This is a genomic window from Pseudomonas cannabina (assembly GCF_900100365.1).
Taxonomy (GTDB): Bacteria; Pseudomonadota; Gammaproteobacteria; order Pseudomonadales; family Pseudomonadaceae; genus Aquipseudomonas; species Aquipseudomonas cannabina.
On sequence record NZ_FNKU01000001.1, the window covers coordinates 5,683,185 to 5,740,855 of the forward strand.

Genomic DNA, 57,671 nt, shown 5'->3' on the forward strand with positions numbered 1-57,671 from the left:
TACAGCGCTGCAGGAGTCGACCATCCCGGCCTGTGGACTCCCGAAGTCGCGTTCCTAGAAGACAAGCTGCTTGGGTTTCATGATCTTCTCGAAATTCGTTTTGTACATGCATTTCGCCAGCATGGAGTCAGCTTGCAGGCGATCCGCAGCGCTTCGCTACAAGCCAGAGAAATGTTCGGCCAGCTTTACCCGTTTACGTGCAGACGGTTTCAAACCGACGGACGAGATATTTTCGCGACCGTTCTGGATGAAACCGGGGATGAAGCGCTGCTGGATCTGGTAAAGCGACAATACGCTTTCAAACAGGTCATCACGCCTTCTCTGTATGAAGGTATTGATTATGCCGGTGAGGAGTCGGCGAGACGTTGGTATCCGGTCAAGCGAAGCAAAGCAGTGGTTATGGACCCAGCCCGAAACTTTGGCAAACCCGTACTCTCTGCGACAGGAATTGATACTGCTGCTATCTATCCTGCTTATTTGGCCGAAGGACGAAACGCCAAGCGAGTGGCATTACTTTACGAGGTTCCGTCTGCCGCAGTGGACGCTGCTGTCGCTTTTGAGCACAGGATCGCTGCTTGAATTTTTTGATTGATAACAACCTGCTGCCCGCTATCGCCAGAGCACTCAATGAACTGACCAAGAGCGAAGGTCACTCAGTAGTGTCGCTGCGTGAAAGGTTTCCTGCCAACTCCACAGATACTGACTGGGTGACTCATCTCAAACGAGAAGGTGGGTGGGCAGTCGTCTCTCAAGATAAGTTCTCGAAGGGGGACGCTGAGCGTCGGGCCTTCAGAGAGTGCGGACTGCCCATATTCTGTCTCGCCAGGCAGTGGGGGCAAATGACCTACTGGAACAAGGCAGAAAACCTGGTCAGGTGGTGGCCATCAATTACCGAACAGGCGTTATTGACTGAGGGCGGCGCAGCCTTTCGCGTGCCGTGGAGGTTTTCTAAAGCAGTCAGGTTTCAGCAGCTTAAAATCTAGCCCGATCACCGACCGGGCTAGTCTTAGTAGTTAACCTGCAAACGTTACCTCGCCACCCCATCAACCCGCGGCTGCCTGCGGATCCGTTTGCGCACGCCAACCACCACCATAACCACCAGTAACCCAATCACCACAAAAAAGATCGCGTTGAATATCGGGAACGGTTGATCACGACTGGTGACCGCTTCAATCTCCGTCACGTTGGGAAACATCGACAGGATCGTTATCCGCCAGCCGTAATAGCGAATCAACGCCAGTTGCTGAGCATCACGCGAATAGCCCTGGGCTTTGGCCTGGATGTCGGCGGAGTCGAATTTGAAGTACCACGGGAAGCTCCAGCCGGTGTCTTCGTTGCGGTAAACCACGACTTTCTTGGTGTCCGGGTCTTCAGTGTTGATGAAGTACACGTCGCGGGTCGGGCCGTCTGCCGGGTTTTCGGCGTTGATAACACCGTCGGCGTCCATTCTTTTGACTTCCACACCGGTGATCATCACGACATCATGACGCGGCAGAACGTAGTAGAGGCTTAATGCGCCGATCCCCAGTGCAACGAATACCACAAGCCAAATCGACCTTTTAAGCCACTTCATACCAGCGTCCTCTGTTTAAAATTGCGTGACTTTGCCCTAATCCGAACATTTCGAAGCAAAACAGTTATTACAAAATTCGACAAGGCCGTTTCGGGCGGCGCAGTCTTCCGGAGATTGACATGATTTGGTTCCTTGAAGGGCAAGCCAGCCAGCGCGACGTGATTATCGGTGCGCGTGATGCCTTGCCTGAGTCGGTGCGCATTATCGCTTCTCATCGTCAGCAGCGCTCTGAAATTACCGGTCTGGCTGATGTGGCGTTGCAAGAGCCGCTCGATAACCAGGAACGGATCGACTGGGTGCTGGAAAACGCACGCTCGCTGGGCGTCAAGGTCATTGTTGCCGGGCGGGTGGGCGGTCTCTATGAAGCGCAGCGTGCGCGTTTCATTGCCGAGGGGTTGGACCTCGTGACGGGTGGAACGTCCCCGCAAACCTTCATGGATGTCGACAACAAGGGTCGTTTCACCGCGGCGGCCGAGGCGGCGGGGCTGGCTTGCATACCGGCGATCACTGCGTGCAATGCCGAAGAGCTGCAAGCGGCTTACGCGACGCTGTCGGTGTCTGGCGAAGTCTGCATCAAGCCGGTGGTCGGGATTTACGGCCAGGGCTTTTGGCGCTTCAAGACGGACGTCGATGATTTTCGCTGTTTCGCTCACCCGGATGAGCGCGAAACGACGTTCAAGGCGTACCTTGATGCTTATCGCCAGGCCGAAGATCTGCCCGCGATGCTGCTGATGCCTTACATGCCGGGCAGTGAATGTTCAGTGGACATCGTGTGCGAGGGCGGCAAGGCGGTAGCGTTCGTCGGCCGACGCAAGGAAGGCTTGAACCAGACCTTCGAGTGCGACAGCGAAGCGGTACAACTGGCGGTGCGCGCGGCCGAGCATTTTGCCTGTGACGGGCTGATCAATGTACAGACCCGCGACGACGCTGACGGCAAGCCGCGTTTGCTGGAGATCAACCCGCGTTACTCGGGCGGCATCGGTTATACGCGCCATGCTGGCGTCAATCTGCTAGGTATTTTCGCTGCGCGGCGTCTTGGGCTGAAAGAACCGGAAACACATTGGCTGGAAGATATCCGGATCAAGGCGATCACCGTCGCTGTACGGGCCACGGTTTGATCAGGATAATAGATTTTTGCTATCACTAATCGCTCTCATCAAGGAGGATCGGGCTTGAAGCTTCTGGCGCCAGGTGCAAACACTGCTTTAGCGAACGCTCACTGCACCTGGAATCTGGAGAGCGGCAAGTCTTCGGTTTTTGGTGAATACGCCGCCGTTGCGTTGCTGCCGGTCAACGAAAAGCGCCTGCCGATGGGCGATCCGGCGCTGTTGCATCAAGAGCAAAACTGGATGGAATGGAGCGGCGGCCCGCAGAACGTGGGCTGTACGCTCAAGCTGGATCGGCTTCCTGCAGGCAGCGATCGCGTGTTGCTGATGGTGTATGTTTTCGCAGCGACCGGCCCGGTCAGCGAGATTGCCAGCCTGCATCTGCAAGTGGACAGCGACATCGAGCATCGCCTCGATCTGCGCAGTAACGGCGAAGCGGCGATCATCATCGGCGAGTTCTATAAACGTAACGAGCAATGGAAGTTTCGTGCATTGAGCGAAGGCTCGGCGTATGGGCTTTCGGCGTTGGGGCGCAAGATCGGTCTGGAAGTGGACGATCGACACCCACGCCGTCCGTCGGGCGGCTCGGGCGGCGGGCCACGGCACGAATCGGCGACCGGCACCGCGTTTGTGGTCGGCCCCGCGCACGTCATGACCTGTGCGCATGTCATCGAAGACATGAGCGTGTTCCACATCAATTCGCTGGACGGCCGCTACAAGGCCGAGCCGGTGGTGATCGACCGCCGCAACGACATCGCATTGCTGCGCGTGCAGGGCGCTCCGCTGTTGTCTCCGGTTACATTCCGGGACGGGCAGGGCTGCGAGCCGGGTGATAACGTGGCGGTTCTGGGCTATCCGCTGGCATCGATTTCCGGTGGCGGGTTGCAGGTGACCCAAGGCGGGATTTCCGGCTTGTTCGGCCTGCACAACGACGCCAGCCTGTTCCAGTTCACCGCGCCCATACAGCCGGGCTCCAGTGGCAGCCCGCTGTTCGATAACGGTGGCGGGGTGATCGGCATGGTGACGTCCACCGTGCCGGACGGGCAGAACATGAATTTCGCGGTCAAGTCCGCATTATTGTTGTCCTTTCTACAGGCCTGCCGCATCGACGCGCCGCACGCCCGTCCGGAAAGGTCGTACACCACGACAGAAATCTCACGCATCGCCCAGTCATCGTTATGGCTCGTTGAAGCCTCACGTCAATGATGCCGGGCTTCCTGCCGTTTGCGCAGATGTCAGCTAATCAGGAATTTATCGATGGACAGCAGCGCAGCTTTTTCCAATCCTACAAAGCTTCGTGCTGATCTGCTTCGTGGTCGTCTCGATGTCAGCGTCGATTCGTCCACCATTGCCCCGGATTCACTGTTCGGCTTCGCTGAACGGCGCAACCCCAAGCGCGCGTTTCTATTTGTCTCGCGAGTGCTGGGGCGACACATTCCGGCGCGCCCGAGCGTCATGCTCAAGAGTTTTCAGGACCTGGCCCACAAGATTCCGACAGACCTGCCCGGCCCGGTGCTGATCATCGGCATGGCGGAAACGGCCGTCGGTCTCGGCGCTGGTGTGCACCGGGCCTACAGCGCAACGCGCCCCGATGCGCTGTACCTGGTCAGCACCCGCCACCCGACCGGCACCGAATTGTTCGCCCGTTTCGAAGAAGAACACAGCCACGCCAGCGCCCATCTGATTCATCTGCCCACCGACCCGGCACTGCGCGACATGATGCTCAACGCCCGTTCGCTGGTGCTGGTCGACGATGAGGCTTCCACGGGCAAGACCTTCATCAATCTCCACCAGTCGCTGGTCGCGGCCGGTTTGAGCAACATCGAGCGCGTGGTGACCTGCGTGCTGACCGACTGGTCAGCGGGCGCGGTCAGCACGTCGATGGGGGCGTTGGCCGAACAGGTGTCGCTGTTGCAGGGCTCTTATTCCTTCGACGAAGACGTCAGCGCGCCATTGCCGGACATGCCGGAAGTCGGCACCGTCGCGATGGGCGACTGGCCATTGGTCACCGCCAACGACTGGGGGCGCATGGGCGTGTTGTCGGTTGCCGATACGCTGGCACCGGGCCTGACGGTCAGCAAGAGTGAACGGGTGTTGGTGGTCGGCACCAGTGAGTTTGTCTGGCGTCCGTTTCTACTCGCCGAACGTCTGGAGAGAGCCGGCTCTGATGTGCACTTCAGTTCCACCAGCCGTTCACCGATTGCGCTGGGGCATGCCATCGATCACGCGTTGTCGTTCGCGGATAACTACGGGCTGGGCATTCCCAACTTTCTGTATAACGTGCGCCCGGGTCAGTTCGATCGGGTGCTGATCTGCACCGAGACGCCGAAGCAGGCCGTGCCTGCCGAGCTGATCGAAGCACTGAACGCTGAGGTCATCTGCGATGAGTAACGACCGCCCGCTGATCTTCGTCGATCTGGACGACACACTGTTCCAGACCGCCCGCAAAACACCGGCTGACATTGAAAAACACGTCGCCACGCTCGATATCAGTGGCAATGCCAACGGTTACATGACCAATGTGCAGAAGTCCTTTGCGCACTGGTTGCTGGCGCATTCCGAGGTAGTGCCGGTGACCGCGCGCAGCGTCGAGGCCTACAGTCGGGTCAAACTGCCATTTACGGCGGGCGCGATTTGCTCCCACGGCGGTGTGATGCTCGATGTCATGGGGCGACTCGACCAGGACTGGAACGAGCAGATGAAACAGACCCTGGCCAGCTATCAGTCGCGTCTGCATGAACTATGTGCTGCGACGCTGGCAATCGGTCAAGAGCTGGGCTTTTCACTGCGCGGCTGGGTGGTGGAAGAAGCGCAATTATTCCATTACGTGGTGACCAAGCACAACGAGAGTGATGACAGCATCCTCACGCACGTGCTGGCTGAAGTGCAGGCACGCGGTCTGCTCGACGGCATGCATATTCACGGTAACGGCAATAACCTGGCTTTTCTGCCTGAAGGCCTGGCCAAACGCTACGCTGTTCAAGAGTGGTTGCGTCGCGACAAGGCGATCAACGGCGAGCGCCCGGTGCTCGGTTTTGGCGACAGCATTACTGACCTGGGCTTCATGGATGAGTGCCACTGGTGGGCGACGCCTGCCCGCAGTCAGTTGGCGAAAATGTTTGTCGGAGCTGCGCATGAGTGATCCCGTTCACGGGCTGGAGACGGTGGGTAGCGGAAGCTATCTCAAGGATGACGTGCATTTTCTGTTGCGCAGTATCGAGATGCAGACCACCAGTGTCGAAGAGAAGGAACGCCTGATCCAGACGCGGCAAAAGCATTATTCGGAGATGATCAGCGAGGAGTCTGCGCCCAGCGACGCCCATAAGGCGCTTTACGAGCGTGCGCTCAGCCAGAACGGCGCGCGCATGGCGACCGACGTTCACGCCTTGGCGCAGGCGCTGGATCGTCAATGCACCGGGTCTGAAATCGTTCTGGTGTCGTTCGTGCGTGCCGGTCTGCCGCTTGGCGTGTTGTTGCGTCGGGCCCTGATCGATCTGCGCCGCGAGGCGCATCACTATGGCATCAGCATCGTCCGCGATCGCGGCATCGACAAGGTGGCACTTGAGGCCATCATTCAAACCCACGGCGCGCAGAACATCGTGTTTGTCGATGGCTGGACCGGTAAAGGCGCGATCTCCGGGGAAATCCGCCGCAGCTTGGCGGGCGATGCACGATTTCCGCAAGACCCGCGGCTGGTGGTGCTGGCCGACCCGTGCGGCAGTGCCTGGCTGGCGGCCTCGGCGGAAGACTGGGTGATTCCGTCCGGCATTCTCGGCGCAACGGTCTCCGGGCTGGTGTCGCGTTCCATCTGGCCAGCAGACGGCGGGCTGCACGGCTGCGTGGTGTACGAGCATTTGCAGGACCATGACGTCACGCGTTCTTTTATTGAACAGATCGAACGCCAGCGCCGTCAAAAGTGTTCGACGTTGATGCTGAGCCCTTGGACGCCGACGCAGCGCCTCGAACTCAAGAGCGCTGCATCGCGGGTGATCGACAGCCTGGCTGAACGCTTTGAGGTGAATAACCTCAACCGCGTCAAGCCGGGCATTGCCGAGGCGACCCGGGCGGTAATGCGTCGCGTGCCGGACCATGTGCTGGTGCGCAACCTGACCGACGGCGACGTACAGCTTCTGCTGCACCTGACAGAAAAGGCGGGCATCCCCGTTGAGGAAGTCGGCGATGCCCTGGGCCCATACCGGGCGGTGACCATCATACGGAGTCTCAGCTAATGGCCTTATTCTCGCCTTATGCGCTGGGGGCAACGCTGTACATGCCCGCTACCCGTGACGACATCGTCGATGTCGTGTTCGGTGACAAGATTCCCGAGTTGCGTTCGCTGGTGGTGTGTCTGGAAGATGCCGTCGCGTTGATCGATGTCGACACCGCACTGCTCAACCTGCGTCAGGTGCTGACGCGGATTCAGGATCGTGGCGGACGGCCAGCCGATGGGCCGCTGCTGTTCGTCCGTCCGCGTGATGCCGCCATGGCGCGCATTCTCAACGACTGGCCGCTGATGGCCCACGTCGACGGGTTCGTTGTCCCCAAGCTCTCGCTGACCAATCTGATCAGTTGGGAGCAGGCCGTGACCAACCCGGCGCTGGCCTTGATGCCGACGCTGGAAACGCCGGAGGTCTTCAATCCTGGAGCAATGGTGGAGTTGGGGCAGGCTTTGAAGGCCTGTCTCGACGAACGGATCATTGCGCTGCGCATTGGCGGCAACGACCTGATGGGCTGCCTGGGCCTGCGCCGTAATCCGGCCATGACGCTGTACTCGACGCCGATGGGCTACGTCATTCCCATGCTGGCCGGAGTCATGGGCGCGCAGGGGTTTGCCCTGACCGCGCCGGTGTTCGAACAGCTGGCCACGCCAGACGTTCTGGAACTGGAACTGGCGCTGGATATGACCAATGGATTGGTCGGCAAGACGGCAATTCACCCTTCGCAGGTCAATATCATTCAGAATGCGTTACGCGTCAGTCTGGAAGACATGAACGCCGCCCGGATGATTTTGAACTCTGTGGCGCCCGCTGTGTTCAAGTACAACGATGCTATGTGTGAACCGGCGACCCATTACAAATGGGCAACCCACATCATGGAGCGCGCCAAATGGCATGGAGTGTTACCCGCACCCGCTTCGATCATGGATGCCAGTATTCGACTCGCTGAGGCAGTTAGCTAGATGATAGAACCTGACCTTGAAACCGCAGGACCTGATCTTGAGCCTGTAGGGCCCGACCTTGAAATCGAAGTGGAACAGCGCCTGCTGGCGGTGTTCGATTTCGACGGGACCATTACCCGCCATGACAGCTTCGTCCCGTTTCTCAAATTCGCCTTCGGGCAACGTGCCTTCTCTGTGCGTATGGCGCGGCTGGTATTGCCGAGCCTCGGCTATCTGGCCAAACGCATGACCCGCGACGAACTCAAAGGCCGCCTGATCAAGGCGTTTTTGAGTGGCGTCGAAGTGCAATGGCTGCAGCAAAAGGCCGAAGCCTTCTGCCAGTCGCACTGGAAACGCCTGATGCGTCCCGCCGCACTTGAATCCATCGCTGCCGAGATCGAGAAGGGCGCCATTGTCACGCTATGTTCAGCATCGCCTGCTATGGTCCTGCAACCCTTCGCCGACCGCTTGAAAGTCGAGCTGATCGGTACCAATCTGGAAGTGATCGACGGCAAGCTGACCGGGCTGATCGAGGGCAGTAACTGCCGCTGCGACTCCAAGGTCGCGCGTCTGGAAAGTGTCTACGGGCCGCTTTCGCAGTTCCGGGTTCGCGCCTGGGGCGACACCCGAGGTGATCACGAATTGCTCGCCGCTGCTCAGGATGCGCACTGGCGGTTGTTCCATCCGACGTGGCGTCGAGGCCGTTATAAAGGCCCCGTTAACGCCAAGTTACACAATCCTGATGGTAATGACGGGCCAACACGGTAAGGCTGTAACACTTTTATCCGAATTCCGTAGTCACATGGAGCGAAAAATGGCACTCACTTTGGCAAAAAACCAGACGATCTCACTCGAGAAAACCGCTGGTACAGGCCTCAAGAAAGTCAGCATGGGCCTTGGATGGGACCCTGAAAAGGCCAGCGGTTTCTTCGGCAAATTGCTCGGCGGTGGCGGCGGCGATATCGACCTCGACGCCTCCTGCATTATGCTCGACGCCGATAAAAAGCCCCTCGATCTGGTCTGGTTTCGTCAGTTGCAATCGCGCGACGGTGCCATTTTGCACTCCGGTGACAACCGTACCGGCGAAGGCGCGGGTGATGACGAAACCGTCAGCGTCGACCTGGAAAAATTGCCGGCTGCGGTCAAATACCTGGTGTTCACCGTCAATTCGTTCACCGGGCAGAATTTCGAAAAAGTCGCCAATGCCTACTGCCGCATCGTCGATCTGGGCAGCCGCAACGAGCTGGGCCGTTTCGACCTCTCCGAGAAAGGTCAGCATACTGGCGTGGTGATGTCTTACCTGTCGCGCACGGCATCGGGCTGGGATTTCACTGCTGTCGGTCAGGCCACCAACGGCCGCACTGCGGATGATCTGGTCGAACTGGCCATCGGAGCTGTACGCGGATGACCCAACTTGTTCCAGGCGCCAACGCGCCAGTCGCTACCGGGCCTCTGACGGTCGAGATCAGCTACGCCCCACTGACAGGCGCAGACATCGATGTGTCCGCATTCCTGTTAACGGGGTCGGGCAAGGTTCGTGGCGATCAGGACATGTGCTTCTACGGCCAGAAAAGCGTCAATAATGGTGCGGTCCAGCAGACAGAAGCGTCGGCGGGCCGCGCAGTGTTCACCCTTGATCCGAGCCGTCTGGATTCGGTCATCGAGAAAGTGGCCCTGACGGCGACTATCTACGAGAACAAGGCCAGCTTCAACGCTGTGTCGCGTCTGGCATTAAGCATAACGGGCGGCATCGAGGCAGAGATCCCCACCAGCGGCATGAAGGAAACCGCGCTGATTCTGGGCGAGTTCTACTTGCGCCAAGGCGCCTGGAAATTCCGCTGCGTTGCGCAGGGTTTTGCGGACGGCTTGGAGCCGCTGGCTAAAAACTTCGGCGTTGAAGTCGCCGCGCCGCAGGATCAGCCTGCACCTGTTCCAGCACCAGCACCAGCACCAGCGGTCAAGTCGACGGTCAGTCTGAGCAAGATCACGCTCGACAAGACTCGCGCCTCGGTCAGTCTGGAAAAAACCAGCGCCGGTTTCGGCGAGATCAGGGTCAATCTGAACTGGAATCGCCGCAGTGACAACAAGGGCGGCGGCTTCTTCTCGATGAAGAAGAGCAATGCCATCGACCTTGATGTAGGCTGCCTTTTCGAATTGCAGGACGGCTCCAAAGGGGCGGTTCAGGCACTCGGCAATTCGTTCGGATCGCTCAACAGCGAACCGTTCATCAAGCTGATGGGCGATGACCGCACCGGGTCGATCAGTGATGGTGAGTGGCTGCACATCAACGGCGGGCACTGGGGCAAGATTCGTCGCATTCTGGTGTACGCGTTCATCTACGAAGGTGCGCCGAACTGGAAAGAAACCGACGGGGTAGTCACCATCCATGCGCCGGGCCAGCCACCCATTGAAGTACGTCTCAATGAAGAGGGCGGCCGTCAGGGCATGTGTGCGATTGCCTTGCTGGAAAACGACAACGGAGCGGTCAAGGTGACGCGCCGTGTGGATTTCCATAATGGCCACAGCAACATGGACAAAGCCTACGGCTGGGGCATGCGCTGGGCTGCTGGTTCCAAGTAAACAACACCGTGGTATTTCTGGCTGGCTGTGCCGCCTCATGGGAGATAGACATGCTGGACTGGTTGAAAACAAACGCAACAGCGGCCCGCGACAAGCTGGCCACTGAAGTTTCGAAGTTCAAGAATCGCGAATTCATGGACGCTGTAGTTTCCGGCTGTGCGCTGGTATCTGCCGCCGATGGCGATATCAGCGCCAGTGAAAAGCAGAAAATGGCCGGCTTCATCCAGAACTCTCAGGAACTGAAAGTTTTCGACATGAAGGACGTCATTCAGGGCTTCCAGGAAGCCTGCTCCAAGTTTGAGTTCGATTACGAAATTGGCCGTGCCGAGGCGTTGAAAACCATCGGCAAGATCAAAAAGAAAGAAGATGCTTCCCGTCTGTTGGTGCGCGTCTGCTGTGCAATCGGTGGCGCTGATGGCAGCTTCGACGAGAAAGAGCGGGAAGTTTGCCGCACGATCTGTCGCGAGCTTGGCCTGAACCCGTCCGATTTTGACCTGTAATTTTTACCCTAAGGAACGCAGTTAAATGGAAAGCACCTCTCTAGGCTTCCCTCCACTCACGATGGCGGTTTTCGTCGGTCTGGCCATTACGGCCATGGCCATCGACATGTTCTCCCACCGGGGCAACAAGCCGATCACCCTGGCGCAAGCCTCGGCGTGGTCGATTTTCTGGGTCGCCATTTCGCTGGCTTTCGCCGGTTTTCTGTATGTGCAGCACGGCGCTGAAGTTGCCACGCTGTTCGTCACCGGTTATGCGCTGGAAAAAGTGCTGAGCATCGACAACCTGTTCGTGTTCATGGCGTTGTTCGCCTGGTTCAAGATCCCGGATGGCCTGCGCCACCGCGTTCTGTACTGGGGCATCATCGGCGCCATCGTTTTCCGCGGCATCTTCGTCGCTATCGGTACCGGCCTGCTGGCACTGGGCCCGTGGGTCGAAGTGGTGTTTGCGGTGATCGTTGCCTGGACCGCGGTCATGATGCTGCGTGCCGGTGATGACGACGATGAAGAGGTCGACTACTCGCAGCACATGGCTTATCGCTTTGCCAAGAAACTGTTCCCGGTGTGGCCAAAACTGCACGGCAGCAACTTCTTCGTGCGTCGCGCGGTTCTGGAAGAAGAAATCAAGAAGCCTGAAAACGCCGGTATCACGCTGGCTGCCAAAGGCGCGCTGTTCGCAACTCCGCTGTTCCTGTGTCTGGTTGTGGCAGAAATCTCCGACGTGCTGTTCGCGTTCGACTCCGTGCCTGCAATCATCGCCGTAAGCCGCGAGCCTCTGATCGTGTTCTCGGCCATGCTGTTCGCGATTCTCGGGCTGCGTACTTTGTATTTCGTACTTGAAGCCCTGAAACGCTACCTGGTGCATCTGGAGAAGGCCGTTATCGCGCTGCTGTTCTTCATTGCCGTCAAGTTGGGCCTCAACGCGACCAACCACTTGTTCCATCACGGTTACGAAATCAGCGCCAACGCCAGCTTGCTGGTAGTGGTTGTCGTGCTGATCATCGGTATCGTCGCCAGCCTGCTCTTCCCGGGTAAAGAAGAACCGGCTGAAGAAAAAGCTTAAACACTGGATAAGGAGATATACGAATCATGGCTTTGACTCTGCAAAAAGGTGGCAACCTTTCGCTGTCGAAAACCGACCCGACCCTGACCAATGTCCTCATCGGTCTGGGCTGGGATCCGCGCGCCACTGATGGTCAGGATTTTGACCTGGACGCCAGCGCATTCCTGTTGGGCGCCAATGGCAAGGTCCGCAGTGAAGCTGACTTCATTTTTTACAACCAGCTCAAGAGTGCCGATGGTTCCGTCGAACACACCGGTGACAACCGTACCGGTGCCGGTGATGGCGACGATGAAGTGCTCAAGGTCGATCTGACCAATGTGCCTGCCGATGTCGACAAGATCGTTTTCGTCGTGACCATTCACGATGCCGACACTCGCAAGCAGAACTTCGGTCAGGTGGGTGGCTCGTTCATCCGCGTTCTGAATGAAAAGTCGGGCGCTGAAGTTGTTCGTTATGACTTGGCAGAAGATGCTTCGACCGAAACTGCCATGGTGTTTGCCGAGCTGTATCGCAACGCTGGCGAGTGGAAGTTTCGTGCGGTTGGCCAAGGTTATGCCGGTGGCCTGAAAGCCGTTGCCAACTCTTTCGGCATGAATTTCTGATTCACGCCTAACCCTATTTCTGAAAAGGATTACGAACATGGCAGTAAGTCTGAGTAAAGGCGGTAACGTTTCCCTGTCGAAAGAGGCTCCTGGCCTGACAGAAATCACCGTAGGCCTGGGCTGGGATCCACGGGTGACCGATGGCACCGAGTTCGACCTCGACGCGTCGATCTTCATCGTTGGCGAAAATGGCAAGGTGCTGGACGACAACAGCTTCATTTTCTACAACAACAAGAAGTCGACCGATGGTTCGGTTGAACACTTGGGCGACAACCGCTCAGGTGCGGGCGAAGGCGACGACGAGCAAGTCAACGTCAAACTCACCGGTCTGGCGGCTGCGGTCAAGAAGCTGGTGTTTGCGGTCACCATCCACTCGGCTGACGAGCGCAAGCAGAACTTCGGTCAGGTTTCGAACGCTTACATCCGCGTTGTGAACAAGGCTGACGGCAAGGAAGTCGCGCGTTACGACCTGTCGGAAGAAGCATCGACCGAAACCGCGATGATCTTCGGCGAGCTGTACCGCAACGGCGACGAGTTCAAGTTCAAGGCCATCGGCCAGGGCTTTGCAGGCGGTCTGAAGCCGCTGGCAGAAGCCCACGGTGTTGCAATCGGCTAAACCCGATCAGCGCCCGATAAAAACCCCCGCCAGCGATGGCGGGGGTTTTTTTTGGGCTTTTGAAAGCATTGGCTGGGTAAAGGCTGTCGTTCGCACGCTCCAGCGCTCATCGTTATAAATAAGTCCGCTTTTGATTCTGGCCGAAGGCCGTGGGAGCGAACTTGTTCGCGAAAGGGTCAGCATAATCGCCGAAAAATGCATACTCTGAAACACTGCCTTCGCGGACAAGTCCGCTCCCACAAAGCCCTGCGACGCGGAGCGTCGCACGATAGTCAGTAGTTGAGATCATCGTTGCGCATGCTCACGCTCTACAGAATCCCGGCACCCTTGGCCGCTTTCAGCCAGTCGGGAAACTCTTCCATCAGTAGGTCGTACAGTTTCTCTTCCGGGATTTCATCCAGGCGGTCCAGGGCGAAGAAGTTGCAGTTGTCGACCACACGTCCGCCCATATCGTCGAGCTTTTCGAGAATCCCGTAACCGTGACCTCCCAGGCCCACGAACTGCCAGAAGATCGGCAGTTTGGCGGCTTCGGTTATCAGCCTGGTGATCTCGCGGTCCTGATGCACACCGCCGTCGCTGATGAACAGGATGTAGATCGGTGTCTTATCGCCTGACTGCTTGTAATAATCGATGACCATGCGCATGGCCTTCGGCTCGTCGTTGATGCGTGCACCCAGCTCCCAGTTTTTCCAGCCGCCATGGTCGGTCTTGATAAAGTCCTGAAAGTTGCCCAGTCTGACAGCGCTGAGTTGCTGCGGCTTTGCACCGAAGGCCCAGCAGTCCAGTGCGCCGTCATCGTCGAAATGCACGGCTAGCGGAATCAGGCGGTCCACCACTTCCTGCACATGACCACGCGTGTATTGCGCGTTCATCGAGCCTGACGCGTCCAGCACCAGCCCGACCCGGGCCTTGGTGTCGGTCAGTCTGGCTTTTTCCAGGCTGACTTGAGCCTTCTTCGCCAGGCTGATCAACTGCGGAGCAGCGGCGGCAATCTTCTTCTCCAGAGAAATTCGTGCAGGCGGGGGCGGCGGTGCGTCGGCCACTTCACCACCAAAATGTACCACCAGCGCGTCCAGCCCGGCGTTATAGCCCTGCAGGTTGGAGGCAATGCGCCATTCGCCGTTCTTGCGATAGACATCGGCCACCATGATGGCTTTCTCGGCGGCAAAGGTCGCCCCGGAGAACTCGCCACGGGCCACTTCGCGGCCTTGCGCCTGAATGCTGAAATGGCTGGCCTGGATATCGCTCATCGCTCCCGTACCATCAATGGACGCAGTGAACACCAGCCGGTCTATGGATGCCGGCAAGCGACCCAGCGCGAGCTGAAAGTCGCCGCCGTTGACCTGTTTGACACCGTTGCAGGGGCTGGCAGGCTGATTGAAGAAGATCATGTAGCGGTCGTCCGACAGCTTGCCGTTGGCGTCGACGCCGAAGCAGACATAATCGATCACATGCGGCGATTTCAGGGAGATCGACAGCGTGAGGTCAGTGCCCTGAATCAGTGTGGAAAGCGGGATGCGTTGGCCTTGAGCGATTTGCATGGTTCTTCCTTGGCAATGGGGTATCAGAGAGCCCCGGTCAAATGACTGGCCTCAGCGTTCGCTTTGGCCTGCACCCGCAGGGCCGGCCGCCAGCATGCGCCCGGCCAGCCGAGAGAATGGCAGACTTTGCAGCCACACCGTGCCGGGGCCGGTCAGTCGGGCGAAAAACACGCCTTCGCCGCCGAACAGCATCGACTTGATGCCGCCGCCGACCATGCGGATGTCGTAGTCCACAGTCTGGGTCATCGCCGCCAGGCAGCCGGTATCGACATCCAGCCCTTCGCCTGCCGCCAGTTCGATCTTGCGCACCGTGCCGCCCATGTGCACGAAAACCCAGCCGTCGCCTTCAAGCTTTTGCAGGATGAAGCCTTCGCCGCCGAACAACTCGGTCAGAATTTTCTTCTGAAATTGAATGCCTATGGACACACCCTTGGCACCGGCCAGGAAGCTGTCTTTCTGGCAGATCAGCTTGCCACCGAAATCGCGCAGGTTCAGCGGCAGGATGGTGCCGGGGTAGGGCGCGGCAAAGGCAACCCGGCCCTTGCCGGCCCCTTGCTGCGAAAATACCGTGGTGAACAGGCTTTCGCCGGTGAGCATGCGTTTGCCTGCGCCGAACAGCGAGCCCAGCAGCCGCGATGATTGATTGCTGCCGTCGCCGAAGATCGTCTCCATTTGCACATCGCAGGTTTTGTACATCATGGCGCCGGCTTCAGCGACCGCACTTTCGCCGGGGTCAAGTTCCAGTTCGACGAACTGGGTTTCCGAGCCGTACAGCTTGAAGTCCACGCCGTCGGTGGTCTGCGCCAAGCCAAAGCCGCCCGAAGCGTTCGGGTCTGGCGTGAACCACGGCCGTTTGCCCGGCGCGGAAGGAACGGGCACGGGTGGCGCAGAAGCCTGCGCAGGCAGGCCCGAAGGCCTTGGCTGGATCATCTCGGGCGCTGGAGCCGGGAAGGGTGTCACGCCATCCTTTTTGACGGCGCGCACGTCCTTAACCTGATAGATCGGCTGCCAGTCCGGCATGCCCTGTTTCCAGCACCAGGCACCGGGTGACTCGCGCGCAATCAATCGCGCTGCCGCTGCATCCATCGGGCCGAGTTGCTTGCCCGCGTTCATGACAAACCATTGGTCCAAGGCATCTGCTCCCGATCGAATCGAAGTCGTCTTCAGCGCGTCAAGCCGTCAGATGCTCAGGCGCATGGACAGGTCCACGGCCTTCACATCCTTGGTCATCGCACCGATGGAAATATAATCAACGCCGGTGTCGGCAATCACCCGCAGGGTGTCGTCAGTGATGCCGCCACTGGCCTCGAGCCTGGCACGGCCTGCGGTGAGACGAACGGCTTCGCGCATGTCATCCAGGCTCAGCTCGTCGAGCATGATGATGTCGGCCCCGGCGTCCAGCGCCTGACTGAGTTCACCCAGGCTCTCGACTTCGACCTCCACCGGCTTGCCCGGCGCTATCTTGCGTGCAGCGTCCACGGCCTGAGCGATGCCGCCGCAGGCTGCGATGTGGTTTTCCTTGATCAGGAACGCGTCATACAGGCCGATGCGATGATTGTGGCAGCCACCACAGGTGACTGCGTATTTCTGCGCCAGACGCAGGCCCGGCAGGGTCTTGCGGGTGTCGAGCAGTTTGACCCCGGTGCCCGCGACCAGGTCGGCGAAATACTGCGCGCGGGTTGCGACGCCGGAGAGCATTTGCAGGAAGTTGAGCGCGCTGCGTTCGCCTGTCAGCAGCGAACGTGCAGGGCCTTCCAGATGAAACAGTGTCTGATTCGGGCTGACCCGGTCGCCGTCGACCACTTGCCAGTGCACGGCCACACGAGGGTCGAGCTGACGAAACACCGCGTCGACCCACGCGGTCCCGGCAATCACCGCCGCGTCACGGGAAATGATCGTGGCCTTGGCCAGCCGTTCTGCCGGAATCAGCTGGGCGGTGATATCGCCACCGCCAACATCCTCGAGCAATGCGCGGCGCACATTGGCTTCGATCTCGGCGCTCAGATCGGCAAGTCGTAAATTCGGCATAGCGGGCTCCACTAACAAAGTCGTCCGAGTATAAGGCACTGCATCCTGCTAACCCACCGGCGGCCATGCTCTGGAACGCCTTTGCGAGCGTGCAGTTGGTCGGTTTGGCGAATTTGCGTGCGATGGAATGCAAATGTTGCGGTCTATCAGTGCACATGAATATGCAGGCGTCATCCAGATGAGTGTGTAAAAAAAGTCTCACTGGCGCTAATGACAACTTTTGAAAGATACTCGACCATTATTTGACGTCACAGGTTTGACGTCATGCGAAACCAAGGGGGTCGGATCACAAGGCGAGGGTGGCATGCCACGCTTGTGATACGGCCCGGGTATTTTCCTGACAGGGGGGTGTAATGCCGAACGACGAAAAAGTAGTGCCGTTAAGCAAAGTACTCCCTTCGCAGGGGGCCAGCGCGCCGCTGGCCAGGTTACCGGTGGTGTTGCTGCAGGTTCGCGACAAAGCGGCGCAGCAGCTCAAGGACGCTTTGCAGGTGCTGTTCGACAACGCCGACGACACGCTGTTCGAGATGGCTGACCGCGCCCTTAGCAACACCGAGCAAAACATCTTTTTCGAAGCCATGCGTGACCTGCGTCTCAAGCGCAAAAGCATAGAGCGTGGCTTTCTCGACAAGTTCTACGAGTCTTTCCTGTCGCTGGGCCAGTATCAGATTCAGGACCCCGTGCTGCCTGCCGCCGTGTCGTTCGACAAGCTGGCGCTGGTGCATAACGATGATCTGGAAAAGACCGTGGCGGTCGACGCAATGGTCTCCAAGGTCATGAGCCGTGACAGCCTCGCGCTCGGCCAGCTCACCGCACGCCTCAACGTTCTGGTGCCGCAACCCATCACCGACGAAAACAACCCGCTGGGTCCGGCGATGCTGTGCCGGTTCTTCCTTGAGGCTGGACGCAACCTGGGGGTCGAGATCAAGGTCAAGCTGATCATCCTCAAGCTGTTCGAAAAGTATGTGTTGACCAACACCGATCATCTGTACGGTGAGGCCAACCAGTTACTGATCGCCACCGGCATTTTGCCGGACATGAAAGTCCTGCCTACCCGCCGCTCATCTGATCGAGCAGCGCCTAGGGCTCGTTCTGCCGAACTGTCCGACCCTGTGCTGAATGAAGCGGCGGACAAGCTCGACAAAGGCGTGCAGGAGGTGTTCTCGGCATTGCAGGAGTTGTTGCTGCATGTGCGCGGCCATCTTGTGCCACGGCATGAGCCCAACGCCGAAGTACGGCCGATCTCCAGTCGGGACTTGATGCGTCTGCTTTCTCATTTGCAGCAGTACGTGCCGTCTCAGGACACCGCTGACGACTTCGACTTGCGCAGTCAGCTCGAACAGCTGCTAACGCGGGTCAACGTGAAAACCGGTAAATCACGGATCGTGGGCGTGGGCGACGAGGACGTTATCAACCTCATCGCCATGCTCTTCGGGTTCATTCTCGATGACCGCAACCTCCCGCCATCGCTGCGCGCGCTGATAGGGCGCTTGCAGATTCCGATGCTCAAAGTGGCGGTGCTCGACAAGAGTTTTTTCAGCCGTGGCAGTCACCCGGCCCGGCGCCTGCTCAACGAAATTGCTACCGCAGCGCTGGGCTGGGGCGGGCGTGACGACTATCAGCGCGACTCGTTGTATCAACGCGTCGAGCAGATCGTGCAGCGGCTGCTCAATGACTTTGACGACGACCCGTCGATCTTTTCTGAATTGCTCGCCGATTTTCTGGCCTTCACCAGTGATGAACGCCGTCGCAGCGAGTTGCTGGAGCAGCGCACCCGTGATGCCGAAGAAGGCCGGGCGCGAGCCGAACTGGCTCGTCAGCTGGTTCAGCAGGAACTGAACCAGCGTCTGCTGGGGCGCACCTTGCCGGAAGTGGTGGTGCGTCTGTTGCAGGAGGCCTGGAGCAAAGTACTGCTGCTGACCTGCCTCAAGCACGGTGACGCGTCCGGCGAATGGCAAGCAGGCCTGACCACCATGGACGAGTTGATCTGGAGCGTCGAGCTGCATGACGATCCGCAGGCTTTGCAGCGCTTGCTGGAGCTGGTGCCGGGGCTGCTCAAGTCGTTGCGCGACGGCCTGACCAGTGCGGCGTTCGATCCGTTCGCCACCAGCGAGTTCTTCAGCCAGCTGGAGTCGCTGCATGTGCAGGCGTTCCAGCATTTCACACGTTTGCAGGAAGCCAGTGGCGATGCTGGATCAGGTGACGCGTCGCTGTCCGGCGCTGACCTTGCGGACGGTCCGCCGATGATGGCCGTGGTCGAGGAAATCGTCCTGATCGCACCCGAAGAGCGGTTGTTCAACGAACCGGTCGTGCAGTTGCCTGACGATGACGCCGGTTTGCAGATGGTCGACAACCTGCGGGTGGGTTGCTGGGTCGAGATTCAGGAAGACGAAGAGCATAAGTTGCGTTGCAAGCTGACCGCCATTGTCGAGCCGACCGGCCGCTATGTGTTCGTCAATCGCACTGGCATGAAGGTCCTGGAAAAAACCCGCGTTGGCCTTGCCGTCGAGTTTCGTCGCGGCGCGGTGCGCGTTCTCGACGATGCCTTGCTGTTCGATCGGGCGCTGGAATCGGTGATCGGCAACCTGCGCAAGCTCAAGGGCGCCTGAGTCCTCGCAAGACCGAAGGCCTATGGCGTAGGAAATAGTCCGCGTGTGATCGGTCATTTCCTACGTCAAGGGTCCTTGTCTAAACCCCCACATCTGCGTTTATCGCGGGCATAATCGCTGTCATCCATTTCCTCCGCTCAAGGAGCACTCATGCAACTGGACCCCGCAAGCGGTTGGTGCGCTGGCGTGCAGCATTGCCCTTCGCCCAACTTCAATGCGCGACCCAATGGTGAGATCTCGCTGCTGGTGATCCACAACATCAGCCTGCCACCGGCGCAATTCAAGACCGGCAAGGTGCAGGCTTTCTTCCAGAATCAGCTGGACTGCACCGAGCATCCGTACTTTGCGGGCATTGCCGAGCTGCGTGTTTCGGCGCATTTTCTGATTGAACGTGATGGCGACGTCATTCAGTTCGTCTCCTGTCTTGATCGTGCGTGGCATGCCGGGGTGTCCAGTTTTCACGGACGTGAGGGCTGCAACGACTTTTCCATCGGCATCGAGCTGGAAGGCACGGACGAGCAGCCTTTCACTGACGCGCAATATCACGCGTTGATTGAGCTGACAGGCCAGTTGCGGCAGGCTTTTGCGGATATCACGCCCGAGCGGATCTGTGGTCACAGTGACATCGCGCCCGGGCGCAAGACCGATCCGGGCCCCTGCTTTGACTGGGCCAGGTTTCGAGCGACTTTGCTGGATTGATGTTGGGGGATAAACGATGAGTTTTCTGGTGCTACTGCTGGCCGTCTGCATAGAAAAGTTTTCTGCACTGCGTCAGCGGGTACAGCGTGATGGTCCGTGGCTGAACGAGCTAGCAAAGCTTGAAAGCGGCCCGCGAACCGCTGCAAGGCCCTGGTTCACGCTGGCGCTGCTGGTGCTTGTGCCGGTTTTGCTGCTGCAACTGGTGCTAACCATTGTCGGTTCGGTAGCGTACGGCTGGCTGGTCCTGCCGATTCATCTGCTGGTGTTGATCTACAGCCTCGGCCGGATTGACCTCATCGCCGTGCTCGGGCCGTTTCGCGATGCCTGTCGGCGCGGCGATGTGCAGGCGGCGGTGCATGTGGCCGAGCGCGACATGGGCGTGCAGGCCGACGACAGCGAGCAACTGCTGCAAGGCGTGCAGAGCTACATGCTGTGGCAGGCGTTTCAGAGTTTCTTCGCGGTGATCTTCTGGTATTTCGTGCTCGGGCCAGTGGCCGCATTGGCTTATCGCTTGCTGGCGCTTGCCGCTGAGCACGGCAAGACCCCGGCGCTGGTCGAGCGGGCCGGGCAGATGCGTCATGCGTTCGACTGGGTGCCGGTCCGATTGCTGGCCGCAAGCTTCGCGCTGGTCGGCAATTTCGTGGCGGTCAGTCGGGTGATGCTGCACGAATTGCTCAACTGGAACATCAGCGCTGCACAGTTGGTCACCCGCACTGGATGCGCCGCCAGCGAAGTGCCGTCCCCGGTGATTGGTCCGAACGGCGTTGCCAGTCTGGATTTGCTCTGGGAGTTGCTGGTGCGCGCCGCGATCGTCTGGTACGCAGGTTTCGCGCTGTGGACACTGCTGATCTGAAGCGTCCTAGCCGCTGGAGGTGTGCGGCCAGCCGAATAGTTCGCAGGCGTTGCGCGTGCTGACCTCGGCGAGCTGTTCAGGGCTGATACGCATCAAGCCCGCCAGCGCCTGACAGATGTCGGGCAAGTGCTGCGGGCTGTTGCGCTGATTGGGGTGCATGGCGGGCGCCATGTCCGGCGAGTCGGTTTCCAGCACCACGCTGTCCAGCGGCAGTTCGGCAAGTACCCGATGCATGCGCAGCGCTTGTGGCCAGGTCGCCGCACCGCCCAGACCAAGCCTGAAACCCAGTTTGATGTATTCCCGCGCTTCTTCACGACTGCCCGCAAACGCATGAATGATGCCGCTGCGCTTGAGTCTGTGACGCTTGAGGGTGGCGATCACGTCGGCGTGGCTGCGCCGCACGTGCAGCAGGGCGGGCAGGTCGAAGTCGGCAGCCAGTTGCAACTGCGCCTCGAAAACCGCCTGCTGACGCGTTTTGTCGAGGTGATCGAGGTAGTAATCGAGACCGATCTCGCCCACCGCACATAACTGCGGGTGGCCTTTCAGGCGCGTCAGCCAGTCGCCCAGCTCGGTCAAGTGTTCGGCGCGATGCTCGTCGATGTAGACCGGGTGCAACCCGAACGCTGCATGCAGAGAAGGGTTGGCGACGGTCAGGTCCCACAACCGCTGCCAGTTGCGCTGATAGACCCCCAGCACCACCATGCGCTGCACGCCGAGTGCCTGACTGTGATGCAGGACCTGCGCACGGTCGGCATCGAAGTCGGCAAAATCCAGATGGGTGTGGGTGTCGATCAGCGTCACGTCAGGCCTCGTGAATGCGTTGCTTGAACGCCCGCACGATGGCATGCACGCCCGGCTGGTAATCATCCTTCTCGATAGCGGCCAGTGCCAGTTGCAGTGCCTTGTCGGCGATCAACTGATGTTGCTGGGCCATGGCATTGACCGGCAGCGGTAGAAAGTCCAGCAGCTGCGTATCACCGAACGTGCCCAAATGCAGCTGGGTTGAGCTCAGCGCCTGACTTTGCAACACATCGAACACGCCTTGCAGCAGCACGTAGGAGGTGGTGATCAGGGCATCGGGAAAATGCCCGTCGCGTTGCAGCATCTCGTTCATCAGGCGTTGCCCGCACTGGCGGCTGAACGCTTCGCCATGTTCGATGCGCGAGGTGCCGGTGAAACCCTCCAGCGCGTGCTCGAAACCGGCAGCCCGTGCCCGGCTGATACTCAGTTCCGGGCGAGCCCCCAGCAGCGCGATATGCCGTGGGCCGGTCTGTAACAAGCTGCGGGTAAGCTGCAGGCTGGCGTCATGGTCATCGCTGACCACCGAACAGAAAAACGCGGGGTCCATCTCCCGGTCGATGGCGATGATGGGCATGCCTTTGAGCTGCAAGTCGCGATAGCTCTCGTCGCCGGGCGGCAGGCAACTGGCAACCAGCAGGGCATCACAGCGGCGCGCGCGGAAAAGCTGCAACAGTTGCAGTTCGCTGACGGGGTCATCGTCGGAGCTGGCGATCAGCAATTGGTAGCCCAGGCTGCGAGCGCCTTGCTCCAGCAGCTTGGCGATGCGGGCGTAGCTGGGGTTCTCCAGATCCGGAAGGATGAAGCCCAGGGTTTTGCTGTGCCGGCTGCGCAGGCCCGCTGCTTGAGGGTTGGGTCGGAAGTTGTGCTGCTCGACGACTGCTTTGACGCGCTCGACCGTTGCCGGGCTGATGCGCTGTTGTTCGGCCTTGCCGTTGATCACATAGCTGGCCGTGGTCACGGAAACACCCGCCAGACGTGCAATATCGCTCAGTTTCACCCCGGAGTTTCCTTTAGTTAGGTGCGTGGATCAGGAAAATCGAATTATTGTTGATGTAACGGTGATCTTTACACCAGACCGTAGGAAATTCCTAAGTGCTTCAAGTTTTTTGGGAAGTCTCCTACAACGATTGTGCGGCTGGGCTTCAATGAATCCGCAGAATCGAGTAACGTGCCGGGCAATTATAGATTAAACGTTTCAGCACGCCTGTTGTCTGCTGCAATCCAGACGAAAGCGATGTCCGATAGGTATCGCTTCATTTTCCCAAGCTGTCGATCATTCATGGTCGTCATTAAAACAAGAATCAGGTGGCGCCCTGGCGCCGCACAGGAGTCAAGGCAATGCTCGAACTTACTCTGGAGCAAATATCCATGGCCCAGTCGGCTGTGGATAAGACTGCCGCACTTAAGCTGCTTGCCGACCACCTGGTCGCCGATGGTCTGGTAGCGGAAGGCTACCTCACTGGACTGATGAACCGTGAGCAGCAAGGCTCGACCTTTCTCGGTCAGGGCATCGCCATCCCACACGGTACACCCGAAACCCGCGACCTGGTGTTCACCACCGGCGTGCGCCTGATGCAATTCCCTGAGGGCGTGGATTGGGGCAATGGCCAGATCGTTTACCTGGCGATCGGCATCGCGGCTAAATCCGATGAGCATTTGCGCCTGCTGCAATTGCTGACCCGCGCGCTGGGTGAAGAAGATCTCGGCCCGGCGCTGCGTGAGGCGAAGACCGCCGAAGACCTGTTGCAACTGCTGCAGGGCGCGCCGCAGGAACTGGCGCTCGACGCGCAGATGATCAGCCTCGGCGTCTCGGCCGACGATTTTGAAGAACTGGTGTGGCGCGGCGCACGTCTATTGCGCAAGGCCGATTGTGTAAGCAATGGTTTTGCCGCCGTGCTGCAGCAGGTTGAAGCGCTGTCGCTGGGCGATGGTCTGTGGTGGCTGCACAGCGAACAGACCGTGAAGCGTCCTGGTCTGGCGTTCGTCACGCCGGACAAACCGATTCGTTATCTGGGCCAGCCATTGACCGGCCTGTTCTGCCTGGCCAGCCTGGGTGAAGCGCACCAGGCGCTGCTCGAGCGTCTGTGCCTGCTGTTGATCGAAGGTCGCGGCCATGAATTGGGCCACGCCACCAACAGCCGTGCGGTGCTGGAAGCGCTGGGCGGCGAATTGCCTGCCGAGTGGCCGACCCGCCAGATTCAACTGGCCAACGCCCACGGCCTGCATGCCCGCCCGGCCAAGATTCTGGCGCAACTGGCCAAAGAGTTCGACGGCGAGATCCGCATGCGTGTGCTGGAGACCGGCGAAGCTGCGGTGTCGGCCAAGAGCCTGAGCAAGCTGCTCAGCCTCGGCGCTCGTCGTGGTCAGACGCTGGAATTCATCGCAGAACCGACGATTGCTGCCGACGCGCTGCCTGCGCTGATTGCTGCGGTAGAGCAGGGGCTGGGCGAAGAAGTCGAACCCTTGCCTGCGGTTTCCGAACCTCAGGCCGCGCCAACGCCTGCCGCTGTCGCCAAACCGCTGAATGCACCGGCGCCGGGCAGTGTGTTGCAGGCTGTGTCGGCATCGCCCGGCATCGCCGTCGGCCCGGCGCACGTACAGGTGTTGCAGACCTTCGATTACCCGCAAAAGGGCGAATCGGTTGCGGCCGAACGTGAGCGTCTGCACAGCGCCATTGGCGAAGTGCGCCGCGACATCGAAAACCTGATTCAGCGCAGCAAGTCCAAGGCCATCCGCGAAATCTTCATCACCCATCAGGAGATGCTTGAAGACCCGGAACTGACCCGCGAGGTCGAGCAGCGCCTGAACGACAACGAAAGCGCGGCGGCGGCGTGGGCAGCTGTCATCGAAGCGGCTGCCGTTCAGCAGGAACAGCTGAAAGATGCGTTGCTGGCCGAGCGCGCGGCCGACCTGCGTGATGTGGGTCGCCGTGTGCTGGCGCAGATCTGCGGCGTTGAAACTGTTGCTGCGCCGGACGAACCCTACATTCTGGTGATGGACGAAGTCGGTCCGTCCGACGTTGCGCGTCTTGATCCGGCCCAGGTGGCCGGCATTCTGACCGCTCGCGGCGGCGCGACTGCGCACAGCGCCATTGTCGCCCGAGCGCTGGGCATTCCCGCGCTGGTCGGTGCCGGTGACGAAGTGTTGCTGCTCAAGCCGGGCACGGTGCTGCTGCTCGACAGCCAGCGCGGCCGCCTGACCGTTGCGCCTGACGAAGCGACCTTGCAGCGCGTGGTTCAGGATCGTGATGCTCGCGAGGAGCGCCTGAAAGCCGCTGCCGCCGCGCGCATGGAGCCTGCCGTGACCCGTGACGGCCACGCGGTCGAAGTCTTCGCCAACATTGGCGACAGCACCGGCACCCCGGCTGCCGTTGAGCAAGGCGCTGAAGGCGTTGGCCTGCTGCGCACCGAATTGCTGTTCATGGCGCATTCCCAGGCACCTGATGAAGCGACGCAGGAAGCCGAATATCGCCGCGTGCTGACTGACCTCGGCGGGCGTCCGCTGGTGGTGCGCACGCTCGATGTCGGCGGTGACAAGCCGTTGCCGTACTGGCCGATCGACAAGGAAGAAAACCCGTTTCTCGGGGTTCGCGGCATCCGTCTGACCCTGCAACGCCCGGACGTCATGGAAAGCCAGCTGCGCGCGCTGTTGCGTTCGGCTGACAGCGGCCCGTTGCGCATCATGTTCCCGATGATCGGCACCCTTGAAGAATGGCGTCAGGCACGCGACATGACCGAGCGACTGCGCAAGGAAATCCCGGTCAGCGACCTGCAACTGGGGATCATGATCGAAGTGCCGTCGGCCGCGCTTATTGCGCCGGTCCTTGCCAAAGAAGTGGACTTTTTCAGCATCGGCACCAACGACCTGACCCAATACACGATGGCCATCGACCGCGGCCACCCGACCCTGTCGGCGCAGGCGGACGGGCTGCACCCTTCGGTGCTGCAACTGATCGACATGACCGTACGCGCCGCGCATGCCAACGGCAAATGGGTGGGAGTTTGCGGCGAACTGGCGGCTGACCCGCTGGCCGTGCCGATTCTGGTCGGGCTGGGCGTGGATGAATTGAGTGTGTCGGCGCGCAGCATTGGCGAGGTCAAGGCCTGCGTGCGTGAACTGACCCTGAGCACTGCTCAGCAACTGGCGCAAAACGCGCTGACGGCGGGCAGCGCTGCCGAAGTCCGTGCCCTTGTGGAGGCCTTGTAATGGCGAAGATTCTTACTCTGACCATGAACCCGGCGCTGGACCTGACGGTGCAGCTGGGGCAAATGGAACTGGGGCAGGTCAACCGCAGCAGTGCGATGCTGACCCACGCCGCAGGCAAAGGGCTCAACGTGGCGCAGGTGCTGGCTGACCTCGGCCACGACCTGACGGTTGCCGGTTTCCTCGGCGTCGACAATCAGCAAGCGTTCGAAGCGTTGTTCGAACGGCGCAACTTCGTCGACGAGTTCGTGCGTGTGCCGGGCGAAACCCGCAGCAACATCAAGCTGGCCGAAGGCAGTGGCCGCATCACCGACCTCAACGGCCCCGGCCCGCAGGTCAGTGAAGAGGCACAGCAAGCCCTGTTTGCGCGCGTTCAGCAGATCGCCGCAGGCTTCGATGTGGTGGTGGTGGCGGGCAGTCTGCCGCGTGGCGTTACTCCGGAGTGGTTGCAGAAGCTGTTGCTGATGCTCAAGGACCTCGGCCTGAAAGTGGCGCTGGACAGCAGCGGTCTGGCCTTGCGCGCCGGCCTGGCGGCCGGGCCGTGGCTGATCAAACCCAACACCGAAGAGCTGGCCGACGCGCTCGACGCGCCGATCATTTCCATCGCGGCACAAGCCGAAGCGGCGACGCGTCTGCACGCTCAGGGCATCGAGCATGTGGTGATCTCCCAGGGCTCAGAAGGCGTGCACTGGTTCAGTCCGAACCAGGCGCTGCATTCGCTGCCGCCCAAGGTCACGGTTGCCAGCACTGTCGGTGCCGGCGATTCGCTGCTGGCGGGCATGGTTCACGGCCTGATCGGCGGTCACGATCCACAGAAAACCCTGCGCACCGCCACGGCCATCGCGGCCATGGCCGTGACCCAGATCGGTTTCGGCATCACCGATGCCGCCCAACTCAAACGGCTTGAAGGCGGCGTCACGGTACGCAGCCTGACAGAACAATAAGAGAGGATCGTCATGAAGTTAGCCATAGTCACGGCCTGCCCGAGCGGCAAGGTCAGCAGCGTACTCAGCGCACGATTGCTCGAAGCGGCCGCACTGCGCCAGGGCTGGGAAACCAGCGTCGAAATCATCGACCCCAACAAGGCCGATCAGCAGCTCTCGCCTGAAGATATCCAGGCCGCCGATCTGGTGCTGGTGGTCAATACCGGTCCGGTGGACCTCGACCGCTTCGTCGGCAAGCGCCTGTTTCAGGACTCGCCTGCGCATGCGTTGCAGGACGTCGACAGTTTTCTGCAGCGCGCTGCGAAAGAAGCACAGGTGCATGTCGCCGCGCAGGCTGTCGCGCCGCAAGCCGCCAGCAGTGCTGGCGCGCAGCCGCGTATCGTGGCGATCACGGCTTGTCCGACCGGCGTGGCGCACACGTTCATGGCCGCCGAGGCGATTCAGCAGGCCGCCAAGCGCCTGAATTACGATTTGCAGGTTGAGACCCAGGGCTCGGTCGGCGCGCGCAACCCGCTCAGTCCTCAGGCGATTGCCGAGGCTGACGTGGTGCTGCTGGCAGCCGATATCGAGGTCAACACCGACCGCTTTGCCGGCAAGAAAATCTACCGCTGTGGCACCGGGATTGCGCTGAAGCAGTCCGAAGCCACCTTGAAAAAGGCGCTGGCGGAGGGCCAGGTCGAATCTGACTCGACGGCTGCCAAGTCGCCCGCCCGCCAGGAGAAAACCGGGGTCTACAAGCATTTGTTGACCGGCGTGTCGTTCATGCTGCCGATGGTGGTTGCCGGTGGTTTGCTGATCGCGCTGTCATTCGTGTTCGGCATTACTGCATTCAAGGAGCCGGGCACACTGGCTGCGGCGTTGATGCAGATTGGCGGTGAAGCGGCATTCAAACTGATGGTGCCGTTGCTGGCCGGTTACATCGCCTATTCCATCGCTGACCGTCCGGGGCTGGCGCCGGGGATGATCGGTGGTTTGCTGGCGAGCACGCTGGGGGCCGGTTTCATCGGCGGTATCGTCGCGGGTTTTCTGGCCGGTTACAGTGCGGCGGCGATCAATCGCTATGCGCGTCTGCCGGCCAGCGTCGAAGCGCTCAAGCCGATTCTGATCATTCCTTTGCTGTCGAGCCTGTTCACCGGTATGGTGATGATCTACGTGGTCGGCAAGCCAGTGGCCGGAATGCTCGAAGCGCTGACCCACTTCCTTGACAGCATGGGCACCACCAACGCCATCCTGCTGGGCGTGGTGCTGGGCGCGATGATGTGCGTCGACCTCGGTGGGCCGATCAACAAGGCGTCTTATGCGTTCTCGGTCGGCCTGCTGGCCTCGCAGAGCTACGCGCCGATGGCGACTGCCATGGCTGCCGGTATGGTGCCGCCAATCGGTATGGGCATCGCCACCATTCTGGCCCGTCGCAAATTCGCCCAGAGCGAACGTGAGGCCGGCAAGGCAGCCTTCGTGCTGGGGCTGTGCTTCATTTCGGAAGGCGCGATTCCATTCGCTGCCAAGGACCCATTGCGGGTTATTCCGGCCAGTATCGTCGGTGGCGCGCTGACCGGTGCCTTGTCGATGTACTTCGGTTGCAAACTGATGGCGCCCCACGGCGGCCTGTTCGTGATGCTGATCCCGAACGCCATCAACCATGCGTTGCTTTATCTGCTGGCGATTGTCGCCGGTAGTCTGCTGACCGGCGTGGTCTACGCGCTGATCAAGCGCCCGGAGCCTGCCGAGATGGAAGTGGCGCCCGCCGGCGCCTGATCCGCTCTCGATCGCTGACGCAAGCTCTCAGCGTGCCAGCGCGAAGGAAACCCCCTGGCCACCGCCGATGCACAGCGTGGCCAGGCCTTTTTTCGCATCCCGCCTGATCATTTCGTGCAACAGGGTGACCAGCACGCGGCAGCCTGACGCGCCAATCGGGTGACCGATAGCGATGGCTCCGCCATTAACGTTGAGTTTCTGCGGGTCCAGCCCTAATTCCTTGCCCACCGACAATGCCTGCGCGGCGAACGCTTCGTTGGCTTCGATCAGGTCCAGCTCGTCCAGCGACCAGCCGGCCTTGTCCAGGCAGCGGCGGGTGGCGCTGACCGGGCCGATACCCATGATGGCCGGGTCCACGCCTGCGTTGGCATACGCGGCGACACGTGCCAGCACCGGCAGGCCCAACTGCTCGGCCCTGGCCGCGCTCATCAACATCACGGCGGCAGCGCCGTCATTGAGTGACGAGGCGTTACCGGCGGTGACGGTGCCGTCCTTTTTGAAGGCAGGTTTGAGTTTGCCCAGCGTCTCGGCGGTAGTGCCAGCGCGGGGCTGCTCGTCGACCGCGAAAGACAGCGGGTCGCCCTTGCGCTGCGGGATCAGGATCGGCGTGATCTCGTCGGCAAAGCGCCCGGCTTCGATGGCGGCAATCGCCTTTTGCTGCGACAGCGCGGCGAACGCATCCTGTGCTTCGCGGCTGATGTCGTATTTTTGTGCCAGATTTTCTGCGGTGATGCCCATGTGGTAATCGTTGAAGGCATCCCACAGGCCGTCACTGATCATCGTGTCGACCATTGTCGCGTGGCCCATGCGCAGGCCGGTTCGTGCGCCGGGCATGACGTAATTGGACAGGCTCATGTTTTCCTGTCCGCCAGCGATGATGATCTCGGCGTCACCGCAGCGAATCGCCTGAGCGGCCAGATGCAGCGCCTTGAGGCCTGAGCCGCAGACCTTGTTGAGGGTCATGGCCGGGACCGAAAAGGGCAGGCCGGCCTTGATGGCGGCCTGTCGTGCAGGGTTCTGCCCGGCACCTGCGGTGAGCACCTGGCCCATGATGACTTCGTCGACATGCGCGCCGTCCACGCCGGTTCTGGCCAGCAGCTCGCGGATGACCGCAGCGCCCAGATCGACCGCTGGAACGGCCGCCAGTGAACCCTGGAAACTGCCCACGGCGGTGCGGGTCGCGGCAACGATAACGACGTCTTGCATGGTGCTGATCCTCATTGTTATTGAGGGCGCATGGTGGCACAGATAGCGCTGCAGGTTCCAACCGCGAACCGGTCAGTCACGTTTTGCAGCTGGCCTGCAACGGGCTTCAAAGGCCCATGCGGCGCTTTGCGCGTTGTGCCGATCCGTCCCTCACCGCCCAGCGCAGTATCGGTGCGGTGGTGTTGACGCCGAGGCGCACCAACCGACGTTGCAACGGGCTTTGCGTGACATCAAGCATATCGCTGGCCCAGACCGGCAGCAGCTCGATCCCGGCACGCATCATCAGCACGCCGAAGGGTTTTGCAAGCCAGTTGGGTGCCGGAGCCCCCAGCAGCAAGCGCACTACCTCACGACTGCGATCATCGCAGACCAGTTATCCGCGAATATTCGCCAGATAATCAGCGATGGCCTGTCGGCAGCGCGGCACGTGACGAGCGCCCAGCCGTTCGGCGACCAGAGCGGTTTCGGCGTAATACCGGTCCTGATCTACCGGCGACATCGCCGGGTTGTGATAACGCAAATGCGCCGCGAGAAAGCTGCTGACTTCGGCGACGTGCACCCATGTCAGCAGGTCCGGGTCGCTGGCGGCGTAAGGGCGACCGTCAGGCGCCGTGCCGGTGACTTGCAGGTGGATGGCGCGCACCTTGTCGATCAGCCAGTTGGCGTCCTGTGTGGAGCCATAGGTGGTGCCGGACAGAAACTGCCCGGTACGCCGCAGACGACCGAGCATGTCCTGCCGAAGACTGGAGTGATCCCAGATACCTGCCAATGCCAGCGGATGCAGCGCTTGCAGCATCAAGGCGCTGATGCCGCCGACTAGCATACTGGCGAAATCACCATGCACCTCCCAGCACACCGCCTGTGGACCAAACAGACCGGGATCGCCCTTGGGGTTTTCCAGATCCAGCTGTCCGAGGGCGAGGCCGGTGAGGCTGATGACCTGAGTTTCGATGCGGGTACGAATGAATTCCATGTCGGGCTCGTGCATCGGGAAGGGAAGTACGGCAAAGAGGCTTTTGCGGTAACGGATCGGGCGATGCTTCGCTCCCACAAGAAGAATGTACATCCGCTAAAAAAGATGTACCGCCTGAAATCACACTGCGCGCCCCTATGGGAGCGAACTTGTTTGCGAAAGGGTCGATACATCCGCTAAAAATATACCGTCTGAAATAAAGCTTTCGCGGACAAGTCCGCTCCCACAAGGAGAACTTACATCCGCTAAAGATGTGCCGCCTGAAATCACACTGCGCGCCCCTGTGGGAGCGAACTTGTTCGCGAAAGGGTCGATACATCCGCTAAAGATATAGCGTCTGAAATAAAGCTTTCGCGGACAAGTCCGCTCCCACAAGGAGAACTTACATCCGCTAGGGAGACGCTGATTTATTCTAAAACCCAGCTGTTGCCCCCAGATAAATCAAGGCCTCCAGAGCGTTGCAGGGACGAAAAATCGAATAAATCAGCGCCTCCCTAAAGATGTACCGCGTGAAATAAAGCTTTCACGGACAAGCGAAGCGTCGCCCGGTTCGCTCTCACGGCCTTCGGCCAGAATCAAGAGCGAACGTGTGGGGCGATTGCGCTTAGCCGCGGTGACGGCCGCGGAAGTAGTTGATCAGGCCCTGGGTCGACGCATCGTCAGCCGGCTCTTCGGTGCCGCCAGTCAGACGCTGGTACACCGCCTTGCCCATTTCCTTGCCCAATTCGACGCCCCACTGGTCAAACGCGTTGGTGCCCCAGATCACGCTCTGCACGAACACCTTATGTTCATACATTGCCACCAGCGCGCCAAGACGGCGCGGGCTGATGCGCTCGACCACCAGCGTGTTGCTCGGGCGGTTGCCGGGAATGACCTTGTGCGGTGCCAGTTTCTGCACCTCATCTTCAGGCATGCCTTTGTCACGCAGCTCGGCTTCGGCTTCGGCGCGGTTCTTGCCCATCATCAAGGCCTGGCTCTGCGACAGGCAGTTGGCGTATAGCCACTGGTGATGGTCGGCAACCGGGTTGAAGCTGACAATCGGCACAATGAAGTCGGCCGGAATCATCTGCGTGCCTTGATGCAGCAACTGGTGGTAAGCGTGCTGACCGTTGGCACCCACGCCGCCCCAGATCACCGGCCCGGTGTCGGTCAGCGCGGGTGTGCCATCCTGGCGAACGCTCTTGCCGTTGGATTCCATGTCCAGCTGTTGCAGGTGTTTGGTGATGTTGCGCAGGTAATGGTCGTACGGCAGGATCGCGTGGCTTTGCGCGCCCCAGAAGTTGCCGTACCAGACACCCAGCAGAGCCAGCAATACCGGCATGTTCTGCTCGAACGGCGCGCTCTGGAAATGCTGGTCCATGGTGTAGGCACCGGACAGCAGTTCCTTGAAGTTGGACATGCCGATCGCCAGTGCGATAGGCAGACCGATCGCCGACCACAGCGAGTAGCGACCGCCGACCCAATCCCACATCGGGAAGATGTTTTCTTCGCGGATACCGAAGGCCACAGCAGCGGCGTTGTTGCTGGAAACCGCGATGAAGTGACGATGCAGTTCCTGCTCCGAACCGCCTTGAGCCAGGTACCAGGCACGGGCAGCCTGAGCGTTCTTCAGGGTTTCCAGCGTATTGAAAGACTTCGACGAGACGATGAACAGCGTGGTCTCGGCGCGAATCTTCATCGACAGCTCATGGAACTCGCTGCCATCGATGTTTGCCAGGTAGTGGCAACGCACGCCTTTGTGCGCGTAAGCCACCAAGGCTTCGGAAACCAGTTCCGGGCCGAGGAACGAGCCACCGATGCCGATGTTCACCACGTCGGTGATCGGCTTCTCGGTGTAGCCGCGCCACAGACCGTCGTGGATGCGGCCGACCAGCTCGGTCATCTGGTTGAGCACGCGGTGCACGTCGGGCATCACGTCGACACCGTTAACTTTCAGCTTGTCGCCTACCGGGCGACGCAGCGCGGTGTGCAGTGCCGGGCGACCTTCGGATGAGTTGACCAGTTCGCCGTCGTACTGCGCTTTGATCGCCTCTTTGAGGCCCACTTCACCGGCCAGACTGACCAGCAGGTCACGGGTCTCGGCGGTGATCAGGTTCTTGGAGTAGTCGAGAAACAGACCGGCGCTGCTGAGCGTGAACTGGCTGAAGCGCTGCGGATCAGCTTTGAACGCCTCACGCATGCTGAAGTCCTGCATGGACTGACGGTGTCTGGTCAACGCTTGCCAGGCGGGCAGAGCGGTCACATCGGAAGGATTGCGGTAGTACGCCATCGCTGCGGGTTTCCTTTAACGGGTTCGGTCCTGGATATTTTTAGAGCGATGTTGCAAGCTTTCTCACTGTCTATACGTCGCAGACTACCCTTCGCGTACCTGTTTGTCTGCGCCTCGTCCTACTTGACCCCGGTACTTTTTCGCACGCAAGAAACCGGGGGTTTCACTCGTATATGGTCGATTGTGGTTCAGGCAACCTGTACCGGTATGGCATTTCAGGTGCGGCTTAGTTCATTGGGCGATGAATCCCTTCAGCTTCTGGTCAGGTGCAGATTGTCGATCAGTCGGGTCGTGCCCAGAAACGCAGCGGCCAGAATCACTACATCACGATCCTGTGCCGTTGCCGGACGCAGGCTGCCGGCTTCGCAGATCTCCAGGTAATCGATGCGGAAACCGGCCGCTTCCAGTTGCTGCTTTTTGCCGCTCAGCAAAGTGGCCAGATCCTGCTCGCCGGCGCGCAGGGCATCGGCGGTCTGGCGGATGGCCTGATACAGCGCAGGAGCCGTCGCGCGTTGAGCTTCGCTCAGGTACCCATTGCGTGATGACAGCGCCAGGCCATCGTCGGCGCGCACGGTCGGTTCGCCGATGATCTGGATCGGCATGTTCAGATCACGAACCATGGCGCGAATGACGGCCAGTTGCTGGAAATCTTTCTCACCGAAAATCGCCAGATCGGGCTGCACCATATTGAACAGCTTGCTGACCACGGTGGCGACGCCTTCGAAATGACCGGGGCGGCTGGCACCGCACAGGCCTTGCGACAGGCGCGGCACGCTGACGATGGTCTGGCTGGCTGTGCCATTCGGGTACATTTCTTCGACGCTGGGCGTGAACAGCAGATTGCAGCCAGCCTGCAGCAGTTTTTCCTGATCGGCCGCCAGGGTGCGCGGGTAGGTCGCGAGGTCTTCCTTGGGGCCGAACTGCAACGGATTGACGAAAATGCTCGCAACCACGAAATCGGCGCGCTGAGCGGCCTTGGTAACCAGCGCGGCATGCCCGCTGTGCAGGTTGCCCATGGTTGGCGTCAACGCGATGCGCTTGCCTTCGCTGCGCGCGCGGGCAATGACGGCGCGCAGTTCCTGGACGGTTTTAACTGTGTTCATGCCGAGAATCCGTGTTCGATGGCCGGAAAACTGACGTCTTTGACGGCGGCCACGTAGGCCTGAATGGCGGACTGGATGTCTGGCTGGCCGATCATGAAGTTTTTCACGAACTTGGGCACGCGCCCGCTGATGGACAGGCCCAGCATGTCGTGCAACACCAGCACCTGGCCGTCCGTGGCGCTGCCAGCGCCGATGCCGATTACCGGGACGCTCACGGCCTGGGTGATTTCCTCGGCCAGTTCGCTGGGCACGCATTCCAACAGAATCATCGCTGCGCCAGCCTGTTCCAGCGCGATGGCATCGGCGCGCATCTGCCGTGCCTGAGCTTCCAGACGGCCCTGAACCTTGTAGCCGCCCAGCACGTTGACCGACTGCGGCGTCAGGCCCATGTGGGCACAGACCGGAATCCCGCGTTCAGCCAGCAGGCGAATGGATTCACCGAGCCAGGCAGCGCCCTCGACCTTGATCATGTGCGCACCGGCCTGCATCAGCGTGGTGCTGTTGAGGAAGGTCTGTTCCAGCGTGGCATTGGCCATGAACGGCAGGTCGGCGAGTATCAGCGCGCCTGCATTGCCGCGTTTGACACAGGCAACGTGGTAGGCCGTTTCGGCGGTAGTGACAGGCAGCGTGCTGTCATGACCTTGCAGGACCATGCCCAGCGAGTCGCCCACCAGCAGCACTTCGACACCGGCCTGGCAGGCTGTGTGCGCGAAAGTTGCGTCGTAGCAGGTCAGCATGGTGATTTTTTCACCTTTCTGCTTCATGGCCAGCAACGACGTAACGGTTATGTTCGGCATGTAAAGTCCTCCATCAGGCGCTGTGAAGACAGGTATGCAGCGCGTGAGAGTCATTCTGGAAAAGCAGGCACACCGTCGTGTCGCGGTGTTTTGCAAAGGCCTGTTTCGCACCCGTTCGCCAGTGGTCTGGCGGCGGGAGGCCTATCTTCGTGAGGAGGGGGCGTGAAGTCAATTGAAGGTGTTACCTGTGTGCCGGATCGGTTACACAACCGAGGTAACAGACTGACGCTATGCGGCGCCAGGCAGGCGCTCCAGCCCGGCAAAAGGGCATTCGCCGAGCAACTGATTCAGCTCGCGGCCATCCGCCAGAATCAGTCCGGGAGCCAGCTCCGCCAGCGGGTACAGCACGAACGCTCGGGCCTGCATGTGGTAATGCGGTACTTTGAGACGCGGCTCGTCGATGACGCGATCGCCGAACAGCAGAATATCGAGGTCCAGCGTGCGTGGCCCCCAACGTTCGTGACGTTCACGGCCCTGATCCAGCTCGATGGCTTGCAGCGCGTCGAGCAGCGCCAGGGGTGACAGTGAGGTGTCGAGCGCGGCGACGGCGTTGGTGAAACGCGGCTGGCCGGGCAGCAACGAGTCGCTGACATAAAAAGACGACACGCCGGTCATCTCACTGCCGGGCAATTGCGCCAGCGCCTTGAGCGCTTGGCGCAACTGCTCGGCCGGGTCAGCGAGGTTGCTGCCCAGGCCGATGTACACACGTTCGCGGGCCACCAGCGGTTCACTCACCGCTTTGCGCTTCGCCGCCGGTGCGCTTGCGTTTGGCACCGGTGTTGCGACGCCGTTTACGCGGCGCAGCACCTGCGGCTTCGGGTTTGTTGCTCAGGTCCCGGATCATGTCGCGACGCTCGCTGTCGTTGCAGTCCTGATAGTCGGTCCACCATTGGCCCAGCCCGTCAGTCTGCTCGCCCGCGCTTTCACGCAGCAGCAGGAAATCGTAACCGGCACGGAAGCGCGAGTTGTCCAGCAGCAAGTCGGCACGTTTGCCTGAGCGACGCGGCAGACGCTCCTGCATGTCCCAGATCTCGCGGATCGGCAGGGTGAAGCGCTTGGGAATCGCGATGCGCTGGCACTGCTCGATGATCAGTTCATGAGCAGCGTCCTGCATGGCCGCAATCGGCGGCATGCCACGTTCCTGCGCACGCAGCACCTTGGCCGGCAGCGCCGGCCAGAGCAGGGCGGCAAACAGAAACGCCGGGGTGACCGGTTTGTTCTGCTTGATGCGCAGGTCGGTGTTGATCAGCGCATTGCTGATCAGGGTGTGGGTGTACGTCGGGTTGTATTCCAGCGCTTTGGAACTGGCCGGGAACAACGGTTCGAACAGCTCCAGGTCGACCAGCATTTCGAAGGTCGGCGCGGCGTAGCCGGAGAGGAACAGTTTGAGCACTTCTTCGAACAGTCGTGCCGAAGGAATGTCACGCAGCATCGGCGCCAGGGCGCGGATCGGCTGAGCGCTGTGCTTCTCGATGCCGAAATCCAGCTTGGCGGCAAAACGCACCGCGCGCAGCATGCGCACCGGGTCTTCTTTATAGCGCTGTTCCGGATCACCGATCAGACGGATCAGGCGATTGCGGATGTCGTGCACGCCGTTGGCGTAATCCAGAACCCTCTCGCTGACCGGATCGTAATACAGCGCGTTGATCGTGAAGTCGCGACGCTGGGCGTCTTCTTCAAGCGTGCCGTAAACGTTGTCACGCAGGATGCGTCCGCTTTCGTTGCGCGAGGACTGATTGCTGTCCTCTTCTTCGTCATCCTGAGGATGATTGGCGCGGAACGTCGCGACTTCGATGATTTCGCGACCGAAGTGGATGTGCACCAGCTTGAACCGGCGGCCGATGATCCGCGCATTGCGGAATTCGGCCCGTACCTGTTCTGGCGTGGCGCTGGTGGCAACGTCGAAATCCTTGGGCGTGATGTTGAGCATCATGTCGCGAACGCAACCACCGACCAGATAGGCCTGGTAGCCGGCGTTCTGCAAACGCTCGACGATATTGACGGCATAGCGGCTGAATTGGCTGCGCTGCAGCGAGTGCTGGCTGCTGTTGAGCACTTCAGGCGTGGTGCGCGTATGTTGCTGCGGTTTGCGCAGTGGGGAACGAAATGACTGGAACAACTTCTTCAGCATGGGATGCACTGTTTGAAGGAATATTCGGCCAAAAACGGGGAATGACCGCATGATGGGTCGGGATTCTAGCATTTAGTCGGGGGATGGTGTAGGAAGCTGTCGCGGAAGGGACAAACTATGGCGCGGAGCCATGTTTGAAGAGCCGGTTTCGGTTGCAGCCAGAGAAGCTGCTGGGGGAGCCGAAGCTCCCCCAAAGTGTGTGCTCTTTATTGTTGTTTTCTGTTCGGGCTTCTTGTTTTTGTTGAGTGCCCATTCACGAGACTTTCGTCTGTGAAACCTCCCAATCGGGAGTCAAGAGCAAACGGATTGCTTTGGTCGCTGCGTTGCAATGATCATTCGATCCAACCAGTTCAGGCGCTACCTAAGGAGGCGCTGCAAAAATAGCCAACTGTCCCCACCCTTGGCACACTAAGTTCCTTCAACAGCCTCCCTCTCCGTGAGCGTTACGCGCGTGCAGAAGACCTTCTCCGAACTCGAATATACCGGCAAGAAAAAGCAGACTCGCCGAGATCGCTTCCTGGCTGACCTTGAACAGTTGGTGCCCTGGGCCCTGCTGGAGGCGCAAGTGGCGCCGTTTTATAGCAACACCGCAGGCAAGCGCGGACGCCCTGCGATAGGGGTGTCGCGCATGTTGCGCATGTACGTCGTGCAGCAGTGTTTCGGTTTCTCCGATGAAGGTTGCGAAGATGCCGTCTACGACAGCCAGGCCATCCGCGGTTTTATGAGTATCGACCTGGGTCGCGAGTCTGCACCGGATGCCACCACCTTGCTGCGTTTTCGCCGCTTGCTGGAAGTCCATCAGCTAACCCGGCTGCTGTTTGAAACGATTAACCAGCATCTGGCCAGCCGGGGGCTGCTGCTCAAGGAAGGCACTATCGTCGACGCTACTCTGATCGCCGCGCCGCCCTCGGTCAAGAACCGAGAAGGCAAGCGTGATCCTGAGATGCATCAGGCCAGGAAAGGCAATCAATGGCACTTTGGGATGAAGGCCCACATTGGTGTAGACGCCACGTCGGGGCTGGTGCACAGCGTAGTAGGGACGGCCGCTAACGTGGCGGATGTCACCCAGGTTGGCCAGTTGCTTCACGGTGACGAAACCTATGTTTCGGGTGACGCTGGATACACCGGTGCGGCCAAGCGACCGGAGCATGCTGAACGGGACGTTATCTGGTCGATTGCAGAACGGCCAAGCAGTTACAAGCAGCACGGCGAAGGCAGCGTGCTGTATCGGGTCAAGCGCAAAATTGAATATGCCAAGGCGCAACTGCGTGCCAAGGTCGAGCACCCCTTCCAGGTAATCAAGGTGCGCTTCAATCATCGCAAGGTTCGCTACCGTGGGCTGGAAAAGAATACAGCGCAGTTGTTCAGTTTGTTTGGGTTGGCCAATCTGATGCTGGCCAAGCGGTATTTACAACAGACGGCAGGATAAATCCGTCTGAAAGGCGGGACTGGCCCGCCTTTCAGCAAAATGAGGGCAGAAATCTGCTCGAGAAACGTAAAATAAGGCCGGCAGGTTGAAAAAAACCGGCTTGGAAATGGGGACGGTGCGAACGGGTTAATTGTTCAGCGTCTCCCTAAGGGTAGTTTTTGTTGTTCTCGGCTTGGTTGCGGGGCAAGCCCCAAATACAACTCATCTCCAAAAGAATCAGTTAGCTGCGCCTCCGCCGTGTTGTTCTTGTTATGCGTGAGTCGATTCGTATTGTTTTTATTATGGGTGTCGTACGGCTTGTTGTTTTTCTTGTACCAAGCATATAGCAGAAGCTGTGCCAACTTTGGCGAAGGCCCGGAAACCGGGGGCTTGAGATGTTCGGCGGTTTTCCTGGGGCGTAAAAAAGCCGGGCCTGCGTTACCGTAAGACCCGGCTTTTGTTACGTGGAGTGTTTGCGGTAACAGTTTGTACTCAGCCCTGTGCACCGCGTGCCAGAGCCTCGCACAGAATTTTCAGGTTTCGTTGGCGACGCCTTTGCGACGCGGAATGCCCAAGCGCTGGCGCCGCTCCCACAGACACTTGCGACTGACGCCGAGTTTGCGCGCCAGTTCGGTTTCGGTCATGTGGTCCTGGTGCTCCAGAACGAAGTGCTGAAAGTAATCTTCCAGCGAGAGGTCTTCGCTCGGTTCGCTGCCGGCGGTGTTCGAGGAGCCGGGCAGCGGCGCCATGCCCATGTACTCGTCGTCATCGAGACCGTCCAGTTCGATGTCGATACCCAGCAGGTCGGCGGTGATATCCGGGTTTTCGCAAAGAATGACCGAGCGCTCCACGGCGTTTTCCAGCTCGCGCACGTTGCCCGGCCAGCTGTAATGACGGATGGCCTGTTCGGCATCGGGTGCAAACTTCAAGTCGTTGCGACCGACTTTGGCGCTCTGGCGTACCAGAAACGCTTGGGCAATTTCCAGTACGTCGCTGCCGCGCTCGCGCAACGCGGGCAGTTTGAGGGCGATAACGTGCAGACGGTAGAACAGGTCTTCGCGGAATTCGCCGTTCTTGGCCAGGGTCTTGAGGTCACGGTGGGTCGCCGCAATCAGGCGCACATCGACCTTTTGTGATTGCACCGAGCCAACCCGACGAATCTCGCCTTCCTGCAATACGCGCAGCAGTCGCGCCTGGGCTTCCAACGGCAATTCGCCGATCTCGTCGAGAAACAACGTGCCGCCGTCCGCTGCTTCGACCAGACCGGCACGACCGGCGCTGGCGCCAGTGAATGCGCCTTTCTCGTGGCCGAACAGCTCGGACTCGATCAGCGATTCAGGGATCGCCGCGCAGTTGACCGAAATCATCGGTGCCTTGGCCCGGCGTGACAGGTTGTGCAGTGCGCGAGCGACCAGTTCCTTGCCGGTACCCGATTCACCCTGAACCAGGACGTTGGAATCGGTCGGCGCAACTTTGCGGATCTTGCTGTACAGATCGAGCATCGGCGGGCAGGAGCCAATGATGCCGATTTCGCCACTGGCGTTCTGTGAGGTGGCTTTTTCGCTACCGTTCACCTTGCCGATGGCGCTGCGTTCGGCCTGCAGGCTCTTCACGGTCTGGCGATCACGCAGGATGCGCGAGACGGCCTGAAGCATTTCGTCGTGATCGAACGGTTTGGCGATGTAATCCACCGCGCCCATTTTCATCGAATCGACGGCCGAGCGCAGGCTGGCGTAACTGGTCATGATCAGCACCGGTTTGCCTTCGCCCAGTTTGATCAATTCGGTGCCGGGTGCGCCGGGCAGGCGCAAGTCGCTGACGATCAAATCAAATGACGGGATGCTGAAACGTTCCTGAGCTTCCTGAACGGAGCCCGCTTCACTGACCTCATACTGATTGCGTTCGAGCAGACGACGCAGGGCTGAGCGGATAATCGTTTCGTCTTCGACGATCAAAATATGCGGCATTGATTCAGTTCTCTCGACGGTCTCAGTTCGCGGTGGACGTCGCGTCGACATGGCGTGGCAAGGTCACCCGAATACGAGTGCCACGCTGTTGCTCGGGATCGGCCGGGCTGTCGATAGTGATCTGTCCATAATGCTCTTCAACGATGGAATAGACCAGCGCAAGGCCAAGTCCGGTTCCTTCGCCAGGATCTTTGGTGGTAAAGAACGGTTCGAACAAACGGTCCATGATGGCCTTTGGAATTCCACTGCCTTCGTCTTCGACGATGAGGTCGACGGTGTGCTCGAATACTTCGCTTTTGACCCGCACTGCGCTGCCTGCCGGGGATGCGTCACGGGCGTTGGACAGCAGATTGATCAAGACCTGCGCCAGGCGTTGCGGATCACCGATGGCCCAGTGTTCGGGGTTGCACAGGTTATAGAAGTGTACTTCGAAATTGCGCCGGTTCAGCGCCAGCAGACCAATAGCATCCTGAGCCACTTCGGCCAGACAGACGGCTTCGTCGCTGTGCTGATGCGCGCCGGCATGGGCAAAACTCATCAGTGACTGGACGATCCGCGACACGCGCTTGGTCTGTTCGAGGATCTGGCTGCTGATTTCCTTCAGTTCGCCGTCTTCTTCGCGCTCTTCACGCAGATTCTGCGCCAGACAGGCAATGCCGGTGATCGGATTGCCGATCTCATGCGCCACGCCAGCCGCCAGCCGGCCGATACTGGCCAGACGCTCGGAATGCACCAGCTTGTCTTCGAGCATCTGGGTGTCGGTCAGGTCTTCGACCAGCAGCACCAGACCGCTGTTGCCGGGTGCCAGGGGTTCGTTGATCGCCGCCTTGTGCAGGTTGAGCCAGCGGGTCTGCCCGTCGAGGCCGAGTTTCTGCTTGTGCAAATGCTCGTCCGGCACACTGGTAAAGCCGGTCAACAGGCTGTTCCAGGGGGCGGCGATAGTGTCCAGGCGCGAGCCGACGACCCGTTGCGCGACGATTCCGGTCAGCTCTTCCATGGCCCGGTTCCACATCAGGATCTCGTGGTCTTCGGCCAGCGAGCACACGCCCATCGGCAGTTCCTGCAGTGTCTGGCGGTGGTAGCGGCGCAGGGCGTCGAGTTCGGCGGCAAGCCCGGTCAGGCGCGAGTGGTAATCCTCAAGTCGGCTTTCGATGAAGTGGATATCTTCGGTGACATATTTCTCGCTGCCTGATTTGTAGGGCAGGAAGGTTTCCACCATGTCCTGCGCAACGCTGGGACCCATAAGCCCCGAGAGGTTGGCTTCGATCCGGTCGCGCAGACGACGCAGTGCATAAGGGCGGCGCTCGTCGAAGGGCAGATAAAGATCGCGCAGCGCCTGCTCGACTTCCTTCTGCGCGGCTTTGGCCCCCAGTGGTTTGGCCAGTTGCGTGGCGAACTCCTGAGGCGACACGGCGTGCAGTTCGCGGCGTTGCGGGCGGCTCACGTTATCGACGGCGCAGGCTTCGGCAGCACTGACTTCTTCCGGGCTGGCGTTGGTGAACAGCGAAATCAGGGTGAACAGCAACACGTTGGCGGCCAGCGAGGCAATCGCCGCCATGTGCCAGCTGGTGTCGTCCAGCACGTAGATCATGTTCAGCCAGGGAATGTAGAAGCCCTGCAGGTTGCCGATCAGCGGCAGCAGCATGCTGATCACCCAGACCGCGATGCCGGCCAGCAAACCGGCGATGAAACCGCGCCGATTGGCGGTCGGCCAGTACAGCACTGACAGCACGCCGGGCAAAAATTGCAGGGTCGCAACGAAGGCGACAATGCCGAGGTTGGCCAGATCCTGCTGCGCACCCAGCATCAGGTAGAAGGCATAGCCCAGAGCGATAATCGCCACGATCAGCCCGCGCCGGGTCCACTTCAGCCAGCGGTAGATATTGCCTTCGGCCGGTGGCTGATAAAGCGGCAGCACCAGATGGTTGAGCGCCATGCCGGACAGCGCCAGGGTGGTGACGATAATCAGCCCGCTGGCCGCCGACAACCCGCCGACATAGGCAAGCAGGGCCAGCGATTTGCTGTTGGCGGCGATGCCGATGCCGAGGGTGAAATATTCCGGGTTGGTGGTAGCGCCGAGCTTGAGCCCGGCCCACAGAATCAGCGGCACAGCCAGGCTGATCAACAGCAAAAACAGCGGCAGCCCCCAGCTGGCGCTGACCAGCGAACGCGGGTTGAGGTTTTCCGTGAACGTCATGTGATACATGTGCGGCATGACGATGGCCGACGCGAAGAACACCAGCAGCAGCGTGCGCCAAGGGCCTTCCTGCAACGGCGTGTGCAGCGAGGCGAGGGCGGTCTGGTTCTGCAGCAGCCACAATTCCAGTAGTTGCGGACCGTCGAACACGCCATACAAGGCATACAGCCCGATGCCGCCCAGCGCGATCAGCTTGATCAGCGACTCGAACGCGATGGCGAACACCAGCCCTTCATGCTTCTCGCGGGTTGCGATGTGCCGTGAGCCGAAGAAGATCGTGAACAAGGTGATCAGCGCGCAAAAGGCAATGGCGACCCGGTCCTGCACCGGTTCACGGGTCAGAATACTGATCGAGTCGGCCACCGCCTGAATCTGCAACGCCAGTAATGGCAGTACGCCGATCAGCATGAAGATAGTGGTCAGCGCGCCCGCCCAGGTGCTGCGAAAGCGAAAGGCGAACAGGTCGGCCAGCGATGAAAGCTGGTAAGTGCGGGTGATCTTGAGGATCGGATAAAGCAGCACCGGCGCGAGCAGGAAGGCCCCGGAAACACCGAGGTAGCTGGACAGAAAGCCATAGCCGTATTTGTAGGCCAGCCCCACGGTACCGTAGAACGCCCAGGCACTGGCGTAGACACCGAGTGATAGCGTGTAGGTCAGCGGATGACGAATGATCCAGCGCGGAATCAGGCCGCGCTCGCTGATCCAGGCCACCGTGAACAGCAGCAACAGATACGCGGCGCTGACCAGCAGCATCTGCGTCAGGCTAAAGCTCATCGGCATCTCGCTGGCTCTGGAGAATGAACGTCACCACGATCAGGATCAGCCACAGCATGTACGGCCGGTACCAGGCGCCGGTTGCATCGATCCACCAGTCCATGATGGCCGGGGAGAACAGGTAGATACCTACTACCAGAAGCAAAACCAACCGGTATATGTACATCTGGTCTCCCTGCGCTGGTAGATGAGGAGCGGCATGTTAACGGATGCCGGGCAACCTGCAAGTATCCTTGAGTCGCAGTTTTCCGCGACCGCTCTGGATCAGTCTATCCGGGCTTCTTCAATCGTGCGCAGTCTGGGGATCAGGTCGGCGTTCCAGTGCCTGATGCCCCAGGCGAGCACTTCCTGCGCGGTGCCGTCGGCCATGTGCGCGTCAACCGGCTGGCCCAGCGCGCGCAGGGCACGCAGCAACAACGGAGTCGCCTGATCGGCCGGCAGTGGCGGGGAGCGATAGGATTTGCCGAGCTTGTGACCGTCCGGCTGGGTGATCAACGGTACGTGCAAGTAGCGCGGCTGCGGCAGGCCGAGTAGCTCTTGCAGATACAAATGGCGGGGTGTCGAGTCCAGCAAATCCGCACCGCGCACGATATCGGTAATGCCTTGCCAGGCGTCATCGATGACCACCGCGAGCTGATACGCGTAAAGCCCGTCACGCCTGCGAATCACGAAATCACCGCTCTCACGGCCCAGATGCATGCGAAAAGTGCCCTGCACCCGGTCTTCGAAGCGGTATTCCAGCTCCGGCACGCGAATGCGAATAGCCGCGTTTACCGGTTCATGTCCCGCATCGCGGCATAAACCCGGATAAATACCCTGAAACGGCTCGAGCTGCTTGCGCGAACAGGTGCAAGCGTAGGCCAGGCCATGATGAAACCAGCGCTGGATGACTTCAGCGTAGGCATCATGACGCTCGCTCTGCCGGACCATCGCGCCATCCCATTCGAAACCGTAACGCTCCAGCGTTTCGAGAATCGCGCTTTGCGCACCCGCCATTTCACGAGGCGGATCGAGATCCTCCATGCGCAACAGCCACTGCCCGCCCACAGCGCGCGCATCCAGATATGACGCCAGCGCAGCGACCAGCGAGCCGAAATGCAGATAACCACTGGGAGTCGGCGCAAAGCGCCCGATATAAGCCGGTTTTTTCATGGCCGGGATGGTACGGGCGGCGGGCTTGAGCGGGCAAGCGAAACGCGGCTGGTCGCCACTTTATGCTGCAACATAACGTCATGCCTTGTGCGTCGTCACTGCCCATAAAAGAAAGCGCTTTTCTATCGCGATGGCACTGGCGACGCAGAGTGCGACGTAAGTGACGGCTGAGTCCTGACACTGATCCGGGGGATGCGAGGCAGGACGCCGAGCAAGCCGCACCGGGCCAAGGATGGCCCGTTGCAGCGGCCCCCGGATCAGTGTCAGGGCGAAGGAACCCGACGAAGTCGGGCCGGAAACGGAGCCGGGATTTTGGTGACTTTTATCCTTCAAAGTCACTCGCCGAGGGGCGAAAAGGTGCCTCAAGTCGAACCGAAATCTCACTGAATCACAGAACTGTGTGACGCAGAGCGTCACGAAATGCATACCGACGCGGAGCGTCGGCACGATAGTCAACGCGGCCGGACGCCACGTTATGCTGCAACACAACGTCATGCCTTGTGCGTCGTCACTGCCCATAAAAGAAAGCTTTTCTATCGCGATGGCACTGGCGACGCAGAGTGCGACGTAAGTGACGGATCAGTGTCAGGGCGAAGGAACCCGACGAAGTCGGGCCGGAAACGGAGCCGGGATTTTGGTGACTTTGATCCTTCAAAGTCACTCGCCGAGGGGCGAAAAGATGCCTCAAGTCGAACCGAAATCTCACTGAATCATAGAACTGTGTGACGCAGAGGATCGCACGATAGCTGAGATTATCGTTTCTCACGCTTCAGCGTAGGAATGCAGAGCGTCGGCACGATAATCAACGCTGAGCGAGCACAAAAAAAGACGCTTGAGCGTCTTTTTTGGTTCAAGGCAAGCCTCAGGTCATTTACCGACCTGTTTTTCCTTGATTTCTGCAAGGCTCTTGCAGTCGATGCACATGTCTGCGGTAGGGCGCGCTTCCAGACGGCGGATGCCGATCTCTATACCGCAGGACTCGCACCAGCCGTACTCTTCATCCTTGATCAACTGCAACGTCTTGTCGATTTTCTTGATCAGCTTGCGCTCGCGATCACGTGCACGAAGTTCAAGGCTGAACTCTTCCTCCTGGCTGGCACGATCGGCCGGATCCGGGAAGTTGGCAGCTTCGTCCTTCATGTGGCCTACCGTACGGTCGACCTCTTGCATCAAGTCCTGCTTCCATTTGTTCAGGATCTTGGTGAAATGCTCGCGCATAGGCTTGCCCATGTACTCTTCGTCCTTCGTTTGCACGTAGGGTTCGAAGCCGCTGATGGGCTTGCTCTGTTGATTCTCTTGGGTGGGCATGTATGGACCGCCTCTCACTCTTCTAATCCGTTGTGCAGGATTGTTCCATCACCGACACCCGTCGGCCCTGCAACTGCAAGCGGGCGAACTTACCAGATCAAATCGGAGTGCGCTACTCCCGGTTGTCGAGCATGATGGCGCATTGGCCCTACAAAGATGACCATTGCTAAACAGCTCCTTGCTTAAATGAACTCTAGCTGCCTGGCACCGTCATACTTAACTTTTGTCCGGTGCCCATCGACCGGCATCTGCGGGCCTTTGAAAGCACGCTGGCCGAGCGGTCGGGTAGAATCATGCCTCGTTGTCATGACCATTATGTTTTTGCTCTCCGCTTCACTATAAGGAAGACCCATGGCCCAGCCTTACAGCGCACGCAGTCGCGCCATCGAACCTTTTCACGTCATGGCGCTGCTGGCGCGGGCCAATGAATTGCAGGCAGCGGGGCATGATGTCATCCACCTCGAAATCGGCGAGCCCGATTTCACCACCGCAGAGCCGATCATCAAAGCGGGGCAGGCAGCGCTGGCCGACGGCAAAACCCGCTACACCGCCGCACGCGGGTTGCCGCAACTGCGCGAAGCGATTGCCGGGTTTTACGCTACGCGCTATCAGCTCGACATCGATCCGCAGCGGATTTTGGTCACGCCGGGTGGTTCGGGGGCGTTGTTGCTCGCCAGCAGCCTGTTAGTCGACCCAGGCAAACACTGGCTGCTGGCCGATCCGGGGTATCCGTGCAATCGGCACTTTCTGCGCCTGGTCGAAGGCGAAGCGCAACTGGTCCCGGTCGGGCCGCAGGAGCGTTATCAACTGACGCCCGAGCGGGTGGCGGCACACTGGAACCCGAACAGCGTCGGGGCACTGGTCGCATCGCCCGCCAACCCGACCGGCACGCTGCTGAATCGCGATGAGCTGGCAGCCTTGTCCCAGGCGCTGAAAGCCCGCAACGGGCATCTTGTGGTGGACGAGATCTACCACGGCCTGACCTATGGCGTTGATGCCAGCAGTGTTCTTGAGGTGGACGACGACGCGTTCGTCTTGAATAGTTTTTCAAAGTATTTCGGCATGACCGGATGGCGGTTGGGCTGGCTGGTTGCGCCGCCCGAGGCAGTGGCGGATCTGGAAAAGCTCGCCCAGAACCTCTACATCAGCGCACCGAGCATGGCGCAATACGCCGCGCTGGCCTGTTTCGAGCCGCAGACGCTGGCAATTCTCGAGCAGCGTCGTGCCGAATTCGGTCGCCGTCGGGACTTTCTGCTGCCTGCCTTGCAGGAACTGGGGTTTGGCATTGCTGTCGAGCCGGAAGGCGCTTTTTATCTGTACGCCGACATCTCGGCTTTTGGCGGCGACGCCTTCGCGTTTTGCCAGCACTTTCTGGAAACCGAACATGTGGCCATCACTCCTGGGCTGGATTTCGGTCGCCATCAGGCCGGGCATCACGTGCGCTTCGCCTACACGCAGAGCCTGCCGCGTCTGGAGCAGGCAGTCGAACGCATCGCTCGCGGTCTGCGCAGCTGGAGCGCCTGATGCGCTTTACTCCAGAGCTTGAGCAGGGCCGCCTGCTGACGCGCTACAAGCGCTTTCTGGCGGATATCGAAACCGACAGCGGTGAGCTGCTGACCCTTCATTGCCCAAACACCGGTTCGATGCTCAATTGCATGATGCCGGGCGGTCGAGTGTGGTTCAGTCGCTCGAATGACCCCAAGCGCAAGCTGCCGGGCACGTGGGAAATCAGCGAAACGCCGCAGGGCCGTCTTGCCTGTATCAACACCGGGCGGGCCAATACGCTGGTGGAAGAGGCCTTGCGCGCCGGGGTCATCAGTGAACTCGATGGCTTTACGGCGCTCAAGCGCGAGGTGGCCTACGGGCAAGAAAAAAGCCGGGTGGATTTTCGTCTGGAATACCCGGATGGCTATCTCTATCTGGAAGTGAAGAGCGTCACGTTGGGGTTCGATGGCTCGGCGGTGGCTGCGTTTCCCGATGCCGTCACCCAGCGCGGTGCGCGGCACCTGCGGGAACTGGCGACGCTGGCGCGTGAAGGCGTGCGCGCGGTGTTGTTGTATTGCGTCAATCTGACCGGCATCGACGCTGTGCGCCCGGCCAAGGAAATCGACCCGGCCTACGCGTCTGCGTTGCGCGAGGCGGTCGATGCCGGGGTGCAGGTTCTGGCGTATGGCGTGCAACTGACGCCGGAGCAGATCTTCATCGACCGACCTTTGCGGGTGCAATGGCTGGACGCATCTGTCTGATCGTCGTTCAGCCTTCGTCCTCATCGGGCGGCAGTTCGACCCAGATGCCTTGATCGTCTTCGCGGCAGCTGATCGCGGTCAAGGACTGACCTTCGCACGGTCCCGCGACACATTCGCCGTTTTCGATCAGAAACAGTGCGCCATGTGTGGCGCACTGGATCAGGCTGGCGCTGCTGTCGAGGAATTGATCTGCCTGCCATTCCAGACGAATGCCCCGATGCGGGCAGCGATTCCGATAGACGAATACCTCTCCCTGACGGCGTACTGCCAGCAACGCGTGTTCACCGACTGCAAACCCTCGACTTTGGGCTTCGGGCAACTGACTTGAGGTGCAAATGAGTATCAACGGGCCTCCGATGGGCGATTTTCGACCAGTCCTGAACTACGCTGTGCTTAGTTTGACAGTTTCCCCAAGCCACCGCTCTGTTGGGCGTAGTGGCTTCATTCCAGTGCTAGCGGCGTAGTCTTTTTCCGATATCAATGTAGTCCATGTCCCGGAGCGCTTTGCCCGCGCCTGCTGGTCTTTCAGGCCGTATATCGTCCTGCCATGTCTTTCAAGCCGGGAACATCATGAAACCCATGACTGCGGATGACGAGGCGCAAGCGCGCCAGGCCATCAGGTTGCTGGAGCTTTTCGCCCTTAACACCGACGACACCGAACAGCGCGTTGTCGGTATCTGCCAGCGGGCCTGGACGCCCGTCGGGCCTGTTGCGGCGGTCTGTGTTCAGCCGCGCTTCGTATGCCTGGCACGCACCACGCTTGACCGGATGCTGGCGCGCGACATCAAGGTGGTCGCGGTCGTCAACTTTTCTCACGGCAGCAGCAATGTCGGCTCGGCGGTGTCTGAAGTGCGCGCTTCGCTGATCGCCGGCGCTGACGAGATCGACGTTGTCTACCCGTTTCGGGCGCTGCTTGGCGGAGATCGGCAGATCGGTATCGACCTGATATCAGCGTGCAGTGCTTTATGTGGCGGGCAAGTGCCCCTTACGGTGACCCTGGAAACCGGTGATCTGCGAGACTCGCAAACCATTCACGCTGCGTGTTGCGATGCGATTGCCTCCGGGGTCAGCTTCATCAAGAGCAGCACCGGCAAGGGCGCGACCCACGTGACGCCACAGGCCGCGCGGATCATGCTGGCGTCGATTGCCGATGTAGGCGGGCAGGTCGGCTTCAAAGTTGCCGGAGGCATTCGCACGTTTGATGAGGCGCGTTTTTACCTGGCGCTGGCTCGCGGACGGTTTGGCGCACAGTGGGTCAATGCCGGACGCGTTCGCCTGGGCGGCTCATGCCTGCTGGATGATCTGTTGGGGCGCCTGGGCCTGCAAGACGTGGCAGGCGAGGGTGGCGGATTCTGAGGTGTTGACCGGGTTTATCCGAGCAAAAAAAGACCCAGCAAAAAGCCGGGTCAAAAACCGTGATTAGCCTGATGAGGAGATAATCTGAAAGTCCGAACCAAGGTCTTTCAGGCTACCGTCCAGTCTCGCGACTGGATGTGATAATCATAACGATTCTCATTTGTAAGTCAACCTGTCTTTTTTACGGGCTTGCTGGCGATCCCGGGCGCGTGTCTCAAGGCGGGGGGGGGGGGCGGCAGTGCCGCGCAGAGTTCGGCGTCATGAGCAAAACGGCGACAGGCAATACTCCACCGCCCCACCTGCAGGTCACAGGCAGGCCGACGTATTCAGTGGTTCAACGAATGCGATAGCGCAGTCGAGTACCGAAATTGACGGACATCAGGATTTCATCGGCGGAAAGCTCCGGCGGAAAGAACACGCCAGATATCTGTGCGTGCGCGATGCTCGCACCTTCCATTGGCGTGTTGCGCAGATCCAGCCCGCGCAGGTCTGCGGAGCGGAAGTAGGCGTCGGTGAAGTCGATGCCGGTGGTGTCCAGCAAGCGCAGGTCCAGACCGCGGAAATCGCCCCCGACCATGTCGATGGTGCCGGTTCGCGGTTTTTCCTGATTGAAGCCTTCGACGTCATCCTTGCGCAGCAGCATATAAAGTGGCGAGTCGATCTGTTTGGGCTGGCTCATGACGGCCTCATCGTTGCGTTGGAATTATGGCGCCAGTATATCGCCATCATTATGAGGCCGTGAAGCGTTAACCGCTCAACGGCCATACGTGGGATTTACAGGCCTGGCAAGCGCTGGCGCAGGTTGTCGATGAGGCTGTCCATGTCACTGCTGACGTTGGTCGCAACCTTCTTGCTGCGCAGGATTTCTTCTGCGCTCAGCGGTTCGCGACTGGCTTGCTGGGCCTCGATAACCTCCAGCGTGGCGTCGGACGGGTCGTTGTTCTGCGCCTGACGTTGCGCGAGCCAGCCAGCGATGACAGCCTGCGGCGCTTCGCAATCGATGATCAGGAACGGTACACCCGTGATCTCGGCTATTTTTGCCGCCGCGTCGCGTTGTTCATGCTTGAGATAAGTTGCGTCGATCACAACCGAGAAGCCGGCACGCAGGGCCTTCTCAGCCAGTTCATGCAGGCGCGCATACGTCGCGACACTGGCCTGTTCGCCGTACAGCTCAGTGCCCTGGCCGGGAAACAGACGTTTGCGCTCGACATCGGAGCGCAGGCGCACAGCGCCGAGCGACTCGACCAGACGCATGGCCACGTGGCTTTTGCCTACCGCTGAAACACCGTGAGTGATGGCCAGGAACGGTGACGGGATGGCGCTGTAAGTTTCGGCCAGATTGGCATAGTTGCGGTACTGGCGCAGGGTCGCCGCACGCTGTAAACCATCGGCGTCGGGGGCCTGGCTGAACAACGCGACCTTGGCACGAACCATGGCGCGGTAGGCTTTGTAGAAGTTCAGCAACTCAAGGCCTGCATAATCGCCGGTCACTTCCAGGTACTGACTGATCAGCCGACGTGAAAGCGATTTCAGGCCACGGTCCTCGAGGTCCATCGCCAGAAAGCCGATGTCGGCATAGACATCGGTCTTGCGGAACGGCTCGTTGAACTCGATGCAGTCAAACAGCACTACCTTGCCATCGATCACAGTGGCGTTACCCAGATGGATATCGCCATGGCATTCACGGATGAAACCGTCGGCCTTGCGCTGCGTTAGCAAAGGCTTGAGTCGCGAAAAGCTCGATTCAGCCCAGGCCTGTAGGGCATCGAGTTGCGCCAGATCGGATTTTTCGCTGATCAGCGGGCGGATCTGCTCGAAATTCTGTACAACCGGCGCCATGACGCTGTCAGGCGACCCCCATTCGCTCTCGCTGGTAACACGCGGCGAGTCGAGATGGAAGCCGGCGATCTGCTGCGCCAGTGCGTCGATGTGGGCAGTGGTCAGCTCGCCATTGGCTTGCAGCGTGCTCAACAGATTGTCCTGTGAAAACTGGCGCATCTTGAGCGCGTATTCGATCACTTCACCGTCGCCGCCCAGTTGCGGCGCGTCGGCTGAGCCGGTGATCGGCAACACTTCAAGGTACAGATCGTCAGTGGTGCGCTGATTCAGGCGCAACTCTTCGTGACAGAAATGCTCGCGCAGGGCCAGTGTGGTGAAATCCAGAAAGCCGAAGTTCATCGGTTTCTTGATTTTGTAGGCATAAGGACCGGTCAGCAGAACCCACGAAATGTGCGTTTCGATGACCTGGAAATGCTCCACTGGATGCGGGAAAAGGGCAGGGTTCTGCAGGGCTGCGATCAAAGACTGGCTCACGGACGATCCTTCAGGAATGTATTCGAAATATAAGTGTGCGATGCAGCCATTATGGCCGCTTGGCACGAGGCTGCAAACCGCTGACTCAGGCGTCTGTCGATCCTTGGCAAAGTGCGTATAATCCGCGCCCATGACTCGATCCCGCACCTCTCGTTCCCCTAAAAAGCAACCTCCCCGCAGCCTGCACAAGTGGCTGGGCTGGGCGTTGAAGCTTGGTATCGTCGGCCTGGTTCTGCTGGGCGGCCTGGCGATTTATCTCGATGCGATTGTTCAGGAGAAATTCTCCGGCAAGCGCTGGACCATCCCGGCCAAGGTCTATGCGCGGCCGCTGGAGCTGTTCGTCGGGCAAAAGCTCAGCCGTGATGATTTCCTCATCGAGCTCGATGCACTGGGCTATCGCCGTGAAAGCGTGGCCAACGGGCCAGGCGCTGCTGCCGTGAACGGCAACACGGTCGATCTCAATACCCGTGGCTTCCAGTTTTACGAAGGCACTGATGCCGCACAGCAGGTGCGGGTGCGCTTCTCCGGTGATTATGTCGCCGACCTGTCGTCCGGCAATGGCGCCAAGCTCGCGGTCGCACGGCTCGAGCCCTTGCTGATCGGCGGCCTGTACCCGAAGAATCTCGAAGACCGGATCCTGATCAAGCTCGATCAGGCTCCGCCGTACCTGCTCGACGGGCTGGTCGCGGTTGAAGACCGGGATTTCTACCATCACTTCGGGGTGTCACCCAAATCCATTGCCCGGGCCATGTGGGTCAACACGTCCCAGGGGCAGATGCGCCAGGGCGGCAGTACGCTGACCCAGCAGTTGGTCAAGAACTTCTACCTGACCAACGAGCGCAGCCTGACTCGCAAACTGACTGAAGCCATGATGGCCGTGTTGCTGGAGATTCATTACAGCAAGCAGGAAATCCTTGAGGCGTATCTCAACGAGGTCTTTGTCGGCCAGGATGGCCAGCGCGCCGTCCACGGTTTCGGTCTGGCCAGTCAGTATTTCTTCAGTCAGCCGCTGTCCGAACTGAAAATCCATCAGGTGGCGATGCTGGTCGGGCTGGTCAAGGGGCCGTCCTTCTATAACCCGCGTCGCAATCCCGAGCGTGCACTGGAGCGTCGCAATCTGGTGCTCGACCTGTTCGAACAGCAAGGCGTGGCCACACCGGAAGTGGTCGCCGCTGCGAAGAAAATGCCATTGGGCGTGACCAAAACCGGCACGCTCGCCGACAGCTCGTTCCCGGCTTTCCTCGATCTGGTCAAGCGTCAGTTGCGCGAAGACTATCGCGATGAAGACTTGACCGAAGAGGGGCTGCGGATCTTCACCAGCTTCGATCCGATCCTGCAGATGAAGTCCCAGGCGGCCATAGACGACACGTTCAAAAAGCTTGCCGGGCGCAAGGGTGTGGATGAAGTGGAAGCGGGGATGGTCGTCACCAATCCAGAGACCGGCGAAGTGCAAGCGCTGATTGGCGGACGCGAGGCCGGGTTCTCGGGCTTCAATCGGGCGATCGATGCGGTGCGGCCGATTGGCTCGCTGGTCAAACCGGCTATTTATCTGACCGCGCTGGAGCGCCCAAGCCAGTACACGCTGACCAGTTGGATCGCCGACGAGCTGTTTCAGGTCAAGGGCGCCGATGGTCAGATCTGGAAACCGCAGAACTACGATCACAAGTCCCACGGCAACATCTTTCTGTATCAGGGGCTGGCGCATTCCTACAACCTGTCGACTGCCAAGCTAGGCCTTGATCTGGGTATTCCGAACGTGTTCAAAACCCTGGCCAGGCTGGGCGTGACTAGCGAGTGGCCCGCGTATCCATCGATGTTGCTGGGGGCGGGCGGCTTGAGTCCGATGGAAGTCGCCACCATGTATCAGACGATCGCCAGCGGCGGGTTCAATACGCCGATGCGCGGCATTCGCAGCGTACTGACGGCTGAAGGTGAACCGCTCAAGCGCTATCCGTTCAAGATCGAGCAGCGCTTCGATCCGGGTGCGATTTATCTGGTGCAGAATGCGATGCAGCGGGTCATGCGCGAAGGGACGGGCAAATCTGTTTACAACGTGTTGCCGAGTTCGCTGAATCTGGCGGGCAAGACCGGCACCAGTAACGACTCTCGCGACAGCTGGTTTGCCGGTTTCAGTCAGGACCTGCTGGCGGTGGTCTGGATGGGCCGCGACGATAACGGCAAGACTCCGTTTACCGGCGCTACCGGTGCCTTGCAGGTCTGGACCAGCTTCATGCGCAAGGCCTATCCGTTGCCGCTGGACATGGCGATGCCGGACAACGTCGTTCAGGCGTGGGTCGATGCGCAGACGGGTCAGGGCTCGGACGCCAGCTGCCCGAATGCAGTGCAGATGCCGTATATTCGCGGCAGTGAGCCCCAGCCCGGCGCGACATGCGGCGGCGCTCCAGCACCTGCGACTGAGGTGATGGACTGGGTCAAGGGTTGGTTGAACTAGGCAATCGAGGTTTTGACGTGAATAAATGGTGGATTCCAGCTTTAACAGCTCTGGCTTTGCTGAATGGCTGCGCCAGCGTGGAGCGCGGCTCGATTCCGGTCGAGGATTCAAGCTCCAGAGTGTCCAACGGCGAGCGCGTGGCAGCTACGAACAAGGGCGCTTATCGCCCCAATACAGCGCCGGCTCAGCAGCCGCAAGCCGTACCGCAAGACTCGGGCGTGGTCGTGATGGTGCCCGGCGGCGGTAGTGGCGATGCGGGTCAGAGCTTTTCTGCTCCGGCCAGTCAGGCCCCGTTCAGCGTCAACACGCCGCCGGTCGATGCGGCACCGGCCACTCAGGCGCCGATCAGTTCGGCTCCGGCTGCCAATAACAGCTACAGCATTCCGGCCGCCTCGGCACCGAGCGGGATTCCTTCCAGCGGTGGCGGTCTGTCCGAGGACGAGCAACTGGATGGCCCGGTTCTGGCCTTGCTGACCACCGCACAGCAACAGCAGAGCAGCGGTGACTTGAATGGCGCCTCTTCCAGCCTCGAACGCGCGCAGCGTGTTGCCCCGCGCGAGCCGCAGGTGCTTTATCGTCTGGCGCAAGTGCGTCTGGCCCAGGGCGATGCAGCCCAGGCCGAGCAATTGGCCCGCCGCGGTCTGACGTACGCTAATGGCCGCGCCAGTCTGCAAGCCAGCCTCTGGGGTTTGATTGCACAGTCCCGCGAGAAACAAGGTGATGCAGCCGGTGCTGCGCTGGCTCGTCAGAAGGCTCGCTAATGGACCAGCGCCTGCCTGAAATTGCCGAGCAGTTGTTGCTGATAGAGCGCGAGTTGCGCGCGCTGGGCTGGTGGGATGTCACGCCGCCCAGCGAGGCAGCGTTGTCCAGCCAGGAGCCGTTCAGTGTCGATACGCTGGAGTTCGCTCAATGGTTGCAATGGATCTTCCTGCCGCGCATGAAGGTCATTCTCGAGCGCGACCTGCCACTGCCCAATGCGTCCGGCATCGTGGAAATGGCCGAGATGGTCTATGCCGGTCGCTTGAGTGAAACGCGTCTGCTGCAACAGCATCTGGCGCGGTTCGATCAACTGATCGCTGCGACGCGTTGATCGACTCGCCTAGCGGCAAAGCTCACTGATCGCCCGCTCGGTTTCTTCGATGCGCGTCTTGCGGGTCTCCTCCGTAAGACGTCGCGACTCTCCACCCACTTGCTCGCGCACCCGCGGATTGTTCTGCAGTTGCGCGAGATTGGTGCGCAGGGTCTCGCAATTCCCGGCGCGCTTGGCTTCCTGTATTTTTATCTGATTTTTGACTTTCTGGTCGATGGCGCGTTGCTGCGCGGCGCCATCGACCGCGGGTGGCGCGGGGGCAGCTACTGGCGGCGGCTGTTGCACGTTTATCTGCTGAGCCTGCTGGCCCGTCGGCGGCTGGGCGTCGAAATGCGTCACGCCCTGAGCGTCGACCCATTTATAGACAGAAGCGGCCTGGCCGGTTGAAGCGATGGTCAGTGCTGCGGCGAAAATCATCCAGCGCATGTCGAGTCCTTGAGGTGTCAGTGCCTCTGGGAAACTACCATAACGATGCGTTTCCGTCCGAAACGGTGCGATTTCACAGGCTTGCAGCCAAGAAAGCGCACGGATGACTTGACTTGAGGGGGGGGAATCACAACAATCCAAAGTTCGCTGTAGAAGGACTGCCAGAAGCAGACCCTCTCGGTAGATCATGAGGCGCACACCCGCGCCGACCTGTAACACCCGCAACGCGTTACCTCGCGCTGGGTGGGAATGTTCCGCAACACTCAGGGACATCCCAATACTTGCTCAGTCAGTGCTGACGTAGTCGGCGACCACCGTCGCTCATGCTCTGCTGGCAGTAAACCTACAAAGACCCGTCCCGGAGTGGGCGGTATTCTGGCGTTTTAGAGGTGAACAACGTGGAGCTTTTATCTGGCGCTGAAATGATCGTCCGCTTTTTGCGTGACGAAGGCGTTGAGCATATCTATGGGTACCCGGGTGGTGCCCTCCTGCATGTCTACGATGCCCTGTTCAAAGAACCTGCTGTGAGCCATATTCTGGTTCGTCACGAGCAGGCTGCCACGCACATGGCTGACGGTTATGCGCGTGCGACCGGCAAAGCGGGCGTGGTGCTGGTGACCTCGGGTCCTGGTGCGACCAATGCCATTACCGGTATCGCCACGGCGTACATGGACTCCATTCCGATGGTGGTGCTGTCCGGTCAGGTCGCGAGCACGCTGGTGGGTACCGATGCGTTCCAGGAGACAGACATGATCGGTATCTCCCGGCCGATCGTGAAGCACAGCTTCATGATCAAGCACCCGTCGGAAATCCCGGAAATCTTGAAAAAAGCGTTCTATCTGGCGCAGTCGGGTCGTCCTGGTCCTGTGGTTGTCGATATTCCGAAAGACATGACCAACCCGGCCGAGAAATTCGAATACGTCTTTCCCAAGAAAGCCAAGCTGCGCTCTTACAGCCCGGCGGTCCGTGGGCATTCCGGGCAGATCCGCAAAGCCGTGGAAATGCTCCTGGCGGCCAAGCGTCCGATCGTCTATGCCGGTGGCGGCGTGATCATGGGCAACGCTTCGGCGCAGCTGACCGAGCTGGCGCAGCTGCTCAATGCTCCGGTCACCAACACGCTGATGGGCCTGGGTTGCTATCCGGGCACGGATCGCCAGTTCGTCGGCATGCTCGGCATGCACGGCAGCTACACCGCCAACCTCGCGATGCACCACACCGACGTGATTCTGGCCGTGGGCGCGCGTTTCGATGACCGGGTGATCAATGGCGCGAGCAAGTTCTGCCCGAATGCCAAGATCATCCACATCGATATCGACCCGGCGTCGATCTCCAAGACCATCAAGGCCGATGTGCCTATCGTCGGTCCGGTTGAAAGCGTGTTGACCGAGATGGTTGCCACCCTGAAAGAAATCGGCGAAACGCCTGACAAGGCATCGGTCGATGCCTGGTGGAAGCAGATCGATGAATGGCGCGGGAATGGCGATCTGTTCCCGTATAACCGTGGCGATGGCTCTGTCATCAAGCCGCAGGCGGTGATCGAAACGCTGTGCGAAGTCACCAAGGGCGATGCCTACGTAACCTCGGATGTCGGCCAGCATCAGATGTTCGCTGCGCAGTACTACCGCTTCAACAAGCCGAACCGCTGGATCAACTCAGGCGGTCTGGGCACCATGGGCTTCGGCTTCCCGGCGGCGATGGGCGTCAAGCTGAGCTTCCCGGACGAGCACGTTGCCTGTGTGACCGGGGAAGGCAGCATCCAGATGAACATTCAGGAGCTGTCGACCTGTCTGCAATATGGCCTGCCGGTAAAAATCATCCTGCTCAACAACGGCGTGCTGGGCATGGTCCGTCAGTGGCAGGACATGAGTTACGGCG

General features: G+C 60.0%; 50 protein-coding genes and 1 pseudogene (2 of these 51 cut by a window edge). 29 read left to right on the top strand and 22 right to left on the bottom strand.

Annotation, left to right across the window (positions count from 1 at the left end; all coding sequences use genetic code 11):
• Together BLT55_RS26620 and BLT55_RS26625 are read left to right on the top strand one after the other, a co-directional pair.
• Positions 1-579: the 3' portion of a MerR family transcriptional regulator gene (locus BLT55_RS26620; RefSeq protein WP_055001525.1), read on the top strand. The gene continues 114 nt to the left of window position 1, outside the view; only the last 579 of its 693 coding nucleotides appear in the window; its start codon lies beyond the left edge, outside the window; its stop codon occupies positions 577-579.
• The gene (locus BLT55_RS26625; protein ID WP_055001524.1) at positions 576-983 is read left to right on the top strand and encodes a PIN-like domain-containing protein; all 408 of its coding nucleotides are present in this window, start codon (positions 576-578) and stop codon (positions 981-983) included. The genes BLT55_RS26620 and BLT55_RS26625 overlap by 4 nt, the downstream gene beginning before the upstream one ends.
• A 44-nt stretch (positions 984-1,027) precedes the next feature.
• Here the strand turns inward: BLT55_RS26625 and BLT55_RS26630 are convergent, their stop codons facing one another.
• Positions 1,028-1,573: a DUF1523 family protein gene (locus tag BLT55_RS26630; protein WP_007251666.1), complete on the bottom strand. Its 546-nt coding sequence runs from the start codon at positions 1,571-1,573 to the stop codon at positions 1,028-1,030.
• 119 nt (positions 1,574-1,692) lie between these two features.
• On the opposite strand from BLT55_RS26630, the gene BLT55_RS26635 reads away from it, so the two are divergent.
• The 13 genes from BLT55_RS26635 to BLT55_RS26695 are packed head-to-tail and all read left to right on the top strand — an operon-like array spanning position 1,693 to position 13,195.
• Positions 1,693-2,691, top strand: coding sequence for an ATP-grasp domain-containing protein (locus BLT55_RS26635; protein WP_055001523.1), 999 nt, complete (start codon positions 1,693-1,695; stop codon positions 2,689-2,691).
• 54 nt (positions 2,692-2,745) lie between these two features.
• Positions 2,746-3,885: a trypsin-like peptidase domain-containing protein gene (locus BLT55_RS26640; protein WP_074801209.1), complete on the top strand. Its 1,140-nt coding sequence runs from the start codon at positions 2,746-2,748 to the stop codon at positions 3,883-3,885.
• Positions 3,886-3,936: 51 nt separating this feature from the next.
• The gene (locus BLT55_RS26645) at positions 3,937-5,070 is read left to right on the top strand and encodes a phosphoribosyltransferase domain-containing protein (RefSeq protein WP_055000949.1); all 1,134 of its coding nucleotides are present in this window, start codon (positions 3,937-3,939) and stop codon (positions 5,068-5,070) included.
• Entirely contained in the window at positions 5,063-5,821 is a 759-nt protein-coding gene (locus BLT55_RS26650; RefSeq protein ID WP_055000950.1) for an HAD family hydrolase, read from the top strand. Before BLT55_RS26645 ends, BLT55_RS26650 begins: the two co-directional genes overlap by 8 nt.
• Complete coding sequence (locus BLT55_RS26655; protein WP_055000951.1) at positions 5,814-6,908, top strand: cysteine protease StiP domain-containing protein; 1,095 nt, start codon at positions 5,814-5,816, stop codon at positions 6,906-6,908. The genes BLT55_RS26650 and BLT55_RS26655 overlap by 8 nt, the downstream gene beginning before the upstream one ends.
• A complete protein-coding gene (locus tag BLT55_RS26660) occupies positions 6,908-7,858 on the top strand; it encodes an HpcH/HpaI aldolase/citrate lyase family protein (RefSeq protein WP_055000952.1) in 951 nt (316 codons plus the stop codon). The genes BLT55_RS26655 and BLT55_RS26660 overlap by 1 nt, the downstream gene beginning before the upstream one ends.
• Positions 7,859-8,605 (top strand): HAD family hydrolase, encoded by a 747-nt coding sequence (locus tag BLT55_RS26665; RefSeq protein ID WP_007251673.1) that lies wholly within the window; start codon positions 7,859-7,861, stop codon positions 8,603-8,605.
• A 46-nt stretch (positions 8,606-8,651) separates the two neighbouring features.
• A complete protein-coding gene (locus tag BLT55_RS26670; protein ID WP_055000953.1) occupies positions 8,652-9,245 on the top strand; it encodes a TerD family protein in 594 nt (197 codons plus the stop codon).
• Positions 9,242-10,417, top strand: coding sequence for a TerD family protein (locus BLT55_RS26675; RefSeq protein WP_055000954.1), 1,176 nt, complete (start codon positions 9,242-9,244; stop codon positions 10,415-10,417). The genes BLT55_RS26670 and BLT55_RS26675 overlap by 4 nt, the downstream gene beginning before the upstream one ends.
• Positions 10,418-10,467: 50 nt before the next feature.
• A complete protein-coding gene (locus BLT55_RS26680) occupies positions 10,468-10,917 on the top strand; it encodes a tellurite resistance TerB family protein (RefSeq protein ID WP_007251676.1) in 450 nt (149 codons plus the stop codon).
• A 25-nt stretch (positions 10,918-10,942) separates the two neighbouring features.
• Positions 10,943-11,977 carry a TerC/Alx family metal homeostasis membrane protein gene (locus BLT55_RS26685; protein WP_007251677.1) on the top strand — a complete coding sequence of 345 codons (1,035 nt, stop codon included), beginning with the start codon at positions 10,943-10,945 and terminating at the stop codon, positions 11,975-11,977.
• Between the two features lie 26 nt (positions 11,978-12,003).
• A complete protein-coding gene (locus BLT55_RS26690; RefSeq protein ID WP_055000955.1) occupies positions 12,004-12,579 on the top strand; it encodes a TerD family protein in 576 nt (191 codons plus the stop codon).
• Between the two features lie 37 nt (positions 12,580-12,616).
• The gene (locus BLT55_RS26695) at positions 12,617-13,195 is read left to right on the top strand and encodes a TerD family protein (protein WP_054079947.1); all 579 of its coding nucleotides are present in this window, start codon (positions 12,617-12,619) and stop codon (positions 13,193-13,195) included.
• A 308-nt stretch (positions 13,196-13,503) separates the two neighbouring features.
• On the opposite strand, the gene BLT55_RS26700 is transcribed toward BLT55_RS26695, so the two are convergent.
• Genes BLT55_RS26700 through nadC form a run of 3 tightly spaced genes read right to left on the bottom strand, consistent with a single transcriptional unit; the run spans position 13,504 to position 16,764 of the window.
• Positions 13,504-14,736, bottom strand: coding sequence for a VWA domain-containing protein (locus BLT55_RS26700; protein WP_055000956.1), 1,233 nt, complete (start codon positions 14,734-14,736; stop codon positions 13,504-13,506).
• Between the two features lie 51 nt (positions 14,737-14,787).
• Positions 14,788-15,867, bottom strand: a complete 1,080-nt coding sequence (locus BLT55_RS26705) for a TIGR00266 family protein (RefSeq protein ID WP_055000957.1) — start codon at positions 15,865-15,867, stop codon at positions 14,788-14,790.
• Between the two features lie 48 nt (positions 15,868-15,915).
• Complete coding sequence (nadC, locus tag BLT55_RS26710) at positions 15,916-16,764, bottom strand: carboxylating nicotinate-nucleotide diphosphorylase (protein WP_055000958.1); 849 nt, start codon at positions 16,762-16,764, stop codon at positions 15,916-15,918.
• A gap of 353 nt (positions 16,765-17,117) precedes the next feature.
• Here nadC and BLT55_RS26715 point away from each other — a divergent pair, with 353 nt between their 5' ends.
• The 3 genes from BLT55_RS26715 to ampE all read left to right on the top strand — a co-directional run bounded on the left by BLT55_RS26715 (position 17,118) and on the right by ampE (position 20,925).
• Positions 17,118-19,373, top strand: coding sequence for a DUF1631 domain-containing protein (locus BLT55_RS26715; RefSeq protein WP_055000959.1), 2,256 nt, complete (start codon positions 17,118-17,120; stop codon positions 19,371-19,373).
• Positions 19,374-19,523: 150 nt separating this feature from the next.
• Complete coding sequence (gene ampD / locus BLT55_RS26720) at positions 19,524-20,072, top strand: 1,6-anhydro-N-acetylmuramyl-L-alanine amidase AmpD (RefSeq protein WP_055000960.1); 549 nt, start codon at positions 19,524-19,526, stop codon at positions 20,070-20,072.
• 16 nt (positions 20,073-20,088) lie between these two features.
• The gene (ampE, locus tag BLT55_RS26725; protein WP_007251684.1) at positions 20,089-20,925 is read left to right on the top strand and encodes a regulatory signaling modulator protein AmpE; all 837 of its coding nucleotides are present in this window, start codon (positions 20,089-20,091) and stop codon (positions 20,923-20,925) included.
• A gap of 6 nt (positions 20,926-20,931) precedes the next feature.
• Here ampE and BLT55_RS26730 read toward each other — a convergent pair whose 3' ends face one another.
• Positions 20,932-21,771, bottom strand: coding sequence for a TatD family hydrolase (locus tag BLT55_RS26730; protein ID WP_055000961.1), 840 nt, complete (start codon positions 21,769-21,771; stop codon positions 20,932-20,934).
• Positions 21,728-22,723: a catabolite repressor/activator gene (cra, locus tag BLT55_RS26735; protein WP_055000962.1), complete on the bottom strand. Its 996-nt coding sequence runs from the start codon at positions 22,721-22,723 to the stop codon at positions 21,728-21,730. The genes BLT55_RS26730 and cra overlap by 44 nt, the downstream gene beginning before the upstream one ends.
• Before the next feature lie 341 nt (positions 22,724-23,064).
• On the opposite strand from cra, the gene ptsP reads away from it, so the two are divergent.
• From ptsP to BLT55_RS26750, 3 genes are read left to right on the top strand one after another with little or no spacing between them, the layout of a single operon-like run.
• Positions 23,065-25,932, top strand: a complete 2,868-nt coding sequence (gene ptsP / locus BLT55_RS26740; protein ID WP_055000963.1) for a phosphoenolpyruvate--protein phosphotransferase — start codon at positions 23,065-23,067, stop codon at positions 25,930-25,932.
• Entirely contained in the window at positions 25,932-26,873 is a 942-nt protein-coding gene (gene pfkB / locus BLT55_RS26745) for a 1-phosphofructokinase (protein WP_055000964.1), read from the top strand. Before ptsP ends, pfkB begins: the two co-directional genes overlap by 1 nt.
• Before the next feature lie 12 nt (positions 26,874-26,885).
• Positions 26,886-28,628 (top strand): PTS fructose-like transporter subunit IIB, encoded by a 1,743-nt coding sequence (locus BLT55_RS26750; RefSeq protein ID WP_055000965.1) that lies wholly within the window; start codon positions 26,886-26,888, stop codon positions 28,626-28,628.
• A 27-nt stretch (positions 28,629-28,655) separates the two neighbouring features.
• Here the strand turns inward: BLT55_RS26750 and BLT55_RS26755 are convergent, their stop codons facing one another.
• The 7 genes and pseudogenes from BLT55_RS26755 to BLT55_RS26785 form a co-directional block, all read right to left on the bottom strand.
• On the bottom strand, positions 28,656-29,834 hold the full coding sequence (locus tag BLT55_RS26755) for an acetyl-CoA C-acetyltransferase (RefSeq protein WP_055000966.1): 1,179 nt from the start codon (positions 29,832-29,834) through the stop codon (positions 28,656-28,658).
• Between the two features lie 106 nt (positions 29,835-29,940).
• Positions 29,941-30,807, bottom strand: a pseudogene (locus BLT55_RS26760) (oxygenase MpaB family protein).
• A gap of 604 nt (positions 30,808-31,411) precedes the next feature.
• Complete coding sequence (gene pgi, locus BLT55_RS26765; RefSeq protein ID WP_007251692.1) at positions 31,412-33,076, bottom strand: glucose-6-phosphate isomerase; 1,665 nt, start codon at positions 33,074-33,076, stop codon at positions 31,412-31,414.
• Between the two features lie 251 nt (positions 33,077-33,327).
• The gene (panC, locus tag BLT55_RS26770) at positions 33,328-34,179 is read right to left on the bottom strand and encodes a pantoate--beta-alanine ligase (protein WP_055000967.1); all 852 of its coding nucleotides are present in this window, start codon (positions 34,177-34,179) and stop codon (positions 33,328-33,330) included.
• On the bottom strand, positions 34,176-34,976 hold the full coding sequence (panB, locus tag BLT55_RS26775; RefSeq protein ID WP_055000968.1) for a 3-methyl-2-oxobutanoate hydroxymethyltransferase: 801 nt from the start codon (positions 34,974-34,976) through the stop codon (positions 34,176-34,178). The genes panC and panB overlap by 4 nt, the downstream gene beginning before the upstream one ends.
• A 228-nt stretch (positions 34,977-35,204) precedes the next feature.
• A complete protein-coding gene (gene folK / locus BLT55_RS26780) occupies positions 35,205-35,711 on the bottom strand; it encodes a 2-amino-4-hydroxy-6-hydroxymethyldihydropteridine diphosphokinase (protein WP_055000969.1) in 507 nt (168 codons plus the stop codon).
• Complete coding sequence (locus BLT55_RS26785; protein WP_007251697.1) at positions 35,704-37,107, bottom strand: polynucleotide adenylyltransferase PcnB; 1,404 nt, start codon at positions 37,105-37,107, stop codon at positions 35,704-35,706. The genes folK and BLT55_RS26785 overlap by 8 nt, the downstream gene beginning before the upstream one ends.
• A 451-nt stretch (positions 37,108-37,558) precedes the next feature.
• Between BLT55_RS26785 and BLT55_RS26790 the strand changes: the two genes are divergently transcribed.
• Entirely contained in the window at positions 37,559-38,536 is a 978-nt protein-coding gene (locus BLT55_RS26790) for an IS5 family transposase (RefSeq protein ID WP_074799822.1), read from the top strand.
• Between the two features lie 512 nt (positions 38,537-39,048).
• Here BLT55_RS26790 and BLT55_RS26795 read toward each other — a convergent pair.
• The 5 genes from BLT55_RS26795 to dksA form a co-directional block, all read right to left on the bottom strand.
• Positions 39,049-40,482 carry a sigma-54-dependent transcriptional regulator gene (locus BLT55_RS26795; RefSeq protein WP_074801215.1) on the bottom strand — a complete coding sequence of 478 codons (1,434 nt, stop codon included), beginning with the start codon at positions 40,480-40,482 and terminating at the stop codon, positions 39,049-39,051.
• A gap of 22 nt (positions 40,483-40,504) precedes the next feature.
• Positions 40,505-43,459: a sensor histidine kinase gene (locus tag BLT55_RS26800; protein ID WP_104442785.1), complete on the bottom strand. Its 2,955-nt coding sequence runs from the start codon at positions 43,457-43,459 to the stop codon at positions 40,505-40,507.
• Positions 43,443-43,619 (bottom strand): hypothetical protein, encoded by a 177-nt coding sequence (locus BLT55_RS26805; protein ID WP_002552060.1) that lies wholly within the window; start codon positions 43,617-43,619, stop codon positions 43,443-43,445. The genes BLT55_RS26800 and BLT55_RS26805 overlap by 17 nt, the downstream gene beginning before the upstream one ends.
• 98 nt (positions 43,620-43,717) lie before the next feature.
• Positions 43,718-44,605, bottom strand: coding sequence for a tRNA glutamyl-Q(34) synthetase GluQRS (gene gluQRS / locus BLT55_RS26810; RefSeq protein ID WP_055002153.1), 888 nt, complete (start codon positions 44,603-44,605; stop codon positions 43,718-43,720).
• An 867-nt stretch (positions 44,606-45,472) separates the two neighbouring features.
• Positions 45,473-45,913: an RNA polymerase-binding protein DksA gene (gene dksA / locus BLT55_RS26825; protein WP_007251701.1), complete on the bottom strand. Its 441-nt coding sequence runs from the start codon at positions 45,911-45,913 to the stop codon at positions 45,473-45,475.
• Between the two features lie 351 nt (positions 45,914-46,264).
• Between dksA and BLT55_RS26830 the strand changes: the two genes are divergently transcribed.
• Positions 46,265-47,437: a pyridoxal phosphate-dependent aminotransferase gene (locus BLT55_RS26830; RefSeq protein WP_055001091.1), complete on the top strand. Its 1,173-nt coding sequence runs from the start codon at positions 46,265-46,267 to the stop codon at positions 47,435-47,437.
• Positions 47,437-48,159, top strand: a complete 723-nt coding sequence (gene sfsA, locus BLT55_RS26835) for a DNA/RNA nuclease SfsA (RefSeq protein ID WP_055001092.1) — start codon at positions 47,437-47,439, stop codon at positions 48,157-48,159. Before BLT55_RS26830 ends, sfsA begins: the two co-directional genes overlap by 1 nt.
• A gap of 7 nt (positions 48,160-48,166) precedes the next feature.
• Here the strand turns inward: sfsA and BLT55_RS26840 are convergent, their stop codons facing one another.
• Entirely contained in the window at positions 48,167-48,505 is a 339-nt protein-coding gene (locus tag BLT55_RS26840) for a Rieske (2Fe-2S) protein (protein ID WP_086004221.1), read from the bottom strand.
• A 224-nt stretch (positions 48,506-48,729) separates the two neighbouring features.
• Here BLT55_RS26840 and deoC point away from each other — a divergent pair, with 224 nt between their 5' ends.
• Positions 48,730-49,515, top strand: coding sequence for a deoxyribose-phosphate aldolase (deoC, locus tag BLT55_RS26845; RefSeq protein WP_055001093.1), 786 nt, complete (start codon positions 48,730-48,732; stop codon positions 49,513-49,515).
• A 334-nt stretch (positions 49,516-49,849) separates the two neighbouring features.
• Here deoC and BLT55_RS26850 read toward each other — a convergent pair whose 3' ends face one another.
• Both BLT55_RS26850 and BLT55_RS26855 read right to left on the bottom strand, forming a co-directional pair.
• The gene (locus BLT55_RS26850; RefSeq protein ID WP_007251707.1) at positions 49,850-50,194 is read right to left on the bottom strand and encodes a pentapeptide repeat-containing protein; all 345 of its coding nucleotides are present in this window, start codon (positions 50,192-50,194) and stop codon (positions 49,850-49,852) included.
• A gap of 95 nt (positions 50,195-50,289) precedes the next feature.
• On the bottom strand, positions 50,290-51,828 hold the full coding sequence (locus BLT55_RS26855) for a bifunctional aminoglycoside phosphotransferase/ATP-binding protein (RefSeq protein ID WP_055001094.1): 1,539 nt from the start codon (positions 51,826-51,828) through the stop codon (positions 50,290-50,292).
• A 130-nt stretch (positions 51,829-51,958) separates the two neighbouring features.
• Between BLT55_RS26855 and mrcB the strand changes: the two genes are divergently transcribed.
• From mrcB to BLT55_RS26870, 3 genes are read left to right on the top strand one after another with little or no spacing between them, the layout of a single operon-like run.
• Positions 51,959-54,280, top strand: coding sequence for a penicillin-binding protein 1B (mrcB, locus tag BLT55_RS26860; protein ID WP_055001095.1), 2,322 nt, complete (start codon positions 51,959-51,961; stop codon positions 54,278-54,280).
• Positions 54,281-54,297: 17 nt separating this feature from the next.
• A complete protein-coding gene (locus tag BLT55_RS26865; protein WP_162234983.1) occupies positions 54,298-55,041 on the top strand; it encodes a tetratricopeptide repeat protein in 744 nt (247 codons plus the stop codon).
• Positions 55,041-55,370 carry a YqcC family protein gene (locus BLT55_RS26870; RefSeq protein ID WP_055001097.1) on the top strand — a complete coding sequence of 110 codons (330 nt, stop codon included), beginning with the start codon at positions 55,041-55,043 and terminating at the stop codon, positions 55,368-55,370. Before BLT55_RS26865 ends, BLT55_RS26870 begins: the two co-directional genes overlap by 1 nt.
• Positions 55,371-55,379: 9 nt before the next feature.
• Here BLT55_RS26870 and BLT55_RS26875 read toward each other — a convergent pair whose 3' ends face one another.
• Entirely contained in the window at positions 55,380-55,796 is a 417-nt protein-coding gene (locus BLT55_RS26875) for a DUF4124 domain-containing protein (RefSeq protein WP_055001098.1), read from the bottom strand.
• A gap of 398 nt (positions 55,797-56,194) precedes the next feature.
• On the opposite strand from BLT55_RS26875, the gene BLT55_RS26880 reads away from it, so the two are divergent.
• Positions 56,195-57,671: the 5' portion of an acetolactate synthase 3 large subunit gene (locus BLT55_RS26880; protein ID WP_055001103.1), read on the top strand. 248 nt of this gene lie beyond the right edge of the window; only the first 1,477 of its 1,725 coding nucleotides appear in the window; it begins with the start codon at positions 56,195-56,197; the stop codon falls past the right edge of the window.

Bases quoted from the DNA above. Each gene is read 5' to 3' on its own strand.
- ampD (WP_055000960.1), top strand. From the start codon at position 19,524: ATGCAACTGGACCCCGCAAGCGGTTGGTGCGCTGGCGTGCAGCATTGC.
- BLT55_RS26665 (WP_007251673.1), top strand. From the start codon at position 7,859: ATGATAGAACCTGACCTTGAAACCGCAGGACCTGATCTTGAGCCTGTA.
- ptsP (WP_055000963.1), top strand. From the start codon at position 23,065: ATGCTCGAACTTACTCTGGAGCAAATATCCATGGCCCAGTCGGCTGTG.
- BLT55_RS26795 (WP_074801215.1), bottom strand. From the start codon at position 40,482: ATGCCGCATATTTTGATCGTCGAAGACGAAACGATTATCCGCTCAGCC.
- gluQRS (WP_055002153.1), bottom strand. From the start codon at position 44,605: ATGAAAAAACCGGCTTATATCGGGCGCTTTGCGCCGACTCCCAGTGGT.
- BLT55_RS26730 (WP_055000961.1), bottom strand. From the start codon at position 21,771: ATGCCATCGTGCGGGCGTTCAAGCAACGCATTCACGAGGCCTGACGTG.
- sfsA (WP_055001092.1), top strand. From the start codon at position 47,437: ATGCGCTTTACTCCAGAGCTTGAGCAGGGCCGCCTGCTGACGCGCTAC.
- ampE (WP_007251684.1), top strand. From the start codon at position 20,089: ATGAGTTTTCTGGTGCTACTGCTGGCCGTCTGCATAGAAAAGTTTTCT.
- pgi (WP_007251692.1), bottom strand. From the start codon at position 33,076: ATGGCGTACTACCGCAATCCTTCCGATGTGACCGCTCTGCCCGCCTGG.
- BLT55_RS26685 (WP_007251677.1), top strand. From the start codon at position 10,943: ATGGAAAGCACCTCTCTAGGCTTCCCTCCACTCACGATGGCGGTTTTC.
- BLT55_RS26655 (WP_055000951.1), top strand. From the start codon at position 5,814: ATGAGTGATCCCGTTCACGGGCTGGAGACGGTGGGTAGCGGAAGCTAT.
- BLT55_RS26690 (WP_055000955.1), top strand. From the start codon at position 12,004: ATGGCTTTGACTCTGCAAAAAGGTGGCAACCTTTCGCTGTCGAAAACC.
- BLT55_RS26755 (WP_055000966.1), bottom strand. From the start codon at position 29,834: ATGCAAGACGTCGTTATCGTTGCCGCGACCCGCACCGCCGTGGGCAGT.
- BLT55_RS26750 (WP_055000965.1), top strand. From the start codon at position 26,886: ATGAAGTTAGCCATAGTCACGGCCTGCCCGAGCGGCAAGGTCAGCAGC.
- nadC (WP_055000958.1), bottom strand. From the start codon at position 16,764: ATGCCGAATTTACGACTTGCCGATCTGAGCGCCGAGATCGAAGCCAAT.
- BLT55_RS26805 (WP_002552060.1), bottom strand. From the start codon at position 43,619: ATGTACATATACCGGTTGGTTTTGCTTCTGGTAGTAGGTATCTACCTG.
- deoC (WP_055001093.1), top strand. From the start codon at position 48,730: ATGAAACCCATGACTGCGGATGACGAGGCGCAAGCGCGCCAGGCCATC.
- mrcB (WP_055001095.1), top strand. From the start codon at position 51,959: ATGACTCGATCCCGCACCTCTCGTTCCCCTAAAAAGCAACCTCCCCGC.
- BLT55_RS26675 (WP_055000954.1), top strand. From the start codon at position 9,242: ATGACCCAACTTGTTCCAGGCGCCAACGCGCCAGTCGCTACCGGGCCT.
- BLT55_RS26870 (WP_055001097.1), top strand. From the start codon at position 55,041: ATGGACCAGCGCCTGCCTGAAATTGCCGAGCAGTTGTTGCTGATAGAG.
- dksA (WP_007251701.1), bottom strand. From the start codon at position 45,913: ATGCCCACCCAAGAGAATCAACAGAGCAAGCCCATCAGCGGCTTCGAA.
- BLT55_RS26830 (WP_055001091.1), top strand. From the start codon at position 46,265: ATGGCCCAGCCTTACAGCGCACGCAGTCGCGCCATCGAACCTTTTCAC.
- BLT55_RS26715 (WP_055000959.1), top strand. From the start codon at position 17,118: ATGCCGAACGACGAAAAAGTAGTGCCGTTAAGCAAAGTACTCCCTTCG.
- panB (WP_055000968.1), bottom strand. From the start codon at position 34,976: ATGCCGAACATAACCGTTACGTCGTTGCTGGCCATGAAGCAGAAAGGT.
- BLT55_RS26680 (WP_007251676.1), top strand. From the start codon at position 10,468: ATGCTGGACTGGTTGAAAACAAACGCAACAGCGGCCCGCGACAAGCTG.
- BLT55_RS26695 (WP_054079947.1), top strand. From the start codon at position 12,617: ATGGCAGTAAGTCTGAGTAAAGGCGGTAACGTTTCCCTGTCGAAAGAG.
- BLT55_RS26800 (WP_104442785.1), bottom strand. From the start codon at position 43,459: ATGCCGATGAGCTTTAGCCTGACGCAGATGCTGCTGGTCAGCGCCGCG.
- BLT55_RS26670 (WP_055000953.1), top strand. From the start codon at position 8,652: ATGGCACTCACTTTGGCAAAAAACCAGACGATCTCACTCGAGAAAACC.
- BLT55_RS26850 (WP_007251707.1), bottom strand. From the start codon at position 50,194: ATGAGCCAGCCCAAACAGATCGACTCGCCACTTTATATGCTGCTGCGC.
- panC (WP_055000967.1), bottom strand. From the start codon at position 34,179: ATGAACACAGTTAAAACCGTCCAGGAACTGCGCGCCGTCATTGCCCGC.
- BLT55_RS26660 (WP_055000952.1), top strand. From the start codon at position 6,908: ATGGCCTTATTCTCGCCTTATGCGCTGGGGGCAACGCTGTACATGCCC.
- BLT55_RS26650 (WP_055000950.1), top strand. From the start codon at position 5,063: ATGAGTAACGACCGCCCGCTGATCTTCGTCGATCTGGACGACACACTG.
- BLT55_RS26875 (WP_055001098.1), bottom strand. From the start codon at position 55,796: ATGCGCTGGATGATTTTCGCCGCAGCACTGACCATCGCTTCAACCGGC.
- pfkB (WP_055000964.1), top strand. From the start codon at position 25,932: ATGGCGAAGATTCTTACTCTGACCATGAACCCGGCGCTGGACCTGACG.
- BLT55_RS26630 (WP_007251666.1), bottom strand. From the start codon at position 1,573: ATGAAGTGGCTTAAAAGGTCGATTTGGCTTGTGGTATTCGTTGCACTG.
- BLT55_RS26785 (WP_007251697.1), bottom strand. From the start codon at position 37,107: ATGCTGAAGAAGTTGTTCCAGTCATTTCGTTCCCCACTGCGCAAACCG.
- BLT55_RS26645 (WP_055000949.1), top strand. From the start codon at position 3,937: ATGGACAGCAGCGCAGCTTTTTCCAATCCTACAAAGCTTCGTGCTGAT.
- BLT55_RS26700 (WP_055000956.1), bottom strand. From the start codon at position 14,736: ATGCAAATCGCTCAAGGCCAACGCATCCCGCTTTCCACACTGATTCAG.
- BLT55_RS26635 (WP_055001523.1), top strand. From the start codon at position 1,693: ATGATTTGGTTCCTTGAAGGGCAAGCCAGCCAGCGCGACGTGATTATC.